General features: G+C 70.1%; 44 protein-coding genes and 3 pseudogenes. 29 read left to right on the forward strand and 18 right to left on the reverse strand.

Features of this window, described 5'->3' with window-relative positions; all coding sequences use genetic code 11:
* The first annotated feature begins 563 nt into the window (after positions 1-563).
* Positions 564-3,296 carry a DEAD/DEAH box helicase gene (locus D5S19_RS19595; RefSeq protein WP_120024837.1) on the forward strand — a complete coding sequence of 911 codons (2,733 nt, stop codon included), beginning with the start codon at positions 564-566 and terminating at the stop codon, positions 3,294-3,296.
* Between the two features lie 419 nt (positions 3,297-3,715).
* Positions 3,716-4,921: an SWIM zinc finger family protein gene (locus D5S19_RS19600; protein ID WP_120024802.1), complete on the forward strand. Its 1,206-nt coding sequence runs from the start codon at positions 3,716-3,718 to the stop codon at positions 4,919-4,921.
* A 330-nt stretch (positions 4,922-5,251) separates the two neighbouring features.
* Here D5S19_RS19600 and D5S19_RS19605 read toward each other — a convergent pair whose 3' ends face one another.
* Entirely contained in the window at positions 5,252-5,947 is a 696-nt protein-coding gene (locus D5S19_RS19605) for a helix-turn-helix transcriptional regulator (protein ID WP_120024803.1), read from the reverse strand.
* A gap of 129 nt (positions 5,948-6,076) precedes the next feature.
* Here D5S19_RS19605 and folE point away from each other — a divergent pair, with 129 nt between their 5' ends.
* The gene (gene folE / locus D5S19_RS19610) at positions 6,077-6,670 is read left to right on the forward strand and encodes a GTP cyclohydrolase I FolE (protein WP_120024804.1); all 594 of its coding nucleotides are present in this window, start codon (positions 6,077-6,079) and stop codon (positions 6,668-6,670) included.
* On the opposite strand, the gene D5S19_RS19615 is transcribed toward folE, so the two are convergent.
* Complete coding sequence (locus D5S19_RS19615) at positions 6,634-7,902, reverse strand: alpha/beta hydrolase (RefSeq protein WP_120024805.1); 1,269 nt, start codon at positions 7,900-7,902, stop codon at positions 6,634-6,636. The genes folE and D5S19_RS19615 overlap by 37 nt on opposite strands.
* 59 nt (positions 7,903-7,961) lie before the next feature.
* Between D5S19_RS19615 and D5S19_RS19620 the strand changes: the two genes are divergently transcribed.
* Positions 7,962-9,350: a WS/DGAT/MGAT family O-acyltransferase gene (locus tag D5S19_RS19620; protein ID WP_120024806.1), complete on the forward strand. Its 1,389-nt coding sequence runs from the start codon at positions 7,962-7,964 to the stop codon at positions 9,348-9,350.
* Positions 9,351-9,353: 3 nt separating this feature from the next.
* Here the strand turns inward: D5S19_RS19620 and D5S19_RS19625 are convergent, their stop codons facing one another.
* Entirely contained in the window at positions 9,354-11,033 is a 1,680-nt protein-coding gene (locus D5S19_RS19625; protein WP_120024838.1) for a TIGR04141 family sporadically distributed protein, read from the reverse strand.
* A 494-nt stretch (positions 11,034-11,527) separates the two neighbouring features.
* On the opposite strand from D5S19_RS19625, the gene D5S19_RS19630 reads away from it, so the two are divergent.
* The 4 genes from D5S19_RS19630 (at position 11,528) to D5S19_RS19645 (ending at position 16,733) form a co-directional block, all read left to right on the forward strand.
* Complete coding sequence (locus D5S19_RS19630; protein WP_120024839.1) at positions 11,528-12,067, forward strand: Uma2 family endonuclease; 540 nt, start codon at positions 11,528-11,530, stop codon at positions 12,065-12,067.
* 84 nt (positions 12,068-12,151) lie between these two features.
* Positions 12,152-15,001: a CHAT domain-containing protein gene (locus D5S19_RS31770; protein ID WP_147397458.1), complete on the forward strand. Its 2,850-nt coding sequence runs from the start codon at positions 12,152-12,154 to the stop codon at positions 14,999-15,001.
* Positions 15,002-15,017: 16 nt separating this feature from the next.
* The gene (locus D5S19_RS19640) at positions 15,018-15,527 is read left to right on the forward strand and encodes a trypco2 family protein (RefSeq protein ID WP_120024808.1); all 510 of its coding nucleotides are present in this window, start codon (positions 15,018-15,020) and stop codon (positions 15,525-15,527) included.
* A gap of 648 nt (positions 15,528-16,175) precedes the next feature.
* Positions 16,176-16,733, forward strand: coding sequence for a DUF5134 domain-containing protein (locus tag D5S19_RS19645; protein WP_407641766.1), 558 nt, complete (start codon positions 16,176-16,178; stop codon positions 16,731-16,733).
* A 478-nt stretch (positions 16,734-17,211) separates the two neighbouring features.
* Here D5S19_RS19645 and D5S19_RS19650 read toward each other — a convergent pair whose 3' ends face one another.
* On the reverse strand, positions 17,212-17,670 hold the full coding sequence (locus tag D5S19_RS19650) for a riboflavin kinase (protein WP_120024810.1): 459 nt from the start codon (positions 17,668-17,670) through the stop codon (positions 17,212-17,214).
* Positions 17,671-17,697: 27 nt separating this feature from the next.
* Positions 17,698-18,554 (reverse strand): annotated as a pseudogene (locus D5S19_RS19655) (MaoC/PaaZ C-terminal domain-containing protein).
* A gap of 243 nt (positions 18,555-18,797) precedes the next feature.
* Here D5S19_RS19655 and D5S19_RS34205 point away from each other — a divergent pair.
* Positions 18,798-19,160: pseudogene (locus D5S19_RS34205) on the forward strand (flavin reductase); the annotation flags it as partial.
* A gap of 730 nt (positions 19,161-19,890) precedes the next feature.
* Here D5S19_RS34205 and D5S19_RS19665 read toward each other — a convergent pair.
* Positions 19,891-20,949: a fatty acid desaturase family protein gene (locus tag D5S19_RS19665; RefSeq protein WP_120024812.1), complete on the reverse strand. Its 1,059-nt coding sequence runs from the start codon at positions 20,947-20,949 to the stop codon at positions 19,891-19,893.
* A 1,207-nt stretch (positions 20,950-22,156) separates the two neighbouring features.
* Between D5S19_RS19665 and D5S19_RS19670 the strand changes: the two genes are divergently transcribed.
* Together D5S19_RS19670 and D5S19_RS19675 are read left to right on the forward strand one after the other, a co-directional pair.
* Positions 22,157-23,353, forward strand: coding sequence for a low temperature requirement protein A (locus tag D5S19_RS19670; protein WP_120024813.1), 1,197 nt, complete (start codon positions 22,157-22,159; stop codon positions 23,351-23,353).
* A 99-nt stretch (positions 23,354-23,452) separates the two neighbouring features.
* A complete protein-coding gene (locus tag D5S19_RS19675) occupies positions 23,453-24,064 on the forward strand; it encodes a VC0807 family protein (RefSeq protein WP_147397459.1) in 612 nt (203 codons plus the stop codon).
* Positions 24,065-24,318: 254 nt separating this feature from the next.
* Here the strand turns inward: D5S19_RS19675 and D5S19_RS19680 are convergent, their stop codons facing one another.
* The gene (locus D5S19_RS19680; RefSeq protein WP_120024815.1) at positions 24,319-25,131 is read right to left on the reverse strand and encodes an alpha/beta fold hydrolase; all 813 of its coding nucleotides are present in this window, start codon (positions 25,129-25,131) and stop codon (positions 24,319-24,321) included.
* An 82-nt stretch (positions 25,132-25,213) separates the two neighbouring features.
* On the opposite strand from D5S19_RS19680, the gene D5S19_RS19685 reads away from it, so the two are divergent.
* The 3 genes from D5S19_RS19685 (at position 25,214) to D5S19_RS19700 (ending at position 28,064) form a co-directional block, all read left to right on the forward strand.
* Positions 25,214-25,690: a pyridoxamine 5'-phosphate oxidase family protein gene (locus D5S19_RS19685; RefSeq protein ID WP_120024816.1), complete on the forward strand. Its 477-nt coding sequence runs from the start codon at positions 25,214-25,216 to the stop codon at positions 25,688-25,690.
* Between the two features lie 513 nt (positions 25,691-26,203).
* Positions 26,204-26,995 (forward strand): transglutaminase-like domain-containing protein, encoded by a 792-nt coding sequence (locus D5S19_RS19695; RefSeq protein WP_120024818.1) that lies wholly within the window; start codon positions 26,204-26,206, stop codon positions 26,993-26,995.
* 40 nt (positions 26,996-27,035) lie between these two features.
* Positions 27,036-28,064, forward strand: coding sequence for a YhjD/YihY/BrkB family envelope integrity protein (locus tag D5S19_RS19700; RefSeq protein WP_120024819.1), 1,029 nt, complete (start codon positions 27,036-27,038; stop codon positions 28,062-28,064).
* 112 nt (positions 28,065-28,176) lie between these two features.
* Here D5S19_RS19700 and D5S19_RS19705 read toward each other — a convergent pair whose 3' ends face one another.
* Positions 28,177-28,980: a S1 family peptidase gene (locus tag D5S19_RS19705; protein WP_407641765.1), complete on the reverse strand. Its 804-nt coding sequence runs from the start codon at positions 28,978-28,980 to the stop codon at positions 28,177-28,179.
* 260 nt (positions 28,981-29,240) lie between these two features.
* Positions 29,241-30,473, reverse strand: coding sequence for an APC family permease (locus D5S19_RS19710; protein WP_120024821.1), 1,233 nt, complete (start codon positions 30,471-30,473; stop codon positions 29,241-29,243).
* 222 nt (positions 30,474-30,695) lie between these two features.
* Here D5S19_RS19710 and D5S19_RS19715 point away from each other — a divergent pair, with 222 nt between their 5' ends.
* From D5S19_RS19715 to D5S19_RS33600, 4 genes are all read left to right on the forward strand, one after another.
* The gene (locus D5S19_RS19715; RefSeq protein ID WP_120024822.1) at positions 30,696-31,193 is read left to right on the forward strand and encodes a hypothetical protein; all 498 of its coding nucleotides are present in this window, start codon (positions 30,696-30,698) and stop codon (positions 31,191-31,193) included.
* Positions 31,194-31,234: 41 nt separating this feature from the next.
* Positions 31,235-31,687 carry a hypothetical protein gene (locus D5S19_RS19720; RefSeq protein ID WP_233574038.1) on the forward strand — a complete coding sequence of 151 codons (453 nt, stop codon included), beginning with the start codon at positions 31,235-31,237 and terminating at the stop codon, positions 31,685-31,687.
* Positions 31,688-31,974: 287 nt separating this feature from the next.
* The gene (locus D5S19_RS19725) at positions 31,975-33,408 is read left to right on the forward strand and encodes an MFS transporter (protein ID WP_120024823.1); all 1,434 of its coding nucleotides are present in this window, start codon (positions 31,975-31,977) and stop codon (positions 33,406-33,408) included.
* Positions 33,405-33,839 (forward strand): MarR family winged helix-turn-helix transcriptional regulator, encoded by a 435-nt coding sequence (locus tag D5S19_RS33600; protein ID WP_120024824.1) that lies wholly within the window; start codon positions 33,405-33,407, stop codon positions 33,837-33,839. The genes D5S19_RS19725 and D5S19_RS33600 overlap by 4 nt, the downstream gene beginning before the upstream one ends.
* Before the next feature lie 22 nt (positions 33,840-33,861).
* On the opposite strand, the gene D5S19_RS19735 is transcribed toward D5S19_RS33600, so the two are convergent.
* The 4 genes from D5S19_RS19735 to D5S19_RS19750 all read right to left on the reverse strand — a co-directional run bounded on the left by D5S19_RS19735 (position 33,862) and on the right by D5S19_RS19750 (position 39,351).
* Positions 33,862-35,523: a fumarate hydratase gene (locus D5S19_RS19735; protein ID WP_120024825.1), complete on the reverse strand. Its 1,662-nt coding sequence runs from the start codon at positions 35,521-35,523 to the stop codon at positions 33,862-33,864.
* 597 nt (positions 35,524-36,120) lie between these two features.
* The gene (locus D5S19_RS19740) at positions 36,121-37,152 is read right to left on the reverse strand and encodes a sigma-70 family RNA polymerase sigma factor (protein ID WP_120024826.1); all 1,032 of its coding nucleotides are present in this window, start codon (positions 37,150-37,152) and stop codon (positions 36,121-36,123) included.
* Positions 37,153-37,423: 271 nt separating this feature from the next.
* The gene (dtd, locus tag D5S19_RS19745) at positions 37,424-37,849 is read right to left on the reverse strand and encodes a D-aminoacyl-tRNA deacylase (RefSeq protein ID WP_120024827.1); all 426 of its coding nucleotides are present in this window, start codon (positions 37,847-37,849) and stop codon (positions 37,424-37,426) included.
* Positions 37,846-39,351, reverse strand: a complete 1,506-nt coding sequence (locus tag D5S19_RS19750; protein WP_233574039.1) for a DUF7782 domain-containing protein — start codon at positions 39,349-39,351, stop codon at positions 37,846-37,848. Before D5S19_RS19750 ends, dtd begins: the two co-directional genes overlap by 4 nt.
* Before the next feature lie 26 nt (positions 39,352-39,377).
* Between D5S19_RS19750 and D5S19_RS19755 the strand changes: the two genes are divergently transcribed.
* The gene (locus tag D5S19_RS19755) at positions 39,378-40,643 is read left to right on the forward strand and encodes an amidohydrolase (RefSeq protein WP_120024828.1); all 1,266 of its coding nucleotides are present in this window, start codon (positions 39,378-39,380) and stop codon (positions 40,641-40,643) included.
* A gap of 24 nt (positions 40,644-40,667) precedes the next feature.
* Complete coding sequence (locus D5S19_RS19760) at positions 40,668-41,012, forward strand: DUF3099 domain-containing protein (RefSeq protein WP_120024829.1); 345 nt, start codon at positions 40,668-40,670, stop codon at positions 41,010-41,012.
* An 18-nt stretch (positions 41,013-41,030) separates the two neighbouring features.
* Here the strand turns inward: D5S19_RS19760 and D5S19_RS19765 are convergent, their stop codons facing one another.
* Positions 41,031-43,088: a prolyl oligopeptidase family serine peptidase gene (locus tag D5S19_RS19765; RefSeq protein WP_120024830.1), complete on the reverse strand. Its 2,058-nt coding sequence runs from the start codon at positions 43,086-43,088 to the stop codon at positions 41,031-41,033.
* 84 nt (positions 43,089-43,172) lie between these two features.
* Here D5S19_RS19765 and D5S19_RS19770 point away from each other — a divergent pair, with 84 nt between their 5' ends.
* Positions 43,173-43,859, forward strand: a complete 687-nt coding sequence (locus tag D5S19_RS19770) for a TetR/AcrR family transcriptional regulator (protein WP_120024831.1) — start codon at positions 43,173-43,175, stop codon at positions 43,857-43,859.
* 43 nt (positions 43,860-43,902) lie between these two features.
* Here D5S19_RS19770 and D5S19_RS19775 read toward each other — a convergent pair whose 3' ends face one another.
* Both D5S19_RS19775 and D5S19_RS19780 read right to left on the reverse strand, forming a co-directional pair.
* On the reverse strand, positions 43,903-44,784 hold the full coding sequence (locus D5S19_RS19775; RefSeq protein WP_199730586.1) for a carbohydrate kinase family protein: 882 nt from the start codon (positions 44,782-44,784) through the stop codon (positions 43,903-43,905).
* Complete coding sequence (locus D5S19_RS19780; RefSeq protein WP_120024842.1) at positions 44,781-45,692, reverse strand: pseudouridine-5'-phosphate glycosidase; 912 nt, start codon at positions 45,690-45,692, stop codon at positions 44,781-44,783. The genes D5S19_RS19775 and D5S19_RS19780 overlap by 4 nt, the downstream gene beginning before the upstream one ends.
* A gap of 94 nt (positions 45,693-45,786) precedes the next feature.
* Between D5S19_RS19780 and D5S19_RS19785 the strand changes: the two genes are divergently transcribed.
* Complete coding sequence (locus D5S19_RS19785) at positions 45,787-46,029, forward strand: DUF3039 domain-containing protein (protein ID WP_098509280.1); 243 nt, start codon at positions 45,787-45,789, stop codon at positions 46,027-46,029.
* A 118-nt stretch (positions 46,030-46,147) separates the two neighbouring features.
* On the forward strand, positions 46,148-46,984 hold the full coding sequence (locus D5S19_RS19790; protein WP_120024832.1) for a hypothetical protein: 837 nt from the start codon (positions 46,148-46,150) through the stop codon (positions 46,982-46,984).
* A gap of 9 nt (positions 46,985-46,993) precedes the next feature.
* On the opposite strand, the gene D5S19_RS19795 is transcribed toward D5S19_RS19790, so the two are convergent.
* Positions 46,994-48,079, reverse strand: a complete 1,086-nt coding sequence (locus D5S19_RS19795; RefSeq protein WP_120024833.1) for a YihY/virulence factor BrkB family protein — start codon at positions 48,077-48,079, stop codon at positions 46,994-46,996.
* Positions 48,080-49,094: 1,015 nt separating this feature from the next.
* Between D5S19_RS19795 and D5S19_RS19800 the strand changes: the two genes are divergently transcribed.
* The 5 genes from D5S19_RS19800 to D5S19_RS19820 all read left to right on the forward strand — a co-directional run bounded on the left by D5S19_RS19800 (position 49,095) and on the right by D5S19_RS19820 (position 55,844).
* Positions 49,095-50,843 carry a DEAD/DEAH box helicase gene (locus D5S19_RS19800; RefSeq protein ID WP_120024844.1) on the forward strand — a complete coding sequence of 583 codons (1,749 nt, stop codon included), beginning with the start codon at positions 49,095-49,097 and terminating at the stop codon, positions 50,841-50,843.
* Between the two features lie 346 nt (positions 50,844-51,189).
* Positions 51,190-52,326, forward strand: coding sequence for a sugar ABC transporter substrate-binding protein (locus D5S19_RS19805; protein WP_120024834.1), 1,137 nt, complete (start codon positions 51,190-51,192; stop codon positions 52,324-52,326).
* A 95-nt stretch (positions 52,327-52,421) separates the two neighbouring features.
* Entirely contained in the window at positions 52,422-53,195 is a 774-nt protein-coding gene (locus tag D5S19_RS19810) for an ATP-binding cassette domain-containing protein (RefSeq protein ID WP_120024835.1), read from the forward strand.
* Between the two features lie 23 nt (positions 53,196-53,218).
* Positions 53,219-54,652 carry a sugar ABC transporter permease gene (locus tag D5S19_RS19815; protein ID WP_120024836.1) on the forward strand — a complete coding sequence of 478 codons (1,434 nt, stop codon included), beginning with the start codon at positions 53,219-53,221 and terminating at the stop codon, positions 54,650-54,652.
* 22 nt (positions 54,653-54,674) lie between these two features.
* Positions 54,675-55,844 (forward strand): ROK family transcriptional regulator, encoded by a 1,170-nt coding sequence (locus D5S19_RS19820; RefSeq protein WP_199730587.1) that lies wholly within the window; start codon positions 54,675-54,677, stop codon positions 55,842-55,844.
* A 171-nt stretch (positions 55,845-56,015) separates the two neighbouring features.
* Here D5S19_RS19820 and D5S19_RS19825 read toward each other — a convergent pair whose 3' ends face one another.
* Positions 56,016-56,195 (reverse strand): DUF7455 domain-containing protein, encoded by a 180-nt coding sequence (locus tag D5S19_RS19825; protein ID WP_037358805.1) that lies wholly within the window; start codon positions 56,193-56,195, stop codon positions 56,016-56,018.
* Between the two features lie 499 nt (positions 56,196-56,694).
* Between D5S19_RS19825 and D5S19_RS19830 the strand changes: the two are divergent.
* Positions 56,695-56,970 (forward strand): annotated as a pseudogene (locus D5S19_RS19830) (glutamine synthetase); the annotation flags it as partial.
* Between the last annotated feature and the right edge of the window lie 149 nt (positions 56,971-57,119).

Genomic DNA, 57,119 nt, shown 5'->3' on the forward strand with positions numbered 1-57,119 from the left:
GGGTCCCTTCACGGACCCGAAACCGGTCCGGCGCACGCTACGAGGTGGTCGCACACACCTCCGCATCGCCCACTGCCGGGTCCCCGACCAACTTTGCCGACACCCTGGACTCAGGGTCCGTGAAGGGACCCTTCACTACGCGAAGTGCGTGGTAAAGGGGACCTTCATTGCATCCGCCCGTCATGAACGGGACCTTCACGTCAGACCCGCGGGGCGAGAGTGACTCTCGCTCCGCCCCGCGCGCGCAGCGAGGGTGACTTTCGCTTCGGTCCGGCTGACGCGAGGGTGACTTTCGCTCCGGTCCTGCGGGGCGAGGGTGACTTTCGCTTCGGTCCGGCTGACGCGAGAACGACTTTCGCTCCGGTCCTGCGGGGCGAGAGCGACCTTCGCACCAGGCTCGCGCAGCGAAAGGACCGCTCAGTCCGCTACGCGCCGTGCCGCTTACGCGCCGTGAAGGTGGCCTTCACGGACAAAGAGTCCGTGAAGGCCACCTTCACGGCGTTCCCCGCCGTCGCACAGGCCCGTGCACCGGATTGTCGGCCCCCTGGCCTACGGTGATCGGCGTGGAGTTCGGCGTGACCACCCAGGCCACCTACCTGCCCTCCGATCCACCCCGGGACGGGGCGCTGGCGCTCTGGGGTGACGAGATCGGCGGGGACACCCCGATCCAGCTCGTGCTGCCCGGGGGCGGCCGGTTCGTGCGGACCGAGGTGTCCGCGCGGCTCGTGCCGCTGGCGCGGGCGGTGCCGCGGCTGCTCGTGGTGCCGGACGAGGCGAGCCCGGCGCTGACCGCGTGGTCGGCGGTGGTCAACGCCGGGGTGAACCTGGTGGCGCGCGGGCGGGTGCGGCCCGCGGCGACCGCGAGCGGGCTCGGTACCTGGCAGATCGGCCCGCTCGACGGGGCGGACGAGGAGCTGGTCCGCGCGCTGGCAGCGGCGCTGCCGCCGGAGGCGCACGCGCTGCCGCTGTCCGGGGTCAAGCGGATCCGGTTGCACTCTCCCGAATCGCTGGTGCGTGCGCTGTGGGACGCGGCCGCCGACGTGCTCGTCCGCAGCCCGGCCGCGGCCGTCGGAGTGGGTGCGGCGGGGTTCGCCGAACCGCAGCCCACCCTGCTGGACCCGGCGGGCGCGGCCTGGCTCGCCGAGCTGGAGGCCTGCCGTCCGGACGGAGTGCAACTGCTGCTGAGGGTCGAGGCCCGCGAGGACGCCTTCGCCGGGGTGCTGGCCGTGCGGTCCGTCGCGGAGCCGAGCCTCGTCGTGGAGGCGGCTGCGCTGTGGGACGCGCCGGAAGCCGTGCTGCGAAGGCTTGGTGACCAGGTCGAGACCCAGCTGCTGCTCGGCCTGCGCCGGGGCGCGCGGGCTTGGCCGGCGTTGGGCCGGGTGCTGTCCGAACCCGCTCCGGCCGAGCTGCCGCTGTCGGACGACGAGGTGGTCGACCTGCTCGGCGAAGGCGCGCGTGGGCTCGGCGCGTCCGGTATCGAAGTGCTCTGGCCGAAGGATCTGTTCGCCGGGGAGGTTCGCGCGAAGGCGAGCGTCACGCAGGCGCCGGCGAGCGAGGCGGGTCCGGCGTTCCCGCTGAAAGGGCTGCTGGAGTTCCGTTGGCGGCTCAGTCTCGACGGTACCGAGCTGACCGACGCGGAGGTGGCCGCGCTCGCCGAGGCCAAGCGTCCGCTGGTCCGGTTGCGCGGGCAGTGGATCCGGGTGGATCCCGCGGCGCTGGCCCGGATGCGGGCCCGCCGGTCTCGGCTCACCGGTGCCGAGGCGCTCGCCGCGGCGCTCACCGGCGAGCTGGAGGTGGACGGCGAGCAGGTCGAGTTCGCGGCGCAGCCCGCGCTCGCGGGGCTGGCCGAGCGGCTGCGTGAGCGGGATCCGGCGCCGGCTGCGCCGCCGGACGGGCTGGTCGCCACCCTGCGCCCGTACCAGCTGGCCGGGCTCGGCTGGCTGGCCACCATGACCGGGCTCGGGCTGGGCGCCTGCCTGGCCGACGACATGGGGCTGGGTAAGACGATCCAGCTCATCGCCCTGCACCTGCACCGGCTTCCGCTCGGTGCCGGCCCCACCCTGGTGCTGTGCCCGACCTCGCTGCTGGGCAACTGGGAACGCGAGTTCGCCCGGTTCGCGCCCGGGGTCCCGGTCCGCCGGTTCCACGGCGGCGGGCGGCATCTGGACGACCTCGCCGTCGGCGAAGTGGTGCTGGCCACCTACGGCGTGTTGCGCCGCGACCGGACCACACTGTCCGAAGTGGACTGGGGACTGGTCGCCGCGGACGAGGCGCAGCACGTGAAGAACCCGTTGTCGGCCACCGCAAGAGAATTGCGCAAGGTGCCCGCCGCGGCCAGGGTCGCGCTCACCGGGACCCCGGTGGAGAATCGGCTGACCGAGCTGTGGTCCCTGCTGGACTGGACCACGCCCGGGCTGCTCGGCACCCTGGACCGGTTCCGCCGCACCGTCGCCCGGCCGATCGAGCGCGATCGCGACGCGCGGACCACCGAGCGGCTCGCCGCCACCGTGCGGCCGTTCCTGTTGCGCCGCCGTAAAACCGACCCGGATATCGCGCCGGAGCTGCCGCGCAAGACCGAAACCGACCGGTTCGTGCCGCTCACCGCGGAGCAGACCACCCTGTACGAGGCGGTGGTACGGGAGAATCTGGCGCAGATCAGCGAGGCACGCGGGGTGCAGCGGCGGGGTCAGGTGCTCAAGCTGCTCACCGAGCTGAAACAGATCTGCAATCACCCGGCGCAGTTCCTCAAGGAGGATCGCGGAGTCCTCAGTGGACGGTCGGGCAAGCTCGCCGCGTTCGAGGAGCTGCTGGAGGTGATCCTCGACGAGGGCGAGAGCGTGCTGGTGTTCAGCCAGTACGTGCGGCTGTGCCGGTTGCTGGAGCGGCGGCTGACCGAGCGCGGGCTGCCGGTCGCGCTGCTGTCCGGGGAAATCGGCCCGCAGCGGCGCGACGAGCTGGTGGCCGGCTTCCAGTCCGGTGCCACGCCGGTGTTCCTGTTGTCGCTCAAGGCGGGCGGGGTGGGGCTCAACCTCACGCGGGCCACCCACGTGATCCACTACGATCGCTGGTGGAATCCCGCGGTCGAGGACCAGGCCACCGACCGGGCGTACCGGATCGGCCAGGACCGCCCGGTGCAGGTGCACCGGCTGATCGCGGAGGGCACCCTGGAGGAGCGTGTGGCCGCTGTGCTGGAGACCAAACGCGGGCTGGCCGAGGCGGTGGTCGGTGCCGGTGAGGAGTGGATCACGGAGCTGTCCGACGACCGGCTCGCCGAGCTGGTGCGGCTCGGTGGGTGATGGTCGTGCGGCGGATGGCTGGCGGTGCTTGGCCGGAGCGGGTGCGGCGTGGGTGCCGGGATGTTGCGGGGAGTCGATTGTCGTGGTGAATGAGGTTGCTGTGTTGTCCGGCGGCCGGTGTGCTGTTCGGCGGGTGATGGTTGTCGGGCAGGTGTCCGGCCGTATGAGGTGGCGCCGGGTGCGGGCGTTTCGCGTCGATTGCGGCGCGGGTGCCAGAATGCTGCGCGGAAGTCGGTTGTCGCGGTGAGTGAGGTTGCTGTGTTGACCGGTGGCGTGTGGCTCGGTGGGCGTCGGGTGCCGTTGGTGCAGTGGGGAAATCTGCGGCGCCGGGATGCAGCGGGGGAGTCCCTTGTCGCGGTGGGCGAGATCCCCGCGTCGCCGGGTGACCGGCTCGTCGGCCATGCACGGTCCGGTGGCTGATGGCGCCCCGGCGGACATTCGGCCGCACCTGGTGGGGCCGTGCCTGGGTGGCGGCGCTGGAGCAACGGGCGCGGGTGGACCCGAACCGGTTGCCACGCGGGCGAACTTACGCGCGCAAGGACACCGTGCAGAACCTCGTCGTCACGCCGGGCGAGATCACCGCGCGAGTGCGGGGGAGCCGTCCGCGGCCTTACCGCGTCACCATCCGGATGCGGGAGTTCACGCCTGAGCAATGGGCGCGACTGCTGGACGTCGTCGGCTCACAGGTGGGTCACACCGCCGCGCTGCTCGACGGTGAGCTGCCCGAAGAGCTGGCCGCACAGGCCCGTGAGGCCGGGGCCGATCTGTTGCCCGGCCCGGGGGACCTGCGGCCACGCTGTTCCTGCCCGGATCCGGCGAACCCGTGTAAACACGTGGCGGCGGTCTACTACGTGGTCGCGGACGAGGTGGACACGGACCCGTTCGTGCTGTGCACACTCCGCGGCCGCGCCCGCGACGAGGTACTGACCCGGCTACGGGAGCTGCGCGCGCCGAGCGTCGAGAAGCCGGTCCGCCCGCCCGACCCGGGGCTGACGCCGAAACAGGCCTACAGCCGCCGGATCGCGTCGGTACCGCCGTTGCCCGCCGCCCCTGGCGAACCCGGCCTGCCCGCACCGCTGGACCTCGACCCGCCCGCCGGCACCGGCTGGACCTCCGCCGCACTCACCACCCTGGCCGCCGACGCCGCGTCGCTGGCCTGGGAAATGCTGCGTGGCCAAGGGATCCCGGCCGAGTTGACCTTCGAGGAGGACCTGGCGCGCCGTGCTGCCCGCCGGCCGGGATCCGGCGATCGGTCCGATGCCGAGCAGAACCCGGCCCGCGGTTGCGCAGACCTTGCCGAGCTGGCCGCCGCGGCCGGTGTCGCGCCCGCCGAGCTGGCCGTCTGGGCGCACGCTTGGCGGGAAGCGGGCCGCGGCGGACTGGCCGCGCTGCGCGAAACGTGGACGCCCGGCCCCGGATCACTGGCACAGGCCCGCGCGGACCTCGCGGAACCCGGTCTGCCCGGGGACCTGCGCACCTGGCGCAACCGCGTCACGCTCGGGCGGGTGCAGCTCCGGTACGGCCGCGACCACCGCTGGTACCGCTTCGTGCGCACGTCCGGACGGTGGTGGCTGGACGGGCCGTCCGCGGAGCGTCCGGTGGACCTGGCCTATCCGGCGGACTGACTTCGCGGCTACCGGGCGTGTCTCGAAGCTGCGACCCGGCAACGGCAGACTCCGGCGGGCGTCGGGTTTCTCTGGCGAGGTGGGTAGATCTGGTCCGGCTGCCCGAATCCGGTGCCTCGAACCGCAACGTCCGGCAAAAGGCAGGCATTCCGCTGTCGACAGGCCTCGCCCGCCGTCCGAATCCAGCTCAATCCCGCAAAGCAGCCACCGGACGTCTCCACCGCCGTCGGCAGGACTGGCCCGGCCGCTCGGATCCCGCGCCGCCAACCACAACACCCATCCCGCAAGACCAGCCACCGGACAACGCCCCAGACGGCACCATTCGCAAGATCATCCTCCGACACCCCCACGCAACTCCACGCAACATCCACCCACCCTGGCACCGGCAGGAACGGCCGCCACCCCGGCCACCTCCAGCCCGTCCAGCACCCCCGTCAGGAAACTCCGGGTCAGTCCGCACACCAGCTCCGGTGCCCGCCCGGCCAGCGGCTGGAACGGGCAGTTCCGCAGCCGCAGGCACACCGGCGTTTCCCGGGCCGGTTCGAAGCCGTGGCGGGTCAGGATCTCGCCGGCGAGGGTCAAGCCGCGTTCCGGGCCGAGCCGGCCGGGGCGGGTGTGGGTGCGTTTCTCGACGCCGGCCTCGGTGCCGTGCCGGCGGGCGGTGCGCAGGGCGGCGTCGCGGGCCGGTTCGGCAGCGCCGGCGGACGCGACGGCGTCGATCAGGATCGCGCCGAGGACGTCCGGGCGGCGCGGCGGGATGGAGATCGCGAAATCCGTCGCGGCGGGTTCGTAGACCTTCGGGGCGCGGCCCACCTTGCCCGCGGCTCCGTAGCTCGTGCGCAGCAGGCCGGCGGCGACCAGCTTGTCCAGGTGGAACGCCGCGAGCTTCCGCGAGATGCCCACGGCCACGGCTGCCTCTTCCCTGGTCACCGGGCGGCCAGAGTCCCGGATGAACGCGTACATCCCGTGGCGGAGGTCCTCGTCCAGGGCCGCCACCGCGCGGATCGTCGCACGCTCACTCGTCACGCCGCTACGATAACCCCCAGCGATGTTTCCGTATCCCCGCCACGGGTGTGTTCACCTGGTCACATTGACTCTCCCCGGCAATAAGACCAAGATTTCCAGGCGAAACCCGTCGAGCCCCGAGGACCGCCCATGTCATCCGCGCTTCGCGTCGTCCACGAACCCGATCCCGGCCTCGACCTTGCTGCCGCCGAGAAGGCAGCGGGGGACTTCCTCCGCGCCCTCGGCATCCAGCTCGACTCGGAGAGCCTGCAGGGCACCCCCCGCCGAATGGCCCACGCGTACGCCGAGCTGTTCACCCCGCGCTCGTTCGACCTCACCACGTTCCCGAACGACGAAGGGTACGACGAGCTGGTGCTGGCCCGCAGCATCCCGGTGCGCTCGGTCTGCGAGCATCACCTGCTGCCGTTCACCGGCGTCGCGCACGTGGGCTACCTGCCGGGCGAGCGGATCCTCGGGCTGTCCAAGCTCGCGCGCGTCGTCGAGCATTTCGCCTGCCGCCCCCAGGTGCAGGAGCGGCTGACCAAGCAGGTCGCGGGCTGGTTGTCCGACCAGCTCTCACCCAAGGGCGTCGGCGTGGTGATCGAGGCCGAGCACACCTGCATGACGCTGCGCGGCGTGCAGGCGACCGGGTCCTCGACCGTCACCTCGGCGCTGCTCGGCACGCTCCGCCAGGACGCCCGCTCCCGTCAGGAGTTCTTCGCGCTCGCCGGCGTCAACTCCTGACCGTCCGCCCACGCGCGGTAGGTGTGCTCGAGGAACCGCTCGACCCCACGCACCACGTGCGCACTGCGAATCGAGGGGAACACGTCGAACGCGTGCTGCGCACCGGCCAGCTCGGCGTAGGCCACGACCTCGCGTGACTTCTCCCGCAGCCGTTGCACGAATTCGCGTGCCTCGGCCACCGGTACCAGCGAATCGTGCTTGCCGTGGATCACGAAGAACGGCGGCGCCTCCTCGGACACCCGGTTCAGCGGGGATGCGGCGAGGTAGTCGTCGAGGTGGTCGCGCGGAGGCCGATCCGGCGCGAATACCCGCCGCGCGAGCAGGCTTTCCAGCCGGTACCGGCTGTCCGCGGTGCCGGTGGTGGCGGCGATGTCGTACACGCCGTAGTGCGGCAAGCAGGCCTGAACGCTCGTGTCCGCTTCGGCGAAGCCGGGCTGCAGTGCCGGATCGTTCTGGCTCAGCGCCAGCAGCGCGGCGAGGTGCCCGCCCGCCGAACCGCCGGTGACCGCGACGAACCGCGGATCGCCGCCGTAGTCCGCGATGTGCTCCCGGATCCAGGCGAGTGCCTGCTTGGCCGCGACGATGTGCGCGGGCCAGCGGTGCGCCGGGGCGAGCGGGTAGTTGATCGCCACGCAGACCCAGCCGCGGCGCGCCAGATGCCGCATCAGCGGCTGGCCCTGCTCCTCCTTGTTGCCGATGACCCACGCGCCGCCGTGGATCTGCAGCAGCACCGGCGCGGCGCGGACCGGCTCGCGCGGGCGGAAAACATCGAGCAGGAAACGTTTCCCGCCCGGGGCGTAGGCGATGTCGCGGTCCCGCCGCACCTGCGGGTCGTGGCTGCGGAACGGCAGCGCGATCTGTGCCCACGGCGTGGCCAGGTCGCCGGGCCGAGGTGCCAGCCGTTCGGCGTAGTCCGGGCCGAGCGCGTCGGTCAGGGCCGATTCGACCTCGCCCCGCGCACGCTGCGCGGTGGCGATCACCGAGCCGAGCCCGGCCGCCGACACCGCTGCCAGGGCCAGCCCGGCACGATCGCCGCGGCCGCGCAATCCGCGGCGGGCGAGATGGTGCACGGTGTCCGCCGCGGTGAGCGCGAGCAGGTGCGGGGCGAGTTCGCCGGTGAGCCACCCGGCGAAGAACACCGGGATCGAGGTGCGACGGGCCTTTGGTGGTGCCACCGCGAGCGCGGCAAGCCCGAGCGTCGCCGCCCGCCGGGTGAGGAAGTCCGGTTTCACCCCTCCGATGCTACCTTCGCGGGACCCCCTGCCCGCCGTTTCTGGAATACCCTGGGCCGATGCAGAGACTGAGCGGGCTCGACGCGAGTTTCCTTTATCTGGAGACGCCGTCGCAGCTGCTGCACGTCTGCGGACTGCTCACGCTGGACGGGACAACCATGCCCGGCGGGTATTCGTTCCAGGAATTCGAACGCCGGCTCGCGGAGCGCGTCGCGGTGATCCCGGCGTTCCGCCGCAAACTGCACAATCCGCTCTGGAATCTCAGCCATCCGGTGTGGGTCGAGGACGAGGACTTCGACCTGGACAACCATCTGCACCGGGTCGGTCTGCCCGCGCCGGGCGGCGATCGCGAGCTGGCCGAGCTGTGCGCGCATCTTGCCGGTCAGCAACTCGATCGCGCGCATCCGCTGTGGCAGTGCTACGTGATCGAAGGCCCCGAGGACCGCGTGGCCGTGCTGATCAAGATGCACCACGCCAGCGTGGACGGGGTCGGCGGAGCCAGTCTGATCACCTACCTCGCCGGATTCGCGCCGGACGCGCCGGTGCCGGAGATCCCGGACGCAGGGCACAACACCGGCTTGCCGACGCGGGCGAGGATGCTGTGGGAGAGCGCGGATGTACTGCTGCGCCGCCCGGCGGAGATCGCCCGGCTGCTGCCGGAGCTGCTTGAGCTGGTGCCGCGCTGGCTCGGCAAGGCGTTGCACGGCAAGGGAATGCCGGTGCCGTTCACCGCGCCGCGCACCTCGCTCAACGGGACCATCACCGGCCACCGGTCGGTCGCCTTCGCGCAGGTCGAGCTGGCCGAGGTCAAGCGCGTGAAGAACGCGTTCGGGGTCACCGTGAACGACGTGGTGCTGGCGCTGGTTTCCGGTGCGCTGCGACAGTTTCTGCTCGGCCGTGGCGAGCTGCCGGAGGACCCGCTGGTGAGCACCGTGCCGGTGTCGGTGCACGAGCGGACCGAACGCGATCGCGGCAGTAACCGGGTGTCCGCCTTCTTCGCGTCGCTGCCCACGCACCTGGCCGATCCGGCTGCGCGGGTGTTCTTCCTGGCCGAGGCGAACCGGCTGGCGAAGGACCATCACCACGACATGAGTGCGGACATGCTCGCCGATTGGGCGCAGTTCTCCCCGGCGTCGGTGTTCGGCCTCGGCGTGCGGGCGTACTCGGCGCTGCGCCTGGCCGAACGGCATCCGGTGGTGCACAACCTGATCGTTTCGAACGTGCCAGGCCCGCCGATGCCGTTGTACCTGCTCGGCGCGCGGGTCACCGGGCTCTATCCGCTGGGGCCGGTCTTCCACGGCGCCGGGCTGAACGTCACAGTATTGTCCTGCGACGGAAAGGTCGGCGTAGGGTTGCTGGGGGCCAAGGAGCTGGTCGAGGATCTCTGGCCGCTCGCCGACGCGTTGCCGGACGCGTTGCGGGAGCTGCTCGTGGCCGCGCCCGCCTGAAGTTCAGCGGCGAGTGCCGCCCCGTCGTTGCGTCGGGATCCGCCGCGCGGACACCTTTTTCTTTGCTGTGTAAGGAATGTTCGCGAACGCGAGGGTTGCCCGCAACGCTCGCACGGCGCGGTCCAGCCGCAGCAACGCCACCTGCGACAGGGTGAACAGCTCGTCCACGTGCCAGGAACGGCCCGCGGCGGCCAGCACGACGGTGTCCGGCGCGCCGGAGAGTACCCGTCCGGGGTCCGAAGTGGACACTTTGTCGACCAGCTGTGCCATGGCCTGCGGTTCGTCGTGCAGTGCCTCGGCCGATACCAGCGCCTGGGTGTACAGGTGGCTCGCCGCCGTTGCCCGGCCCAGCCATTTCACGTGGATCAGCTCGTCTTCGGGGCCCAAGAGATCGCACAGTTCGAACCGCGGGTGCAGCGGCGTACTCGCGACGTCGCGGTCCAGGCAGACGTACCCGGGCTGTTCCGCGACGAGCCGGCAGTACCGGTGTTCGTCATCCGGCGCACCGCTGGGTTTCCAGGTCACCGCCGGCCACGGATGACGCCGCGCCAGCAGATCGCTTACCTGCTCGCGCATCTGGGCAACGTAGGTCTCGCCGATGCGATACCAGCGGCCCTGATGGAAGACGTAACGCGTGTGCTCGACGGTGGTTTCGTAGGCGAGCCACTTCGCGGCGGGCAGCGGCGCGCCGGTCGGCTCCGCGCCCGCCTCGTCGGCGCAGGGCGTGATCCGGCCCGCGCGCAACGCCCTGAGCCGGCGGTCCTCCGGAATACTTGCCAGCCGCGCGGTGAGATGCTCCGGTTCGAGCCGCCCCGGCACGTGCAACGGGCCGCCCGCGCCGAGCGCGGTCACCAGGAACGAACCGGCGTTCTCCACGTCCTGCCCGGCCCCGGGCGGCCAGGCGAGGCCGAGTTCCTCGCCGTCGCCGCCGAGAGTGGCGGCCAGCCGCCGTTCCAGCTCCGGCACGATCGGGTGGTGCCGGTCCAGCGGCCGGGTCTGGGAGACGAACCGTAGCGCGGAATCCTCGTCCGGCTCGTCGACCACCGCGGCGACCGCGTCGAGATCGGCCAGGAATGCTTCCGGATCCTTGGCCAGCGGCGCCCACAACGACGTGCCGACACGGATGCGGTGCCGTTTGCCGGTCACCCGGCCGTAGGTGAGGTCGGTCAGATCGGCCGAACCGGCGATGCGCTGCACCAGTTCGCCGTAGGGCTCCAGCCGGAACGCGGACAGCTCGCCACCGCCCGGGATGGAGATCTGCGTGGCGCGCGCGGACACGTCCAGCGCCGCGCTCGCCACCAGCCCGAGCGCGAACGGGTCCAGCCGGCGGATGCCGAAGCGCAGCCCGAAACCCGGCTCGACGTGGTCGTCGTTGAGCACCAGATGCCCGGCACCCCAGGTGACCGCGTACCACCACGGTGGGCGGGGCACCAGCAGAACCGCGAACGGCAGCATCGAGGACAGTCCGAGCGTGCTGCCGGTGAGCGCTTCCGCGTGCGGCAGCCAATGCGGGGCCTCGGTGCGGAACGCGCCGGCCACCAGGCGGGCGGGGGTCCCGGAAATCCGGACCGGGATGTCCGTGCTGATCTGCTCCGGAGTCAACGGAACCAGCAGCTCGTGGTCCGGGGCACCGCCGTCGAGGCGGAACAGCGACACCGGCCTGCTCGGTGCGGACGGGGACATGACCACCACCGGAGGAAAGGAGGCGAAACGGCGTCCGTTCAGGATGACGCGCCGATCCGTCCGTCCGGTGAATCACGCAGCGCGAAGGGAATACCGAATGATGAAATTCCGCTGAATCGGCCTTTCTCATGATCGGGTGATCCGGAATGGTAGGGTACTCGGGATGTGCTTCCAGGAAACGGTGTCCGCACAGCTCAGGCTACCGGACGATGAGCATGCGATGGCCGATTACTGGACGGGAAATGGCCTTTCCGGGAAATCGCGGACATGACTCGATCGGCCCTGTATCGGCCCCGGCGCTGGGCTGTCCGTGGTGCTTTCCGGGAAATCCCGTCACCGTCGGTGAACCGGCGGCCGGGCAGCGGCCGCGCGGAATGGGCCGCCCGGGTCCGGAACGCGGCGGAGGCCGGTTCGCGCTGCCGGATGTGTCCGTCTACCCTGGCGGAGTCGTTTCTTCTCGGCCCGCCTGCGGGGGCAGCATGGTGACAGTCCCGATGTTCGCACATGGCGACCGTCTCACCCGTCGGGACCTGGAGACGATCTCGGATGAACGCCACCGGTACGAACTGGTGGACGGGACGCTACTGGTGAGCCCGTCCCCGCGTCCGCTGCATCAGCGGGTGGTCGCGCGCCTCCTCGCCGCGCTCACCCCGGTCTGTCCTGCGGACTGCGAGGTGCTGCCCGCTCCGGTGGACGTGGTGCTGGACGAGTTCACCGTGCTGATCCCGGACGTGGTCGTGGGCCGCCGGGAGACCTTCACCGAACGGGCGCTGGTCGGCGTCCCGGTGCTGGCCGTCGAGGTGGTCTCGCCCTCCAGCCGGCACATCGACCACCACCTCAAGCCCGCCCGTCTCGCCGCGGCCGGCTGCCCGTACTACTGGGTGGTCGAACCCACCGAGCCCACGCTGAGCTGCTTCCGCCTCGTCGACGGTGGTTACGTGCTGGACGCCGAGGCCACCGGCGAGCAGATGGCCCGGCTCGACCGGCCCTACCGGCTGGACCTGTGCCCGGCGGAGCTGGTCTCCAGCCACTGACCACGCCCCTGCTGGCCTGGCGGACGCCGGTGGGCGACACTGTGACCGGCCACCGATCGGGAGCTTTGTGGGGAAGGGTTTTCGATGCTCGATACCCGGTACGCCGAGTGCTATCTGCAGCTGCGTGCCCGCTGGCGGGGTGACCCGGAATTCAGTGAGCTGGAAGCGTTGGTGGCCCGAGACCCCGGCGTACGCGCTGCCTTGGCCGCACTGGACGCGGCTCCGGCTTCGGCCGTCGCCCGTGCCGCCGTCCTCGCGGCCCTGACGAGTCTCGACGCGACCGATCCGGAGCGAGCGATCCTTGCGGCCGCCCGGATCGACCTGCTGTGGCGCACTGCCGGGACCGGAGCGGCGGACTGGCGATCCCAGCTGCGCACGCTGGACGAGGACCTTGCCGCAGGCCGGATCCCGGCGGCTGAGTACCGCTCCCGCGTGCTCGGCTGGACGACCGATGCCCGGTCGCCGAGCGGTGACCAGGCGGGCGGGGGTGCTGGGGATTCGGCGTACTGGGACGACGATGACGAGCAGGCTGGCTCGGACGATGCGTCGTGGGGTGGTGCTGGGGGTCCGTCGCAGGTCGGCGCGCCTTCGGATGGGGGAAATCAGGATGGCGTCGAGGCTCCAGGGCGGCCGTCGGGAATTCAAGGTGGTGCTGCGGATCCGGCGTGGCCGTCGGGTTTCCCCGGCGAGGGTGATGTGCCGGCGGACCGGGGGAGTGAGGGTGACGGCGAGGGTTCAGCGCCGTGGTGGCCAGGCGGTGAGGGCGGGCAGACCGGTGTGGGTAGTGAGCCGTCGGGCAGTTATGGCGGGCAAGCCGGCGCAGGCAGTACACCGCCGAACGAGGGGAATCAGGACGGCGCCGCAGGTCCGGCAGGGTGGCCGTCGGGTAGCTATGGCCAGACTGGCGTGGCCGGTGCCCCGTCAGGCCGCGAGGACCAGAGCGCTGGTGAGGATTCAGCGCCACGGTGGGCGGGTGGTGATGGCGGGCCGACTGGCGTGGGCAGAGCGCCGTCGGGTGGGGAGAGTTCGGGTGGTGCCGGGGGTTCGTGGGGTGGTTACGGCGAGCAGACCGGCGTGGGCAGAGCACCCTCAGGTGAGGGGAATCCGGGTGGTGTCGGGGGTTCCTCGGGTGGTTATGGCGGGCTGACCGGCGCAGGCAGTACACCGCCAAGCGCGGAAAACCAGAGCGGCGCCGCGGGCCCGGTGGAACGGTCGTCCGGTGGTTACGGTCAGGCCGGCGCAGGCAATACCCCGTCCGGGTGGGGAAACCAGGGCTCGGCGGGGACTGACGGCGATCCACCTGCCCGCCGCCGTCCCCGGGTCCGCCAAGCCCGGCGACCCGCCCCGGCTCCTGCCAACGGCGGCGCACCGAAGCGAAAGCCGGCCAGAGCCCGTCCCGGCACGGCTCCGAATCGCGCGGACGTGGACACCAGGCTGGGCGCGAGCGAGACTTCCCACCGGCTCAGCCCTGCCGGTGATCCGGCGCCGGAGGGCGACGTCGAGCCCGCTCCGGCATACCATCCTCGCCACCTGGTCGCCGGGCTGCCCAGCCGGGCCGCGCTGGGTACCGAGATCAGCCTCCTCGTGCGCGTCGCGACCGATCCCGGGCCGTGGTCCGCCTCGGTACTCCTCGACCGGCTGGCCGGGGCCACCGCGATTTCCCTTCTGGTGCAACCCTCCACGGGCCTCGTCCCGCTCGGTGCGCCGGAGCGGCTTCTCACGGTGCCGCCGCACGGAGAGTCCGAACCGGTCCGGTTCGTGTTCCGCACCGAGCAGCCCGGTCTGCACGGCGTGCGCTTGATGGCCTTCGCCGGGGGCACCTTCCTCGCCGAGCTGGAGACCCAGGTTTCGGTGGAGCCGGGCGGCCCGGCCGGACAGCCCGGATGGGCCAGGTCAGGGCCACTGGACGTGCGGGCTCGCCGCGGCGAGGTGACGTTGCAGGTCCGGTCGCTCGGCGGGCAGACGGTCTTCCAGCTGCTGTCCGACGCCTACCTGTTCGAGCCGGTCCTCGCGCAGGGCGCGGCCGGTGACGCGAGCGCGGCCATCGAACGAGCGATCACGACGCTGAAACAACTCGCGCAGGGCCGTGGCCCCTATACCGGAAGCATGGCCCGGCGCTGGATGGCCGAAACCGGCGTCGGGCTGTGGCAGGCATTGGTGCCGCACGTGCTGCAGGAGCAGTTCTGGCAGATCCGCGAGCACATTTCGGCGTTCTCCATCGCCACCGACTTCGACGTGGTGCCGTGGGAACTGCTGTACCCGCTGCGCCCCGGCTCGGATGACGGGTTCTTGGTGGAGCAGTTCCCCGTGCTTCGCCGGGTTTTCGGCCAGGCCCGCAACGTCCAGCTCGCGGTGACTCCGTGCACCTACGTGACCTCGGAACCGGCCCCGACCGACGCGCAGGAGGAAGTCGATGCCCTCCGGCGGGTCCTCGGCCCCGGTGCGTCCCTCGGCGACTTGGGCGCCCTGCTCGATCTGATCGCCGCCGGCCCCCGCGGTGGCCTGCATTTCGCCTGTCACAACACGTTCACTCCGGAAGATGGCGCGTCCGTCGCGATGCGTGGCGGCCCGTTCGTGCCGGGGTTGCTCAACAGCGCGGCCGTCCGGCAGAGCCTCGCCGGGCACCGCCCGCTGGTGTTCCTCAACGCCTGCCGCACCGCGGGCAATGCGCTGGAGTTCAGCCGGATGATCGGCTGGGCACAGCAGTTCATGGCAGCCGGCGCGGGGGCGTTCGTCGGTACGTTGTGGCCGGTCCGCAGCCGGAGCGCCCGAGTGTTCGCGGAGACGTTCTACGGTTCCCTGCAGGATGGCGCGACACTCGGCAACGCGCTCGGCTGGGCGCGCCGGGCGGCCGTTCACGATGATCCCGATCCCAGCTGGCTCGCCTACACCGCCTACGGTGATCCGGAAGCGACGGCGTTCCCGCCCGCTTGAGCACGAGAGGACGAGCATGCACGTCACGGCGACCGGGGTACCGGTCAGCAGTCTGGTGGACGCGGTCAAGGCCGCGGTGCGCGACGCCGGCATCTCGAGCGCGGACCCCGGCCGGACCGTCCGGGTCACCGCGGTCCAGCTGAGCCTGAACGCGATCGCGACGACCGGTTCGGGTGCGCGGCTGGAGTTCAAGATCCCGTTCGCCGGAATGACCGTCAAGTTCGGCACCACGATGACCACAAAGGACACCCACGCGATCGATATCACTTTGGTGCCACCGGACCTCGCGCCCGCGCACGAGATCCGCGACGGCACCGTCGATCAGGTGCTGGTGGATGCGATCACCACGATCATGACCGTGCTCGCGGACGCAGGCGGCGGGGAAGACCCGTTCGTGCTGAAGGAAAGCACGGTGGAACTCTCGTTCACCGTGACCGAGGACGGGTCGATCTCGCTTGGTCTCGATACCGAGATCAAGGACGAGCTGTCGCACAAGCTCAAGATCACCGTCGCGCCGGTCGGCTGAAGGGCGTGCTTGGCCAGGCCTTCGCAGTTTCAGTTCCATGATGTTCCGGCTCGCCTGGCCCCCGACATGGATACCGTCTTGCATGACGGCACATGCGGGGGCAGCAGGAGGAACCCGGCTTCTGTGCTGCACGAGGCCGGGGCTTCATCGCAGTTGACTTGCTGCCTACCGATGTACCCAACGCTCGGCGGGCCTGCCTGCGTGGCGTGAGCGGCACTGTTGAGGATGCTGTGATCCTCAGCGGAGCGGCTGGATCGGTGTGGCCAGTTCGGCGAGGCCTGCGTCCGCGGGCACAAGAGTGGCGGTGCGGGTGCTTTGGCTCTCGGTGGAACGATTGCTGAACCCGCGCGGCGGTCAGTTCGGCGTGGCCTATGTCCATGTCCACGGGCGCCTGCTGGGGCCGTCAGGAAATTGCTCGACATCTCCACGGATCAGATCGAGGCCGCGAAACAGTGGCCGGTTACCGGCATCCCGGCCGGTGGGATGGTTTCTGTCCGAGTAGTCCGTTCGGTTGGTCCGCTTCACCGCAATGCTGGCTGTCGCAGGCGGATGGCGCATGCCACGGTGAAATGCCAGTGTCCGTGTTCCGGGAATGAGGTGGCCGAGGATGCCCGTCGCTGCTGCGCTGTCGCGCGGTCCGCGGTGAACCTGCCATTGGCCTGGTCGTTCACGGTGCTGTGTGCACTGCTTGCGCTGCCGTGCGTGCTTCGCCTGGTACGGCTCGATTACGTGCGCCTCGGCCCCGGCGTACGCGCCGGCGATCTCGCGGAACTATTGCTCGTGATCGCCATGGTGGCCATGCTCTCGCCGGTCGGCGGGCCGATTCCGGCGGCTGGCTGGCAGGCCGTGCTCGGGCTCACCGTTGGCTGGCTCGGGGTCTCCTGGTGGCGCGAGCGCCGCTCCTGCCAGCCGTCCGGCTGTGGGCACCACGCGCTGTCCGCGCTCGCCATGCTGTACATGGTGAGCGCGATGCCCCAGCACGGCGCGGCGCACGGCCCCTGGCTCACTATGTCCACAATGGACACCGGGCTGGCATGGCCGGCGGCCGCGGTGCTGGCCGCCTATTTCGCAGCGGACGCACTCCGCGCCGGAGCACAGGCGATGCGGCTGCGCGGCACCGAGCCGCTGCCCGGCCACGCCTCCCGCACGTGGTGTCGGGCCGCGATGGGTGCCGGGATGGGCTACCTGCTGCTGGCCGCGGCCTGACACGAGGACACTTGTCCAACAGCCACGGAAACCTGGACGCTGCAGGCCAATCAACCCGGACACTGCGGGTCAAGAAACCCGGACACTGCAGGTCAAGGGTACGGACACTGCAGGCCAAGGGTACGGACACTGCAGGTCAAGGGGGACGGACCTTGCAGCGAGCAGACGGACCTGCAGGTCGGGGCGAGACGGGACGCGCTGCATGCCGGGCAGGACGGATGCGCAGTAGGCCTGACAGGACGGGACGCGCTGCAGGTGTTGGCAGGATGGGCGCTGCAGGTCGGGCCGCCCCGCCTTGGCGATGAGCCCTCTGCCACTGGGAGACCCAGCACACCCTTTAGCCTCGGGCGCCTTCCGCCTTCCGCCTTCCGCCTCCGATTTCTGCTCTCGGCCTTCTGATTTCCCATTTCCGTCGTCCGCCTTGCGGCGCATCCAGCTTCGGACGCCCTACCCTTGGCCCATCCGGCTCGGGCACTCTTCAGCCGACCCGGCGGACCTCGCCGTCCGGTGGCGGCGTGCCGAGCGCGGGCAGTGCTGCGGCCGGATGCCCCGAGATCCAGTCGCGCGTCTCCTGGACATCGTGCGCGAGCGCCTCAATCAGCTCCTCGGCTGAGCCGTAGGCTTTCTGCTCCCGCAGGTGACTGCCCAGCCAGACGGTGAGTGTCTCGCCGTACAGGTCGCCCTGGAAGTCCAGCAGGAACGCCTCTACCAGCCGGTACCCGTCGGCGCCGTAGTAGGTGGGGCGACGGCCGACGGATACCGCGGCGGCCACGCGTGTGCCGTCCGGACGTTCGGCCCACCCGGCCCACACCCCGTCGCCGAGTTCGCCGCGCTGGTCGCGCAGTGCGAGGTTGGCCGTGGGAAAGCCCAGCTCACGGCCACGCTGGTCGCCCGGCTCGACAGGGCCACGGACCACGAAGTAGCGCTCGTCCGACATGTGGACACCGTAGTACGCGGACTCGGGTCACCGAGGGATCAGAACTGTGTCCGAGAGCACAGCCACGCCGTCGCGCTCCGGGGCGGTGGTGGTGACCAGCAGCCTTTCGTCCTCGCGCCACACGCGTACGCGCAGCCGCTCACCGGGGAACACGACGCCCGCGAATCTCGTCCCGAACGGTGAGACGCGCGCCGGGTCGCCGTCGAGGAAGGCGTCCACGACCGCCTTGGCGACCATGCCGTAGGTGCACAGTCCATGCAGGATCGGCCGGTCGAAACCGCCGCGCCGAGCGAACTCCGGATCGGCGTGCAGCGGGTTGCGATCGCCGCACAACCGGTAAAGCAGTGCCTGCCGCGGCAGCGTCGGCACCTCGAGTACCGCGTCCGGGTCGCGCTCAGGCGGGTCGATCCGGTCCGAGGGCCCGCGTTCCCCGCCGAATCCGCCTTCGCCACGGGCGAAGAGGCTGGCGGTGGCCGTCCACAGTGGATCGTCCTGCTCGTCGGTGACCTCGGTCCGCTGGACCAGTACCGCGGTCTTGCCCTTGTCGAACACGTCCACCAGCCGGGTCCGGGCGATCCCCGCACCCTCGGGCGGGATCGGCCGGTGCACCTGCCCTTCCTGCTTGCCGTACAGCACTTTGGCCAGGTCGATGTCCACCCCGGGAAGGGTGATCGAGGGCTGAAGGTGCGCAGGTCGGCCGCCACGGTAGCGAACGTCGGCAGCACCTGCAGGTCCTGTTCATAGACGTAGCGCAGCTCGCGTTCGTCCAGCGGATCGGCCCCGGCACCCAGTGCCAGGTGGTAGAGCAGCACGTCCAACCGAGTCCAGGAGAAACGCAGTTCGCCAAGATCGGCGCCGATCGCGACCGCGGGATCAATAGGCACAGACGCTCCTCATTTCGTAGCTGACGGACGCCCTCCTCGGTCAACCGTACCCACTGTGCAGCCCAGTACGATCCGCTTGACGTGCCACCATCGCCGGTCTGGTCTTGTTCCACCTCCAATCGTTCGCAGCGCTCCAGCCCGGCCAACCCGACGTTTGTGCTCCTGCTCAGTCCACCCCCCTTGCGCTAGCTCAACCTCCCTGCGCTTGCTCACCCCTTCCGCTCGGTTGACCCACCCCTTGCGTGCTCGTCCGTGTTATCCGCCTTCTCTGTCTGCACTATCCATGCCTCGCTTACCTGGCCACTGCCCACCACCGCCGGGAGCTTTGTCGTCAACGTGCCTGGCCACCACCAGCAGGACTTGACGGTGACCTTCGGAAGCCGGTGCGGCGATCGCTTCGCTGCCGCCATCGGCCTCGCCGGTCGCTCAGGGCACCCAGCTGATCGGGTGCGCGCTTACCTGGGCGCTCCACGCCCCTCGGGGTCGTGCACCTTGGAGGCCGGCCACTGCGTGGTAATCGGCCGTGTCACCACGCTCGGCGAGCCCTCGGACCTCCAGCCGCTGCTGTCACGCCGAATGCCGTTCCACTGGCGTCACTGCCTTTGACCGGGCAGGTCCTAGCCGCGCTCGATGCCCTGATGCCCCTGTCCCGCCCGGCGGCGGTTGCGCATTACTTCCCGTGGAGGTGTATGAAGATCCGGCCGACGTTGTCCAGCGTCCTACTCCTCTCTACCCACACACTGTGACGTTCTTCCACTCCAGAAACCGCACGATGTGCTTCTCATGTCCCGCGAATCGTTGCCGGGAACGCTCTCCCTCAACGATTCCCCTTTTGCGACCCCTTCATTGATCGCTGCCCGGATCGCGTCGACCGTAGCCCTGGCTCAGCATCTCGTTAACCACTCGGAATGCCCGTGAGTTCGTCCGGGCCGGTGTTCAGGTTCCCTGCCGCCCGGACGCCGAGTTGTGGAGGTCTATCCCTGCTGCGCATGCCATTGCGCGCCCAGTGCGGCCATCTCTCGCCGTCGATGTCCAGTATTCCCTGTCTGCCGGGTCAATTGCCACCATGATCATCACCTTCCGCTCGATCGGGGGACTTCCTGGCGTTGCCGGCATGTCTCGTCTAGCGTGGTAGGCACGAGATTGAAAGCGGCCGGGTGCCGCGCGGTGCACTCGCGCTGACCTTCCCGAAATCCCAGTGCTGCCAAGGGATCTGATGATCGCCTGTCCCCGTGTCCATCTGAGATCGTGCTCGGAAGCGCCGTTCGTGGCGGCGTCGCCTCTCCCGTTTCCTTTGCCAGTAGTAAATCTGATCGTCCATCCAGTAGCCGAGCCATCAAGAACGGAGCAAAGATGAGGAATGTCCATTCGACCGGAGCGGCGCCCCGGCCTCGTGGAGGTGTGCCAAGGTCTGCCGGTAGGACTCCAGGAGTCCTGTTTGCAAGTAAGGGAGCTCGAGTTCGGCGCAGTACTGCTCGACGATCGGCTGTGCCCGGCGCAGGTGGATCGACGGCATGTTCGGGAAAAGGTGGTGTTCGATCTGGTGGTTGAGGCCGCCGAGCAAGACGTCGATGACCGGCCCACCGCGCACATTGCGTGAGGTCAGGACCTGCTTGCGCAGGAAGTCCAACTCGGGCCGGCCGGTGAGTGTCGGCATGCCTTTGTGGTTCGGCGCAAAGATTGATCCCATGTAGACACCCCAGAGTCCTTGGTGGGCAACGAAGAAGAGGAGAGCCATGCCCGGAGAGAGAACGAGGAGCAGTGCGGACAGGTAGACCGCGAAGTGGGTGGCGAGCAGCGCCGCCTCCATGCGGCGGTGACGCAGGCCGGGCCGTGCCACAGCGCGGATCCCGGACCAGTGGAGATTGAGGCCTTCCAGCGTGAGCAGCGGGAAGAACAGCACAGCCTGGTGCCGCCCGACGAACCGGGGCAGGCCGCGGCTCTCCCTGGCTTGCCGCTGGGACCAGACCAGGATGTCCGGTTCGACGTCCGGGTCGAGCTCCTCGTGGTTGGGGTTGGCGTGGTGGCGCGTGTGCTTGTCCATCCACCAGCCGTAGCTCATGCCGATGCCGAGATTTCCTGCCAGCCGTCCGGTGATCTCGGTCGGTTTGCGGGTCCGGAACACCTGACGATGCGCGAGATCGTGGGAGAGGAGCGCGATCTGACCGAACAGGAACGCCTGGAACGCGGCGATCACCAGCTGCCACCACGAATCGCCGAGCAGCGCGAACGCGACCCAACCGCCGGCGAAGAGGATGGTCACGACAGTGCTGCGCATGATGTAGTAGCCGGGGCGGCGATCCAGGAGACCGGCGTCGGAGATCCGGCGGGTGAGACGGGAGAAGTCGCTACCGGACCGAGGCGGTGCGGCGAGGACGAGCTTGTCAGTGGTCACCGGTCTGAGTCTTTCGGCGCCAGGGGCTGGGTACAACAGGGCAGCCCCGACAAGAGACAGGGGTGCTGACCCCACCTCGGTGTCTGTCGGACAAAGAGACCGTACGTGGGGTGAGGCAGGTGATGAAATGGAGAGGAGGTGCGGTGAGGAACTTTCGTGTGCTGACGGGCAGGCTAGGCGGTGATTGTCGGATCTGGACGCGTCCGGGGCTGTCCGATGTGAGGTAGCGCGGTCAGCTGGAGAGCTGGTCGGCGGGGCGATCCTGTTCCAGGCCGGTGAAGGGCTATGACGGGTGGGTCGGATGCTCAGCGGAAGGGTGATCATCGCTTCCGGCAGACCGGTCGGTGTGGTTATCGGCAGCCACGCATCATGGAGCGTGCGCGGCATGTTCGTCAGTCTGTCGGGCTGGTGATGTCGGCGTCGGAGGCGGTGACTGCCAGCGCCGTCGGGTCCTGCGGACACGGTGGGGCACCGGTGTTCTCGCGCGATCCGATCTCGGCTGCCCGCGCGGTTGCTGCTGCGCTGCAGAATCGAATGGTTCGTGGTCTCAGTATGTTCGAGCCGCTCTTCCGCATCGTCGTCAGTCATGGTGGGAATCGGGACGTGATTCGGGCAATGCCGTAGTGGAGGTGCTGTGCGTAGCGTCGATTCGGAGGGTTCGTGGGGCGCTAGCGGGTGAGTGGGGAGGTCTGCGTGCCTGTCGGTTGGTGATGCGGCGTGGATTGGTTCGGTGTCGGTGGGGTAGTCGCGTGTGGATTCGGCGATCTGCGAGACCCGAAGGAGGGAGCTGGTGAGGCCGGGTTAGGTGGTGGTGGCTTCCGACGTGCCGCTGGCGGCCTGGGGCTGTCGATGAGAGGAGGTGAACGGCCGGGCTTCAGCAACGGGGTCTGCCTGTGTGCCCATCCGGTGATCTGTGGCCGGTTGGCGAGCAAAGCGGCGAGGAGCAGGTGCGGTGGTGGCGTGCCGCGTACCGTTCCGGGATCTGCAGGCCTGTCGGTGAGAACCCCGAGCAACCGGGCGTGCTCGATGGCGGAACAAGCGGTTCTTCGGTCGGGGGCGGGATTCGGTGGATGCGTGGCGGGTGCGGCAGTGCGGGCCGCGATGCTGATGCCGTCGCCGGATAGCCGGATCGGCTGGTGTCCGGGGCGCGTGGAGTTTGTCGGGTGGTGCCGTGGACGTTCGGAGCCGGGGCGGAATACTGGCCGCCGTGAACGAGAAGACTGAGGAACGCCATGCGTCCTGGCTTGAGTTGTTCTTCGATCTGGTCGCGGTCGCCGGGGTGGGACAACTCACGCATTTGGTACACGGCAGCTCGTCCTGGAGCGGCGCGGGGTTGTACGTCCTGTGCTTCCTGGCGTTCTGGACGGCGTGGATGTGCTTCACCGTCTACGGCAACACCACTGGCGACGCGGCGCACGTACTGCCGGTGCTGCTCGGGATGGTGGGGCTGGTCTTCATGGCCGCGTCGGTAGCCGGGATCCGGGAGGGGCACGCGGTGGTCTTCGCCGTTGCGTATCTCGCGGTTAGGGCGCTGGCGAGCCGGTTGTGGGAGGGCCGACGCGGGCATGAGGTGCGGGTAGTCGTCGACTGGCCGGTGGTGCACGCCGGGGCGAGCGTGACACCGTGGATCGTTTCGATCTGGGTGGACGGTCCGTCGCGGTACGTGCTCTGGGCGATCGGACTCGGGCTTGACCTGCTGCTCACCTTCACCAGGGTCGGGGAGTGGTTCACCGGGTCCCTTTCGGCGCGGCTGGCCCACCGCGATTCGGCGCGGCGGGTCCGGCGCGGGCACGAGCCGGCGTTGGTGAAGCCCGCTCAAGCGCGACTGGACATGGCGCACTTCGGCGAACGGCTCGGGCTGTTCACGATCATCGTGCTCGGTGAAGGTGTGCTCACCGTGACCCAGACCATCGCCGAGATCCCGGAATGGCACGCTGCGCTGTACTGGACGGTGATCGCCGCCCTTGTGCTGCTCGCGACGCTATGGTCCAGCGCCCTGCGACGTGGCTTCGCCGGGATTCCGCACCTGAGCCAGGACAAGGCCGGGCCGCGGGTGGTGCTTCCGCTGCATTGTCTGGTCGTGGGCCTGCTGGCGGTGCTGGCAGGCGGCCTTGGCGACGTCGTCGAAGCCGCCGAGCACGGGCACGTCGAGCCGGCCACGAGGTGGCTGCTGAGTGGATGCGTCGCTGCCTTCGTGGTGATCGGCGCCGCGTCCGGGCTGGCTTCGGGGCGCGAGCCGAGGTGGGCCGTCGGGGAGCTGGTGACCGGCCTGGTGATCCCGGCGTGGCTCGGATTCTTCGGCGGGGAGGTGACGCCGGTGCAGTTCCTGTGTCTGCTCGTCGTGGCGGTCGGGGCCAGCCTCGTCGGCGACCTGCTGGCCAGGCGGAAGCGGCGACGGCACTAGACCCTGGGGTGGACAGAAAGTCCCACCCTGGCTCCGATGCTCGGCGATGATCCGCCGGTCACGCTGGAGAAGTCCAGCCGCTGACCGGAAGGCCTGCCGATGTCCGCCCGACCCGTGACCGCACCATTGCGCCGTATGGCGCCGAGCCTCGTCGTGAACGCCGTGGTGCCGCTTGCGCTCTACCTGGTGCTGCGGACGCCGGTCGGGGAGGTGCCCGCGCTCGCGATCGGGGCTTCGGTTCCGCTGCTCGTCACCGTCGGCGAGCTCGCGGTACGGCGGCGGATCGATCCAATCGGTGTCGTCTCCATAGCCGGGTTCACTGTGCTCCTCGTAGTGCTGGTGTTGTCCGGTGGCAGCGAACTGGTGCTCAAACTGCGCGACACCTTGCTCACCGGGCCGGTCGGGATCGTGTTCCTCGGCTCGGCGCTGATCGGGAAGCCGCTCCTGCCGGTGCTGATGCGGTTCGCCGGAAAACGCGGTGCGGAGTCCGAGGGCAGGCTCACCGGCGCTGCCCGCCAACGGGCGCTGACGGTACTGACCGCGCTCATCGGCGGCATGCTCGTGCTGCACGCACTGGTGATCCTGATGCTCGCTCTCCTGCTGCCGACGGCGACCTTCCTCACGGTCAGCCAGCCCGCCGGCTGGGCGGTGGCCGGGCTCGGAGTGCTCGTCTGCCTCGCCTACCGCAACCGCGCGCGGGCTACCGCCTGACGGGCCGGCCAGTGTGTGCTGGGCTGGTGGCGGTGGCGCGGATGTGGCTGGTTTTCGCGATGTGGCTTGATGTGTCGGACTTGACGCAGGCGTTATGGACTCGGCGGGTTTGTGATCGCGAAGAGGCCGCGGTCCGATACGTCACTGGTTCAGTGAGCGGGTCTTGCGGCCGGGCTCGCCGTTTCGGGCTTGGTGAGCGGGATCCTCGCGGTGCTGTGGTCGGGTTCCGTTGTCGCGTATCGGCGGCGGAGGCGTCAGAGGTCGGCGAGCAGATCTCGTAGTGCCGCCGCGAATTTGGCCGGGTTCCGTTGCGGTGCCAGGTGCGCGCCGGGCACTTCGGTGAACGGTAATCCCAGTTCCAGGGCGAGGATCCGGGCCGGCTGATAGTGGTAACGGCCGCGGCTGGCCTCGCCGGCGACGGGGAGGATTTCGGTCCGTACGCGGCGGAGCGCGCGCAGGTCGGGCAGGTAGTCGAAGAACTCGGTCAGTTCGCGGTCGAAGAGCCGCAGCCAGTCGGCCTCGTTCGGCAGGCGCAGATTCGGTAGATCGGGCAGTGCTGCACCGGCGATGCCCTCCGCGAACCGGGTCACGGCCCCCATCAGATCACCCGATCGGGCTAGCCGAACCTGGGCTGCGGAGGCTTCCAGGATCCCGGTCGCGTCGGGCATCAGCTGGACCGCGGGCGGCTCGTGCGCGACCAGCGTGGATACCCGGCCCGGGTACCGGGCGACGAGGTCGAGCGCGATCAGTGCACCGGCGCTCGTCCCGAACACCGGTACCGGGCCGGCGCCGACGTGATCCAGCACCGCCAGTGCGTCGTCGGCCTGCTGCGGCACGGTGACCGGGCCGGTGGTGGCGTCCGTGCTCGCGAAGTGGCCGCGCCGGTCATAGGTGACCACGGTGTAGTCGGCGCACAGCTGCTTCACGAGCGCGCGGAACGAAGTGGCGCCGCCGGTCCCGCCCGGGACGAGGAGCAGCACCGGCCCGGAACCGGTGGTGCGGACGGCCAGTTCGCCCTCGGCGACCGGGCAGCGGCTTTCCGTGCTGTCCCCGTTTTCCGCGATCATGCCGAGAAGTCAAGCACAACTCGGGCCGCCGGATCCGCTTCGGAGCCCGGATTTTGTCGGTGCCGGATGAGACAGTGTCCGCATGACCAGCTGGCTTGAGTTCAGCACCGCGGTCCCGTCCCTCGCCGAGCGGGTGAAGGCGCGGTTCAGTGCGGCGGAGTCCCACGTCCTGGCGACACTCCGGAGGGACGGTGCGCCCCGCGTCAGCGGCAGCGAGATCGCCTTCCGCGGCGACGAGGCCTACGTGGGCTCGATGCTGGACGCCCGCAAGGCCCGCGACCTCCTCCGCGACGGCCGGTTCGCCCTGCACGCCGCGCCCGCCATCGAGGAGGGCGGCGACGCGAAGATCGCCGGGCGCGCGGTGGCGATCACCGATCTCGCGGAGATCACCCGCATACAAGGGCCGGAGCCGACTCACCTGTTCCGGCTGGAGATCGAAGAGGCAGTGCTGACCTGGGTCGAAGGGAACACTCTGCTGATCGAGTCGTGGCACCCGGGCCGATGGGTGCGCTTCGCGCGACCGGACAACGGGCCGGTGGTGCCAACGGTGCTGGGGTGACGGGGGATGCGTGGGGGCGACCGGCGTGCGGGTGGCCTGTGAGGTGGTTGGCGTGCGGTGGCTCGGCCGCGGGGATGGTCGGCGTCCGTGGTGATCGGGGCGTGGGCGTGGTGGTGCGGGGATGGTCGGTGTGCGTGGTGATCGGGGCGTGGGAGTGGTGGGCGTGGTGGTGCGGGGATGGTCGGTGTGCGAGGTGGCTGGGATGTGGGGATGGTGGACGTGGTGGCGTAAGGGTGGCCGACGTGTGGGTGGGTGGGACGCGGGGGTAGCCGACGTGCGAGGTGGTCGGGACGCGGGGACGGTCGACGTGCGTGGTGGCTGGGATGTGGGGATGGCGGGCGTGTCGGGTGATAGGGGTGTGCAAGTGCTCGGCTGCGGGGATGGTCGGCGTCTGCGGATTACTCAGGACGCCCGCCGGGACGGCTGCGGTTCAGCTGGTTTACCGGGATCGGGCGCCGCCTGGTCGGGCAAGCCTGATCGGCGGAGCGCGTGACGCCCCGGCATGATGGGGCGATGGCGCGGCGTGTGACGGTCGATGCCGAGTTCGGGGTTCGGGTGACGAAACCCGGTCTCGCGGCGGTCTCGGTCGCCGCGGTGCACGCGGATTCCGGGGAAATCGCGGTGTCCGGCGCGGGTGCTCCGCGCATTGCCGAGTTTGAGCATGGCACCCGCGCGGAAGTTTATGACCTTGAGGTGGGCGAGCATCGCGTCACTTACCACGGGGAGCGCACGGTGCAGCGTGCTGTGGCCGAGACGGTGACGCTCGCTGACGTCGCGCGCTATACGAGGCCGAGTCGGTACTGTCCTTCGGATCGGATGGGCGGACTGCTGCCGCCGGGCATAGACAGCTTCGTCGATGCCCGTGCGCGGGTACGGGCAATCGTCGACCACGTACACGAGCGCATCGCGTATGTGGTCGGCTCCGGAGGACCGACCTGCGACGCGGTCGACACGCTGTTGGCCGGCGAAGGCGTCTGCCGCGACTTCGCGCACGTATGCATCGCGCTATGCCGCTTAGTCGACATCCCTGCGCGTTACACGTCGGTGTATGCGCCAGGTTTGCAGCCGATGGACTTTCACGCAGTCTTCGAAGCCGGTATCGACGGCCGCTGGTACGTTTTCGACGCAACGCGGCTTGCGCCTCGGCAGACGATGCTGCGCATCGCCACCGGACGTGACGCCGCCGATACACCGTTTCTCGCGACGCTCGGGTGTGAACTTGATTTTCTCGGTGCGAGTGTGTTCGCCACCACAGACGGGCCGCTGCCCCGGGATGACGGACACGCGTCGGTTTCGCTCGCGTGACGCGTGTCCCGCGACAAAGCATGTGATAGCTGGGTAGACAATGTCCGTGAAGCGTTCCCGCAAGGTGCCCGGGCCGAGCAAGTGGGCCCAGGCGCGTGCCCGCCACCGGTGGCTCGACCACCTGGCCCGGGCCACGAACCGGTACATCGAGTACGGCGGCTACCACTACGTCGCGTCGATCACCTACTTCAGTCTGCTTTCGCTGGTCCCGATCCTGATGTTGACCTTCTCGATCGCGGGGTTCGTGCTGGCGAACCAGCCGCAGTTGCTCACCTCGCTGCTACACGCGCTGACCGGCGTGCTGCCGGGCGGCCTCGGCGACCAGGCGACCACGCTGCTGAACGGGTTCGTCGAGCAGCGCACCGGGGTCGGTATCGCGGGTCTGGTGGTCGGGCTGTACTCCGGGTGGAACTGGATGAACGCGCTACGGGACGCGCTTACCGCGATGTACGGGCAGAACCGATCCGACGCACCGCTGCTGCGGACGATCGTGATGGACATTCTCGCGTTGTTCGGGCTGGCGGCCTCCCTTCTGGTGTCCTTCGGTATCACGGTGTCCGGTACCGCGGTCGGCCATTCCCTGCTGAAGGCCGTCGGGGTCGAGGACACGGGCTGGGGCCACACAGCGCTGTCGGTGGCGTCCGTGCCGCTCGCGCTGCTGGCTGACTGGCTGGTGTTCCTGTGGGTGCTCACGCGCCTGCCGCGGGAACGAGTGGGCTCGCGCAGTGCGATGCGGGGTGCGGTGGCCGCGGCGCTCGGCTTCGAACTGCTGAAGCAGGCCGGTGGCTTCTACTTGCGGCTGATCAGCAACTCGCCGTCGGTGGTGGCGTTCGGTTCGGTCATCGGTGTCCTCTTCTTCATCTCGTTGATCGCCCGGATGCTCGTCTACATCACCGCGTGGACTGCGACCGCTCGCGACGCCCCGCGCAAGCCGTTGCCCCCGCCCGCGGCGACTCAGCTGCGGCCGATTGTCCTGCAGAAGCAGAACAGTGCCGTACCGGCAGTGTTCGGTGTGGTGTTCGGTGTGCTGGGGACGATGCTGGCGCTGCGCGGGCGTCGCAAGAAGTAGGCAGACTCCCCTCGGGTCATGGTGGTGGCGTTCGCCGGCCGGTGACGGCCCGGGTCGGCGGATCCTCGGGGAGTCCACTTCGGACAGTGAGCGGTCAACGCCGGCGGGCGGGTCAGATCTTCTTCGCGGCTGCGGCGATGTCGGCGGCGAAGGTGCTCACTTCGGTGTACACGCCAGGGGCGTGGGGGCGGGCGCAGCCGGTTCCCCAGCTGGTAATGCCGACCTGGATCCACTGGTCGGCGTCGTCGCGGCGGAAGAGGGGGCCGCCGGAATCGCCCTGGCAGCTGTCGACGCCACCTTCGTCCACGTACCCGGCGCAGATCTCCGCATCCGGTTGCAGGCCGTCGTATTCGCCGCCCTGGGAACGGCAGGTTTGGTCGTCGACGAAGGGGACTTCGGCTTTCTGCAGGTAGCGTTGCTGATTGCCGTCCTCGACGGTGTAGCCCCAGCCGGCGACAGTGAACTTGCCCTTGTTGTAGTCGGCGGCGGTGGCGAGCGGCAGGGTGGGGATCCCGCGGACCGGGCGGGCCAGCTTGATCAGTGCCCAGTCGCCGCCGGTGGTGTCGTAGGTGGGGGAGCGGTAGACGTAGGTGGAACGCACCTTCGTGGCGCTTGAGTCGTGCAGGTCGACGACGCCGAGGGTGGCGGTGATCGAGGTGTCCTTGCCGGTGCGGTCTACGCAGTGCGCTGCGGTGAGCACGATCCGCTCGGTGTAGAGAGCGCCGCCGCAGCCGTCGGAAATCCTTACCATCCAGGGGAATTCGCCTTGGCTAGCGCGGCTGCCGCCGACCACCGCGGTGCCGTTGGCCGAAGGCGGGGATGCGGCAGCGGCGGGGGTGGCGAGACTGGCGGCTGTGAGACATGCCGCGGCGGCCACCGCGGATCTGGTGAGCAGGCTGATCCATCTTCTGGTCAAAGGAATGGTCCTTCCGGTATCCATTGTGGAGAGTCGAGGCGTGCCGGGGAGAAGCCGGCGACGGTTCGACTACACCAGAGCACCCGAAAGCGGACAACCAACTTTCTTCGGATCCTCGGAATTCTTCACCACAGTGGGCATACTTCCGGGTTGCGGTTTCGGGCCCGATTCGCGGGTGTGCCTCGGCGAATGGGGTATGGGGTGCGGCTGGAGCGAACGGACCTCTCGCACCGAAGCCTTGTGTCAGGCCGGATCCGGTGTTATTGACGCGGGCGCATGCGCCGGATTCCGTATACCGCAGCACCGATTCCCAGTACGGCGACACCAGCCAGGACCGACGTGAGGGGAAGACTGAACGCCAGTACGAGGCATCCGATCAGTCCGACGACGGAGATGGCGATGAAACGGCGTGTGGCGCCTTCGGTGTGCCGCAACGTCATTGCCGCGGCGTTCGCGATTGCGTAGTACGCCAGGACGGCGAAGGACGAAAACCCGATAGCGTTACGGAGGTCTGTGAAGCTGGCAAGGATGGCGACGATGACGCCGACAGTCAGTTCGGCGCGGTGTGGCACCTGGAAGCGGGGATGTACGGCGGACAACGCGCGCGGTAAATGCCCGTCGCGAGACATGGCGAGCATGGTGCGCGAAACCCCGAGTACGAGCGCGAGCAGAGAACCGAGCGCGGCGACAGTCGCTCCGATGCGAACAACTGGTGCCAACCAAGGCCATGGCGCTGCTTCGGCGAGGGGGTCTGTGCTCTGTGCCAGCCGGGCTGGGCCGAGCGTTGTCAGTAGTACCAAAGCAATTGCCGCGTACACGACAAGGGTGCACGCGAGCGCGATCGGGATGGCCCGGGGGATCGTACGGGCTGGGTCGCGCACTTCCTCGCCGAGTGTGGCGAGCCGTGCGTACCCGGCGAACGCGAAGAACAACAGCCCAGCAGCTTCCAATACTCCGTTACCGAAGAACGGTGAGAACGCCACCGTGGTGTGGTCGGTTGAGACGCCTGCGATGGAGACGACTGTCAGCACGACAAGCGTGATGCAGACGATGACCCGGGTTGCGAGTGCGGACCGATGTACGCCGAGATAGTTCACGCTCGTCACGAGGGCAACGACGCAGACGGCGAGAACAGTTCGCCATGGCTTCCCAAGGTCTGGTGCGGCGTACGCGACGACGGTGAGCGTCATGGCCGCACAGCTTGCTGTCTTCCCGGTGATGAAGCCCCAACCCGCGAGGTAACCCCAGAAATCGCCGAGCCGGGCACGCCCGTAGACGTACGTGCCTCCGGACTCCGGATAACGCGCCGCTAGTCGTGCTGACGAAGCGGCGTTGCAATACGCGACTACGGCGGCGATGGCGAGAGCAGGCAGTAGCCCAGCGCCGGCGGCGCGGGCCGCGGGTGCGAAGGCGGCGAAGACTCCGGCGCCGATCATCGACCCTAGCCCGACGAAGACAGCGTCGGTCAGGCCGAGTCTGCGTGCGAGCGGCATCGGGAGTCCTCCTGCGGTCGGGCTCGTTACCGGGATAGCGAACCATGCAACGGGTGACGGGCATAGGCTCGGGCTCTCACCGACCGTGGCCGGGTCTTCCTCGCGTCGGCGGGCACGGTGCTGTTGCTGGTGGTCACGCTGGTTGGGGCTGGGGCGGGCTCGCTGCCCGGATTTCTGGGCTGCCGATGCAACCCGAACGCCCTGGATTCCGTCCGCACGGGTATGCGGAGAACCGGAAAGATCCTCGGAACGGGTGCGCTGCTGCTCGTGGTGGCCGGCTGCGGCGCGCACAACGCCGGGAGCGCGCCATCTTCGACGCCGCCTGCTTCGACGACCACGCCGCCTGCTCCGAGCACCACACCGCCGTCGCCTTCGACGAATGTGCCGCCACGGAGCCACCCGACGCAGGGCGTCCCGCCGGGGGACACCGATCCGGCGGCGAACCAGGTCGACGTGTCGGCGCTGCCCGCGGATTACCCGCACGACGTGACTCTCGCCGACGGTGGTGCGACCGTGGTGATCCAGGCCGAGCAAGCCGGCTGTGAGCGCCTGAGCGCCGCTCCCGGGGAGCAGACGGCGAGTCAGGTCGTGGTGACCGTGACCCTGACCCAGGCGCCGCGCGGGCAGATGTGTCCCATGCACATCAAGGAGAACCCGCTGTTCGTGCACTTGAACGCGCCGCTCGGCGGGCGGCAGCTCGTGCTGCGGCCCGGTTCCTGAGCGGATGCAACCCACCGCGGCGTTCATTCCGTCCCCTGTGCATGAGGTACTCGACGAAGCTGATCGGAACGGCAATCATCCTCGCGACGGTCACCGCGTGCGGCGGGCAATCGATGGCCACGGCGCCGGCGGGCTCCCCATCCCCGAGTTCGTCCCCGTCCGTCAAGCCGCAGTACCAGGCACCGGCGGGCAGCATCCCGGTGCCTGCGGCGAAGCTCGACCCGGCCGCGCTGCCGAGGGAATTCCCGCGTGAGGTCTACACCAGCGACGGCGGCAAGGTCCTGGTCGTGCGCGCCGAGGAAGGCGGCTGTCAGCACGCGCTCGGCGAAGCGGTCGAGCAGACCCCGCAGCACGTGGTGATCGACCTGAGCGAAACCAAGGCGCAGACCGGCCAGATGTGCACGATGGACCTGCGGCACCCGGTGATCACGGTGCCGCTGACGGCCCCGCTCGGCGATCGGACAGTCGTCCTGAAGCAGTCCTCACCCCGGTGACGACGCTCCCGTGTCAAGGCTGTGAAGGGTCCCTTCACGGACTCAGAGTCCGTGAAGGGACCCTTCACAGCATTTCGGCGGGGGTTCGCCGGATTCCCGAAGCGCAACGCGGAGGCGATCGAGAAGACCCTCGCCCGGCTCGGGGCGCTGTTCCCCGACTGATTTCGCCCGGTATACGCCGGATGTCCGGTCCGGCCGGTGATCTTCGCCCCGTCCGGACCAGTCCGGCCGAGGTAGTTGTAGCATTATAAATGTTGTAGAGCTATAACCATCTCGATCGGAGGCACATGCCGGAGCTGAGCCACCGGCGGCGGCAGCTGGTCCTCGCGGTCTGCTGTCTGAGCCTGTTCATCGTGGGCCTGGACAACACCATCGTGAATCTGGCGCTGCCCGCGATCCAGCGCGAACTCGGCGCGTCCGTGTCGAGCCTGCAATGGACCATCGACGCGTACACGCTGGTGCTGGCCGGCCTGCTGATGCTGTCCGGGTCCACCGCGGACCGGATCGGCCGGCGCCGCACCTTCCAGACCGGGCTGGTGCTGTTCGGTCTCGGTTCGCTGCTGTGCGGGCTGGCGCCGAATCCCGGACTGCTCATCGCGTTCCGCGCGGTGCAGGCGATCGGCGGGTCGATGCTCAACCCGGTCGCGATGTCCATCATCACCAACACCTTCACCGAACCCCGCGAACGCGCCCGCGCGATCGGCGTCTGGGGCGGGGTGGTCGGCCTGAGCATGGCGGTCGGCCCGGTCGTCGGCGGGGCGCTGGTCGCCTCGGCGGGGTGGCGGTCGATCTTCTGGATCAACGTCCCGGTCGTGCTCGCGGCGGTGGTGCTGACCGCGGTGTTCGTGCCGGAATCACGCGCGCCGCGGGCACGCCGGCTCGACCCGGTGGGGCAGTTGCTGGTGATGGTGTTCCTGGCCGGGCTGACCTACGGGATCATCGAGGGCCGCGACGCCGGGTACGGCGCCCCGCACATCATGGTGTCCTTCGGGCTGGCGCTGCTCGCGCTGGTGGTGCTCGTGCCGTATGAACGACGGCGCACGGAACCGTTGCTGGAGTTGAGGTTCTTCCGCAGTGTCCCGTTCTCCGGGGCCACTGTGATCGCGGTCTGCGCGTTTGCGGCGCTTGCGGGGTTCCTCTTCGTCAACACGCTCTACCTGCAGGAGAGCCGGGGCTACAGCGCGTTGCACGCCGGGCTGCTGACCTTGCCGATGGCGGTGGTGACGGCGGTCGCGGCGCCGCTGTCCGGGCGGATCGTGGGCACCCGCGGGGCGCGGTTCCCGCTCGTGCTGGCGGGTGCGGCGATCGCGGCGTCGGCGGGTCTGCTCGCGACGATCACGGTGGACACCCCGTTGTGGTGGCTGATGCTCGCCTATGTGCTCTTCGGGCTCGGGTTCGGCATGGTCAACGCGCCGATTACGAACGCGGCGGTGTCCGGGATGCCGCGGGCACAGGCCGGGGTGGCCGCCGCGATCGCGTCGACGAGCCGTCAGGTGGGAGCCTCGCTCGGGGTCGCGGTGATCGGCGCGGTGGTGACCGGCGGGGCGCACGGCGGGTTCGGGGCGGGGCTGGCCGAGGCGAGTCACGCCGGATGGTGGATTATCGCCGGATGCGGGCTGCTGGTGCTGATGCTGGGTCTGGTCACGACGAGCGCGCGGGCGCGGGCGGGAGCGTGCCGGGTCGCGGCGGAGCTGGATCCGGAACCGGTGGCCACGGGATGAACGACGAGGCGTTCCGGGTGTGGGCCCGGCTGCGGGCGATGGTGCTGGAGCTGCACGATCGGCGCAGCGTCGCCTCCGCGGAGCTGGGCATGAGCTTCATCAAGGTGAAGGCGTTGCTCAAGGTGGCCGCGGGGCCGCTGACCATGCGGGAGCTGACCGATCGGCTGAGCACCGACCGGCCCTACACCACGCTGGTGGTGGACGAGCTGGTGCGGCGCGGGCTGGCGGTCCGGGAGCCGCATCCCGAGGACCGCCGCAGCCGGGTGGTGACCGCGACCGCGGCCGGTGCCGAGGCGGCCGCGCGGGCGCAGGAGATCCTGGGGGAGCCGCCGCCGCAGCTGCGGGCGCTGCCGGTGGCCGATCTGGCCGCGCTGGACCGGATCACCGCGCTGCTGGTGCCAGGTCCGTCCACTGCGGACGGACCACACTGAGGGGTCCGTCCGCGGCGTTGCCTCAGCGGAAGCTGATCTGCAGGACCGGTTCGCTGGTCTCGGCGAAGAAGTCGGTGCCCTTGTCGTCGATCACGATGAACGCGGGGAAGTCCTCGACCTCGATCCGCCAGACCGCCTCCATGCCGAGTTCGGCGTATTCGAGCACGTCGACCTTTTTGATGCAGTCCTTGGCCAGCCGGGCGGCCGGGCCGCCGATCGAGCCGAGGTAGAAGCCGCCGTGCTCGCGGCAGGCCGCGGTGACCTGCTTCGAGCGGTTGCCCTTGGCGAGCATCACCAGCGAGCCGCCCGCGGCCTGGAACTGGGCGACGTAGGAGTCCATCCGCCCGGCCGTGGTGGGGCCGAACGAACCGGACGGGTAGCCCTCGGGGGTCTTGGCCGGGCCCGCGTAGTACACGGGGTGATCGCGCAGGTACTGCGGCATCTCCTCGCCGGCGTCGAGCCGTTCGGCGATCTTCGCGTGCGCGATGTCGCGGGCCACCACCAGCGGGCCGGTCAGCGACAGCCGGGTCTTCACGGGCAGCTGTGCGAGCTGGGCGCGGATCTCGGTCATCGGCCGGTTCAGGTCGACGGCGACGACTTCCTCGGACAGCTCGTCCTCGGTGATCTCCGGGAGGAACCGGGCCGGGTCGCGTTCGAGCTGTTCGAGGAACACGCCCTCGGTGGTGATCTTGGCCTTGGCCTGGCGGTCGGCCGAGCAGCTGACCGCGACACCGACCGGGCAGCTGGCGCCGTGCCGGGGGAGCCGGATCACGCGGACGTCGTGGCAGAAGTACTTGCCGCCGAACTGCGCGCCGATGCCGAACTGGCGGGTCATCTCCAGCACTTGCTGTTCGAGGTCGCGGTCACGGAAGGCGTGGCCGAGTTCCGAGCCTTCGGTGGGCAGATTGTCCAGGTAGCGGGCGGAGGCCAGCTTCGCGACCTTGAGGTTGAACTCCGCGGACATCCCGCCGACGACGATCGCCAGGTGGTACGGCGGGCAGGCGGCGGTGCCGAGGCTGCGCAGCTTCTCGTCCAGGAACCGGGCGAGCCGCTTGGGGTTCAGGACGGCCTTGGTCTCCTGGTACAGGAACGTCTTGTTGGCGCTGCCGCCGCCCTTGGCCATGAACAGGAACTCGTAGCCGGGCTTCCCGGCGGTGCTGTCCTTGTGGTACAGCTCGATCTGGGCGGGGAGGTTGGTGCCGGTGTTGCGTTCTTCCCAGAAGTTCAGCGGTGCCATCTGCGAGTAGCGCAGGTTGAGCTGCTGGTAGGCGTCGAAGATGCCCTGGGACAGGGCGCGTTCGTCGTCGCCGCCGGAGAGCACGCCCTCGGTGCGTTTGCCGATGACGATGGCGGTGCCGGTGTCCTGGCACATGGGGAGCACGCCGCCGGCCGAGATGGCCGCGTTGCGCAGCAGGTCCATGGCGACGAAGCGGTCGTTGCCGCTGGCCTCGGGGTCGTCGACGATCGAGCGCAGCTGGGTCAGGTGCGAGGTGCGCAGCAGGTGCTGGATGTCGGTGATGGCCGTGCGCGCGAGCGTGGTGAGTGCCGCGGGGTCGACCTTGAGGAACGTCCGGCCCGCGGCCTCGACGGTTTCCACCCCGTCGGTGGTGACCAGCCGGTACTCGGTGGTGGTGTCCTTGCCCAGCGGCAGGACTTCGGTGTGCTGAAACGTGGTGGACGGCACAGCCAGGCTCCTTTGCCCTGATCGGGATCCGCCCACGGTACTCAGGCCGCCGCGGCGCCGTGCGCCCCCGCAGGGTCACTGTGGGATACCACACGCCCGGCGGGATACCGGCCGCGCCGGCGGGTTGTGGTTCGGGAGGCCGGGCCCACCCCGACGGACCCGACCTCCCGGGGAAAGCGGCGTGGCTGCGCTTACACCCACCCGCGTGGCCTCACCGCGACCGTCCGGCCCGGCCCCCCGCCGGACGTCACCCCCGCTTCCTACCCACCCAGTCTCGCACCCAAACCCGCTCGACCCAACCCCTCGTAACAACTCGACCACCCGGTGCGCACGCACCCGCCCCCGGCAATCCGAGACACGAACCTGACCCCCTGACCCCCAACGCGGTCACCTGACGGTTACCCACACCCAAGGCAACCGGCCCAGACCAAAGGTGACCACGCCGGTCCAGGGGGCTTGCCCCCCAAAGGTGACCACGCCGGGGGTCCAGGGGGCTTGCCCCCTGGCGGGGGTTTGGGGGTTCGACCCCCAAAGGACACCGAGTTGACCGCTACGGTGAGCGTGTTCCGCGAACACACCTCACCGCAACCCAGTCGGTCAACTCGCGTACGCGCGCAGCCGGTCGGCTCGCTCGCCCTGGCGGAGCTTCGACATGACCTCGCGTTCGATCTGGCGTACGCGTTCGCGGGAGAGGCCGAAGTGCTTGCCGATCTGGTCGAGGGTGCGGGGCTGGCCGTCGTCGAGGCCGTAGCGGAGCCGGATGACGTGCTGTTCGCGGTCGTCGAGGGTGGCGAGTACGCGGCGCATGTCGTCCTGCAGCAGCCCGGAAATGACCGCGCTTTCCGCGTCGGTGGCCTCGGAGTCCTCGATGAAGTCGCCGAGCGGCGCGTCCTCCTCGGTGCCGACCGGCATGTCGAGGCTGACCGGGTCACGGGACTGGTCGAGCAGGTCGGAGATCTTGTGCTCGGGGATGCCCGATTCCGCGGCCAGTTCCTCGTGCGTGGCGTCCCGGCCGAGCTGCTGGTGCAGGTCGCGCCGGATCCGGGCGAGCTTGTTGACCTGCTCGACGAGGTGCACCGGGAGCCGGATGGTGCGGCCCTGGTCGGCCATGCCGCGGGTGATGGCCTGCCGGATCCACCAGGTGGCGTAGGTGGAGAACTTGAACCCCTTGGAGTAGTCGAACTTCTCCACCGCGCGGATCAGGCCCAGGTTCCCCTCCTGGATCAGGTCCAGCAGCGGCATGCCGCGGCCGGTGTAGCGCTTGGCCAGCGACACGACCAGCCGGAGGTTGGCCTCCAGCAGGTGGTTCTTGGCGCGGTGGCCGTCGCGCACGAGCGCGGACAGTTCCCGGCGGCGCTGGCCGGTGAGGTTCCCGGCGGTGTCCAGCATGTGCTGGGCGAACACGCCGGCCTCGATCCGCTTCGCGAGGTCGACCTCGTCGGCCGCGGTGAGCAGCGCGGTCTTGCCGATGCCGTTGAGGTACACGCGCACCAGGTCGGCGGCCGGGCTCTGCGCGTCGAGGTCGGCGTCGGTGAGCGCCCCCACGCTCACCGGCTCCTGGGTCTGCGGTGCTGGGATCCCGCGCTCACGAATCCCGCGCGTTTCGCGTTCGAGAGTCTGGACTGACATTCTGCCTCCCCGGTCACGGGCTGAACGTGTCTCGCCGGTGCTTCTGCCCGAGGAGCGGGGCCTGTGGAATCCCGGTCCGCGGGCCCAGCCGGCTTGGCTGGACACTGGTGTCAACGCGCCGGGTCGGAGAAACGTTCCCGGTGCGCCGATCGGGAGACGGCCCGGGCGGGCAGGCGGTTGCTCCACCAAAACTGAGGTTTTGCTGAGAAACCTCGTCCGGGCGGGGAATGTGGGTCATGAACACCCGGACGGAGCATAGGTCACGCGTGGTCTAGACCTCAAGGATGACGGTGTAGGGACCGTCGTTCACGCTCTCCACCGCCATCATCGCGCCGAAGCGCCCGGTCGCGACGGACGCGCCGCGCTCGCGCAGTCCGGCGACCACGGCGTCGACGAGCGGTGCCGCGGTTTCCGGGCGTGCGGCCGCGGTCCACGAGGGGCGGCGGCCCTTGCGGGTGTCGCCGTAGAGCGTGAATTGGGACACCACGAGCAAGGGTGCGCCGGTGGTGGCGCAGGACTCTTCGTCGCGCAAAAGCCGCATTTCGTGCAGTTTTCGGGCCATTGCGGCCGCTTTCGCCGAGTCGTCGTCGGCGTGGACGCCGAGCAGCACCAGCAGCCCGGGTTCGCCGATCTCGCCGACGACGTCGTCTCCGACGGTCACTTTCGCGCGGGTGACCCGCGCCACCACCGCCCTCACTGTGCGGACGCCGGGACAAGCATGCCGTGGCGGACGAGTTCGCGGACCACCGGCAGCGCCGCGGCGGCCAGCTCTTCCACTGCCAACCCTTGTGCGGCGGCAAGAAGCTCAACCAGGTCGGTGAGCGGGAGCAGACCGCGGCAGCCGGCGAGCAGGCGCGTGGTGAGTTCGTCGACTTCGTGCTGCCAGCCGGGGCCGTCCGTGCGGTGCAGCCGTTGCACGGTCGTCTGCCAGCCTTCGTCGCCGGGAGAGTCGACGCGTTCGAGCAGCACGGTGTCCGGGACACGGAACGCAGTGTCGAGGAGTTCGTTGTTATGCGTACGCAGCCATTCGACGCGGTCGAGCCAGTTCGCGGCTTCCGGGCCGAGCGGATCGTCGTATGCCTGGCGAAGGTCTTCGCATACGACAGTCGGCGTCCGGTCGTTCGCGCGGCGGAGCGTGACGAATCCGAAGCCGATGCCTTGAACATTGTTCTCCCGGAACCAATCGAGCCACGCGGATGCTTTCGCGCGGCCTTCCGGGGAACGCGGGTCGATGCCTTCGTCGCGTAGCCAGGTGCCGACGTAGAGACCCGGATCCGCGACGTCGCGTTGTACGAACCACGCGTCGGTCTCCGCAGGCAACCAGCGCGTCACGCGGTCGGCCCAGTCTTCGCCGCGCCGGTGCAGCCATGAGGCGAGCAGCTGACCGACGCCGCCGTCGTCGAGGAAGCCCGGCAGCTGCCGTACGACCAATGCGCTGGCGTCGTCACCGGCGAGGCCGGAATCCCGGTAGGTGTAGTCGACGCGGGGCGGGCCGACCACGAATGGCGGATTGCACACCACTTGGTCGAACCGGCGGCGCGCGACCGGTGCGAACCACTCACCGCGCAACAGTTCCACGTCCAGCTCGTTGAGCCGGAACGTGCCCGCGGCGAGCGCGAGGGCACGCGCGGACACGTCGGTGGCCGTCACCTGCCGGGCATGCCGGGTGGCGTGCAGCGCTTGCACGCCGTTGCCGGTTCCGAGGTCCAGCAACCGGTTCACCGGACGACGGCTCGTCGCGCGGATGAGGCTGAGCGAAGCGTGCCCGACGCCGAGGACGTGGTCTCCGGGCACGGCGTGGCCGAGCATGTCGGCGTCGAGATCGGAGACGACCCACCAGGAGCCTTCTTCGTCACCGTGGGGGCGAATGTCCAGTGCCGCAGCGAATCCGTCTCCTGCGGGGCGGAGAATACCTGCCGTTACGGCCTCGCTCACGCTCAGTGGCGCGAAAGCGTTCAAGACGGTCTTCTCCGGCTCGGCGAGGCCGAGCAGAAATACTCGGATGAGGCAGCCCAGTTCTCCCGCGTCGAGGCTGGCGCGGCGGGCGGGTTCGGGCTCGCCGCGGCCGAGGGCGGTGTGGGCCGCGCCGCCGAGTGCGGCCACGACCCCGTCGGCGTCGTAGCCGGCGCGGCGGAAGGCCTCGCGCAGGCGGGCGCAGATGTCCTCGGACAGATCAGGCAAGTCTGTGTTGGTGTGCACGGACTAATCCTGCCACAATAGAGGCTGTGACGAACGATCTCCCGCGCCGTGTCCTGGCCCCTCTTGAAGCAGCGCTCCCCGATCTGGAGGCGTTGTACAAAGACCTGCATCAGCATCCCGAGCTGGCGTTCGCCGAAAAGCGTACGGCGGCCGAAGCCGCGCGGCGGCTGACCGGGGACGGATTCGAGGTGCACACGGGGATCGGCGGCACCGGCGTGGTCGGCGTGCTGCGCAACGGCGAAGGCCCCACCGTGCTCCTGCGCGCCGACATGGACGCCTTGCCGATCGAAGAACAGACCGGGTTGCCCTATGCGAGCACCGCGCGCGGCGTCGACGACGGGAACGACGTGCCGGTGATGCGCGCCTGCGGGCACGACATGCACGTCACGTGGCTTTCCGGTGCCGCGCGTCTGCTGGCGGCGGATCGCGGGGCTTGGTCGGGCACGCTGCTCGTCGTGTTCCAGCCCGCCGAAGAGGGCAAGAGCGGCGCCAAGGCGATGGTCGACGATGGCCTCTTCGACCGCGTCGGCCGCCCCGATGTGGCGTTCGGCCAGCACGTCTCGGCAGCCCCGGCCGGCTGGGTGTTCACCCGTCCGGGCGTGATCATGGCCGCCTCCGAAACCCTGCGGATCACGCTGCACGGCCGTGGTGGTCACGGCTCCCGCCCGGAGTCCACGGTCGACCCGGTGGTGCTGGCGGCTTCGGTGGTGCAGAAGCTGCAGACAGTGGTTTCGCGGGAGATCGCGGCGACCGAATCGGCCGTGCTCACCGTGGGCTCGTTGCACGCCGGCACCGCACCCAACGTGATCGCGGACAACGCCGTGCTGGAGATCAGCACGCGCGCGTTCGACGACGAGGTGATGAAGCGGGTACATGCCGCCATCGAACGGATCGTCAACGCGGAAGCCGTCGCCGCGGGCGCGCCGAAGCCGCCCACGATCGAGCTGCTCGGTGCCTACTCGGTCACCGACAACGACGAAGCCGCGACGGCCGCGCTGACCGAGGTGTTCCGCGAGCACTTCGGCGCCGAAGCCACCCTGCCCGCGCCCCAGGTCACCGGCAGCGAGGACTTCGGCGAGTTCGGCCGCGCGGCCGGGGTTCCCTCGGTGTTCTGGCTGGTCGGCGGGTACGACCGGGACGAGGTGCTCGCCGCGCTGAACGAGGGCCGGTTCGAGCGCGACGTGCCCTCGAACCACTCCCCGCGGTTCGCCCCGATCCTGCACCCGACCCTGCGCGCGGGCGTGGAAAGCCTGGTCGTGGCGGCTTTGTCCCGGTTCGACCCGCCCCGGTGACGGCGGGCGGGCCCGAGTGGGAGAATGAGGACCGGAGGTGCTGCCGTGAACGAGCACGCCGAAGGACCGCAGGACCGGCCCGCGGTCCTGATCACCGGGGCCGAACCGTCCTACGATGATCAGCTCGCCGTCCGGAAGCGGAAGTACGTGACCATGATGGTCTGCCGTATTCCGTGCCTGGTCCTGGCCGGCCTGACCTACCACACCTGGTGGCTGGCGCTGACCTTCCTGATCATCTCCGTTCCGCTGCCCTGGGTCGCGGTGCTCATCGCGAACGACCGTCCGCCGCGCAAGGCGGAGAAGGTGAACCGCTTCGCGCGCGAGCCCGGGCAGATCGAGCGCCGCGACCACCGGGTCATCGACGGCTGAAGCCGCCGCTCGCCACGGTCACTTCGGGTCCAGGCCGAGTTCCTCCGCGAGGAACGTGAGCATGTCGATGTCCACCTGCTGTGCCATCTTCTTCCCGGACGCCCCGTGCCCGGCATCCTCCCGGACCCGCATCAGCACCGGGTGCGGCGAGGCTGACGCGGCCTGCATCCGGGCCGCCAGCTTCCGGCTGTGCCAGGCCGGGCACCGCGGGTCGTTCGCCCCGGACTCCAGCAGGATCGCCGGGTAGGCCACCCCGTCGGTCACGTTGTGGAACGGGGACCACGCGGCCAGCCACTGCGCGTGCGTGTCATCGTCCGGGTCGCCGTATTCGATGAGCGCGATCATCAGCGTGAGCGGGTCCCGCCGGATGGCGAGCACATCCGTGACCGGAACCTCGGGAATGGCCGCGCGGAACAGGTCGGGGCGCTGCACCGCGGTGGCCGCCGCCATGCTGCCGCCGTTCGAAGCGCCGTGCACCGCGAGCTGGGCGGGGGTCGTCACACCGTCGGCGATGAGCTGCTCGGCCACGGCGTAGACGTCGTCGAAGGTGTGCTGCTTCTTCTCCATCCGGCCGTCTCGCCACCACTGTGAGCCGAGTTCGCCGCCGCCCCGCAGATGCATGAGCACCAGCGTGCCGCCCGCCGCGATCCAGGCCGCGAACCGATCGCCCGTCCAGCCGGCCAGCACCGGCGCGCTGAACCCGCCGTAGCCGAAAACGAGCGTCGGGCGCGGGCCTTCGGGAGCGTTGGCCGGGCGGACGATGTGGTAGGGCACCTGCGCGCCGCCGGTGCTCGGGGCCAGGCCGTCGGTCACCGTGGCGTCCAGCCGGATGGCCGGGTGGCCCAGCTCCTGCGTGCGGCCGGTGGTCACGTTCGCGCGGCACAGCACCGGCGAAGCCGTCAACGAGGAGAAGAGGAACACGATCTCGTTCTCCTTGCCGCGGTTCATCGGGGAGAACACCGCCGCGAGCGCCATCGAGCCCGGCAACGTGCTGACGAGTCCCTTGCCCGGCAGCGCGATCTCCCGCACGACCGAGCCCTCGTCGTCGATCACCCGCAGCCGGGAGCAGGTGTCGGCGTAGTCCGAGAGCACCAGGTGCGCACCGGTGTCGAGCACCGTTTCCAGGACCGAGCCGGTCTCCGGGATCAGCTCGCGCCAGGTCTTCTTGTCCGCCGCGGTCGCCAGTGGCACCGAGACGAGCCGCCGCCGCGGTGCGCCGTCATCGGTGATGCCGATGAGCCGGTCGCCCCGGATCTCACCCTGCAGCATGCAGTCCGTGGCGGGGTCGGTCAGCAGCGGCTGCCAGCCCTGGTCCCCGGTGGTGTCCAGGTAGTACGCCGGGCGCGGGTTGAGGAGGTTGCTGTAGATCACGATGTGCCTGCCGTCGGCCGAGGTGACCGGCCACGAATACGAATGCGGCAGGGTGAGGTCCTCGGCGTGCTCCGGCGCCGGTCCGCCGAGGCGCTGGAAATAGATCCGGATCGCCATCGTGTCGTCGCCGGGCTCCGCGGCCGCGAAGTAGAAGCCGCTGCAGTCGGGCAGCCAGGCCGCGAAGCCGGGCCGCACCTGCGGCACGCCGTCAAGCAGCATCTCGCCGGAATCGACGTCGATGACCTGGTAGTTCTCCAGCTCCCGGCCGCCGCCCGCCCAGCCGTACAGGAACTTTCGCCCGTCCGGGGACGGGGCGGTGATGGAGAACTCCGCCGGCTCGTCGGGGCTCAGCTCCCGCATGTCCGCGATCACCCGTCCGGGCCCGTCCGGGGTGTCGGCGACCTCCAAGGCGGGGACGTCCGAACCGCCCGGCCAGGCCTGGCGGAACCAGCGTCCGCCCGCGTGCGTCGGGGCCACGACCGTCTCTTTCGCGGTGCCGAGCCCTTCGACGATGTCGGCGATCGCCTTCCGCGCCGGCAGCTTGGCCAGATGCGCCCGGGTGAAGTCGTTCTGGGCCTGCTGGAACGCCAGCGCCTCGGCGCTGTCCTCCTCCAGCCAGGTGTAGTCGTCGATCACCTGCACGGAGCCGTATTTCCGCTGTTCGGGGCGGCGGGGTGCGGTGGGGTAGTCCCGGGTGGCGGGCATGCGCGGAGCCTTTCCTGAGTGAACTAGGAAATAGTCTGCCCCGAATGTTAGCCTCCTCAGGAAAGCCGAGCGAACGGGGATTTCATGACCGGCAGACCGGCCCGCCGGGGCCGTCCGCCCCGGGTACGTCCGGAGACGATCCTGAACGCGGTCGGGGCGAAGACGGACGGCGAGTGGACGATGGCCGGCATCGCGGCGGAACTCGGCGTGTCCGAGCCGACCGTGTACTACTACTTCCCCAGCCGCAAGGATCTGGTCGAGGAGCTGGCCGCGCGGGTGTTCGACGAGGTCCTGCTGCCGGTGAACGACAGCGGGGACTGGGAGCAGTGGCTGACCGATTTCGCGATGCGGGCACTGCGGATCTACCGGCAGTACCCCTTCATGCGGGACCTGGAGCTGTCCGCGGTGGCGACCGAGCGCGCCGGGGGCGTGCAGGCGATGGAGAACGCGCTGCAGGTGCTGACCGCGCACGGGTTCACCGTGCAGGACGCGGTCCTGGCACTGGTGCTGGTACTCACCGTGGTTCAGCAGTGCGGCCGGGCCGAAAACGGCGATGCCGAGGCGGAACGGGAAGCACGGGCCAAGACGCGGCAGCTCGCGACGATCGCGGAGAAAGCGGGGGCCGGGCTCGCGGCGAGTGCCTACGCGAACTCGGAGACCTGGGACCTCGAAGCGACAATGCGGCGGCTGCTGCGTGTCACGCTGGCGGGCATCAAGGCGGAGCTGGTGTCCCGGCCCGGCGCCGAACCGGGCGCGGCCGGCGGCCGGTGAAGGGAACCCCTGACCTGCCGGGGTTCCCTGTCCGGCGAGTGCTTCAGGGGGTGTCCGGGGGCTGCGGGCCGATGCGGCCGACCGCGAGGGCGCCGAGACGGGTACCCGCCCGCAGTGCATCCACTGTGGACTTGCCGGCCAGCCAGGCGGTGAGCACCCCGGCGTCGAACGCGTCGCCCGCGCCGGTCGAATCCACGCATTCCGCCTCGATCGCCGGGACCGTGGTGACGCCGTCGCGATCGACCCAGCAGGCGCCGTCCAGCCCGGCGGTGACCACGACCGCGCCGACCGTGCCGAGCATGCCGGTCGCCGACCGCGGATCGGCGGAACCGGTGAGTGCCACGAGTTCCTCGGTGTTGGGCATCAGCAGATCCGTGCCGTGAATGTCGGCGAGGAACGCTGCCGGATCGCGGATGTGCGCGGCCGCCTGCGGGTCCACCGAGGTGCTCAGCCCGGCTTCCTTCGCCGCCGCGAGCGCGGCCAGCCCGGCCGGGCGCGAGGACGGATCGAGCAGCACGTACCCGGACAGATGCAGATGACTCGCCCCGGCCAGCGCCTCCGGCGTGACGTCTTCGGGGGCGAACCGCTTGTTCGCCCCGCGGTCGGCCAGCATGCTGCGCTGACCGCTGCCGTCGACCAGCACGACCACGCAGCAGGTGGCCGCCTCCGGGTCGGTCGCGAACGCGCACCGGATACCGGCCGCTTCCAGCTCGGCCCGGATCAGCCGGCCGCCCGAGTCGTCCCCGATGCGGGCCACGAGCGTGGTGTGCGCGCCGAGGGAACGCAGCCACAGCGCGGTGTTCGCGCCGGCGCCGCCCCCGGTGAACCGGATCCGGGCACGGGCGTCGCCGCCGTGCGGGAGCGGCTGGTCGTGCCGGGCGACCACGTCGAGGCCGGCGTCGCCGACCACCACGATGCCGGTCACGACAGCGCCACCGCCACGTCGGCGGCGAGCCTCGCGTTGGACAGCACCAGCGCCTCGTTCGCGTCGATGCTCGCCCCGCCGCTGGCCGTGTGGAAGTGCTCCAGCAGCACCGGGGTCACGTCCGCGCCCCGCACCCCGTCACGGTCCACTTTGGCCAGTCCCTCGCGCAGCAGCCGATCGTGCAGCGCACGGTCCATTTCGGACTCCGGCGGGATCGGATTGGCCAGCAGCAACCCGGAATCCGCGAACTCGCGGTGCGCGGAGATCATCGCCGCGGCCTCCAGCGGGTCGTTCGCCCGCCAGCCGACCGGATGTCCCGAGGAACGCAGGTAGAACGCCGGGAAGTCGTCCGTGCGATAGCCGAGCACCGGCACCGACCGTGTTTCCAGCACCTGGAGCGTGGCCGCGATGTCCAGCACGGACTTGACCCCGGAGCACACCACCACGGTCGGCACCTGCGCGAGCACGCCCAGATCGGCGGACACGTCCCAGCTGTGCGTGGCACCGAGGTGCACCCCGCCCAGCCCGCCGGTGGCGAACACGCCGATGCCGGCCGCGGCGGCCAGCGCGGAGGTGGCGGCCACCGTGGTCGCGCCGGAACGGCCGAGACCGGCGGCCGGGCCGAGGTCGCGCAGCGACAGCTTCTCCAGCCCCGCGCCGGGCGCGCACACGCGAGCCAGCTCCTCCGGGGACAGGCCGATCACTGCCCGCCCGTCGAGCACCGCGATGGTGGCGGGGATCGCGCCGCTCTCGCGCACCACCCGCTCCAGCCGTCGCCCGACGTCGAGGTTGCGCCCGTGCGGCAGGCCGTGCGAGAGGATGGTGCTCTCGAGCGCGACGACGGGATGACCGTCACGCAACGCCGAGGCGACCTCGTCGTGCAGGAACAGCGGAGTCTGTGTGATCACCACCGGATCATCGGCGATCGCCGCGGCGCGGGCGCGGGCGGGTCGGCTCCCGCCGCCCGTTCCGGGAGCCGGGCCGCTGAGGCATGATGGAGGGGTGAGCACCGATACGCTGACCAAGCCGGAGACCGACAGCACCGAGTCGACCGACGACGACACTCCGAAGATGTTCCACTACGTGCGCAAGAACAAGATCGCGGAGAGCGCGGTCATGGGCACGCACGTGGTGGCGCTGTGCGGCGAGGTCTTCCCGGTGACCCGCTCGCCGAAGCCGGGTTCGCCGGTCTGCCCGGCCTGCGAGAAGATCTACAAGGGCCTGCGCCCCGGCAAGGACGACTGAGCCGCGAGGGCAGCCCTGCGGACCGAAAGCGAAAATCTCTCACCCGAGGGCTGCGCATCCGGTGAAAGACCGGTAGCACTGCTGTGCATCGAAGCCCCCTCCTCCCTGCGGAGTGCCGATGCGCAGAACCGGGATCGTCCTCTCCCTTGTCATGCTGTTCGCCGCCGTGCTGCCCGGCGCGGCCGGGGCCGTCACGGGATGGACCACGGCAGGCTCGGACCGGGCCCGCCCGCTCGACGAGAGCCAGGGCCTGGCCACCGTCGAACGGCCCTCGGGCACGTCCATCCGCTACACCGGGATCGGCACCGTCGACGCCGGGCTCGCCGTGCAGGGCTGGAACCACATCGGCGACCCCGGCTCGGCGAAGGGCTGGTACGTCGAGCCCTACCAGCGCGACGACCGGGGCGCCAAGCTCTTCCGCGTCGAGTCGCCGGAGGGCACCCGTGCCGACTACCGGCACGCCCTGGAATCGTGGGAGGCGAACAACAACTCGTTCGCCGCGGTGTCCCCGGACGCGCGCTGGCTGGTGTCCGGCGAGTGGGGCACGATGGACCGGCTGCTCGTCTACCCGATGCCCGGCGTCGCGGAAACCGATCCCGGGAAGAACCTGCCCTACGCCTTCTCGGTCAAGCTCGATCATCCGGTGCGCGACGTGCAGGGCTGTGACTTCACCTCGGACAGGCAGCTGATGTGCTCGTCCGACGATCCGGACGGCAGCCTCTTCGGCACCACCAAACCGCTGCTGCAGGTCGATCTCGGCGGCGCGCTGCCGGGTTCCGACGTGACCGGGCACGTGACCTCGCTGGGCCGGCTGCCGCTGGAAAGCGGCTGCAGCGGGAACTTCGAAACCGAAGGCATCGACTTCGACGAGCGCGACGGCACCCTGCGGGTCGTGGTCGTCTCGCCCGGCGTCTGCGCGGCCGTGGACAGCAAGACCTGGCGCTTGCACCGGTGAGTGAGGCGCTCACGACGGGCGCGGCGGCTTCTCGCCCTCGTGCCCGTCACCCTCCGGTTCGGGGCGGCGCAACGGGATCGTGGTGCGCTCCCACCGGCTGCGGCCGTCCTCGGCGTGCATCCGCTCGCTGGCCCGGACCATCTCCAGCCGGCGCCACTTGCGGCGCTGCCGGCGGGTCGGCTTGGCCGGCCACAGCTCCTGGATCGCGCTGTTGAAGTAGGCACCGCCGACCACCGCGAGGCCGATGAAGAACATCAGCAGCAGGAAAGCGATCGGGGCGGCCAGCGCGCCGTAGGTGTAGCCGGTCTTGGTGATCCAGTTGAGATAGATGCGCAGCCCGATACTGGCGATCAGGAACACCAGCATGGCCAGGATCGCGCCGGGCAGCCCGCGGTGCCAGGGCAGCCGCCGCGGCAGCGCGAGCTTGTACAGCGTGGTCAGCGCCAGCACGATCATCACCCCGAGGACCGGGAAGTAGAGCGTGCCCACCCAGGAGGCGACCGTGGGCCGCCAGGTCACCGGGAAGAACTCCGGCAGCAGATCCGGCCCGATCGCCAGCAGCGGCAGCCCGACCACCAGCACGATCAGCCCGGCGAGATACAGCAGCAACGCGAAGATCCGCTGCCACACCTCGTTGCGCACGCCGTACTGATCGTGCGCCACGGTGATCGCGTCGACGAACGACGACATCGCCGAGGATCCCGCCCACAGCGATATCACGAACCCCACCGAGACGATCTCGCCCTTGCCGACGGTGAGGATGCTGTTCACCGTCGGCTCGATGATCTCCTGCACCGCGTTCTGGCTGAAAATGGTGCGACAGAAGGCGATGATCCGATCGTGCACGGCGTTGACCACGCCATGGCCGAACCACTCGCCGACGAACCCGAGACTGCCCAGCAGCCCGAGCAGCAGTGGCGGCAGCGAGAGCGTCTGCCAGAAGGCGGCCTCGGCGCCTTCGGAGAAGATGTTGCCTTCCCAGGCCTTCGCGAGGGTGCGGGTGAGGAGCCGCCAAGGCCCCTTGCGCGGCGGCTTCGCCGGCGGCGCGGGTGGCGGTTCCGGTGGCGGGGCACCGGGTGCGGGGTTCTCGGGCACGGTGGTTCCGGACGGGGTCCTCGGATTCGGGTCGGGTGCGGGCGGAATTCCGGGCGAAAGGCCCGCCGCGGAGAAACCGCCCGAACCCGAGTCTTCCACGACCCGCCCCGCGCCGGACGGGCCGTGCATCGCAGCGGCGGGCGGCGACGGGTGGTGAGCCGCCGGGGGAGCGGTGGCCGGGCCGCCGGTGGGTGGGTTCGGTGCTGGCGGGCCGGTCGGCGGCGGGGTTGGTGCGGGCCGGCTGGACGGGGCCGCAGGGGCCCGGGTGGGCGGCGGTGGTTCGAGATGGCCGGAGGAGGGGTGGCCGGGCGGGGGTGGGGTTGCTGTCCCGGGGTGTTCGCTGGTCGGGTCGGCGGGGATCGGGCCGCTCTCGGGCGGGGTTGCTGCGGGCCGGTCGCCGGGTGGCGTAGCCGTGCTGTGCGCAGATCGGGTCGGCTCGCTGCTCGGGCCGGCAGTCCGGCTGTTCGCGGGCCGGGTCACGGCAGGCCGGTCGCCGGGTGCTGCCACTTCGCTGGGCGCGAGTGTGGCCGGGTCGGCGGTCGGGCTGCTCAGGGCCTCGCCTTGTGCGGGCGGGGTTGCTGTCCCGGGATTGCCGTTGGCCGGGTCGTCGGGGACCTGGCCGTTCGCGGGCCGATCGCCGGATCGCACAGGCCGGTCTGGCGCAGGCCGGTCGCCTGGCGCGTCGCCCTCGGGAGCCGGAGTCTCCGCCCGCCCGGTGCCGGGCAGGGGCGGATCCGGCGGTGCCTCGCGCGCCGTCGTCCTGCCGGTGTCCGGTTCCACCTCACCCATCGTGGTTCCAGCATGGTCCATGGACGGGCGTTCGGCTCACCGCCCCGTGCGCGGCGTGCGGGGGCGGCTGACCCCGGCCGTGCCGCTGCCGGGTGCCGGCCGCGCCGGAAGGTAAGCTGACCGGCGTGCCCTCATCGTGGCCGCCGGCGCCGAAGCCGGTGCCGGCGTGGGGGTTTTCGCACGTCACGGCCGCAACGCGTGGCCGGAGGAGGGGGTGAGCCGAGCTTTGTCCGAGACGACGACCCAGGGGGTCCTCGGGGCACCGCCTGCCGGGCAGGACAGCACCGCGCGCCCGTTGCGCGCCTGGCAGCGCCGCGCGCTCACGAAGTACCTGACCCGCAAGCCGAAGGACTTCCTGGCGGTGGCCACGCCCGGGGCCGGCAAGACCGTGTTCGGCCTCCGGATCGCCGCCGAGCTGCTGTCGGACCGGACGATCGAGGCCGTCACCATCGTCACGCCCACCGAGCATCTCAAGCACCAGTGGGCGAGCGCGGCCGCCGCGGCCGGCATCGCGATCGACTCGAACTTCCGCAACACCACCGGGGTCACCTCGCGCGACTACACCGGGGTCGCGGTGACCTACGCGCAGGTGGCCGCGCACCCCACGCTGCACCGGGTGCGCACCGAGAACCGCAAGACGCTGGTGATCCTCGACGAGATCCACCACGGCGGCGACGCGAAGTCCTGGGGCGACGCGGTGCGCGAGGCGTTCACGCCCGCGGTGCGCCGGCTCGCGCTCACCGGCACGCCGTTCCGCAGCGACGATTCCGCGATTCCGTTCGTCACCTACGAACCGGACGCGGGCGGGTTCCAGCGCAGCAAGGCCGACCACTCCTACGGCTACTCCGACGCGCTCGCCGACGGCGTGGTCCGGCCGGTGGTGTTCCTCGCCTACTCCGGCGAGGCGTCCTGGCGCACCAGCGCGGGGGAGGAGTTCACCGCCCGGCTCGGGGAGCCGTTGACCGCGGAGCAGAACGCCCGCGCCTGGCGCACCGCCCTGGATCCGTCGGGCGAGTGGGTGCCCGCGGTGCTGCAGGCCGCCGACACCCGGCTGACCCAGGTCCGCCAGGGCGTGCCGGACGCGGGCGGCCTGGTCATCGCCACCGATCAGGAGTCCGCGCGCGCGTACGCCAAGATCCTGCAGCGCATCTCCGGGGAGATGCCCACCCTCGTGCTGTCCGACGATCCGAAGGCCTCGGGCCGGATCAAGGAGTTCTCCGAGACGAACGAACGCTGGATCGTCGCGGTCCGGATGGTGTCCGAGGGCGTCGACGTGCCGCGGCTGGCCGTCGGGGTCTACGCCACCAGCGCGTCCACCCCGCTGTTCTTCGCGCAGGCGATTGGCCGCTACGTGCGGGCCCGGCGCAAGGGCGAGACGGCGAGCGTGTTCCTGCCCAGCGTGCCCGTGCTGCTGGAGCTGGCCAGTGAGCTGGAGGCCCAGCGTGACCACGTGCTCGGCAAACCGCACCGGGAGAAGGAGGGCTGGGAGGACGAGCTGCTCGCCCAGGCCAACCGGACCGAGGACGAACCGGGCGAGGAGGAGAAGGCGTTCACCTCGCTCGGCGCCTCGGCCGAGCTGGACCAGGTGATCTACGACGGCAACTCGTTCGGCACCGCGGTGTTCTCCGGGTCCGAGGAGGAGCAGGAGTACCTGGGCCTGCCCGGCCTGCTGGAGCCCGACCAGGTGCGCGCGCTGCTGCGCAAACGGCAGGAGGAGCAGCTTTCCGACGAGAAGCGGCGCCGGCCCGCCGAGCCCGAGCGGCCCGCCCCGGCCGCCCGGCCGCAGTCGGTCAGCGAACGGCTCGGCGCGCTGCGCAAGGAGCTGAACGCCCTCGTCGGCGTCTACCACCACCGCACGAAGAAGCCGCACGGCGCGATCCACAACGAGCTGCGCCGGGTGTGCGGCGGCCCGCCCACCGCGATGGCCACCATGGAACAGATCGAGGAACGGATCGTCACCCTGCGCTCCTGGTAGGTCCCCTCCGTGCCCGGCGAAATCCCGGGCCACGCCAGCCGACCGGCCCGGCCGGGGCGGCCCCGCGATCACGCGGGGTATCGCCCGGGTCCGGGCCGGTCGCTCGTCCTGGGGGAGAACGGTCAAGTCCGGTTACCCTGGGTCAGTGGTCCGGACCACGCCGTCAGAGTCGGTCACATTTTCGGCCTACGTTGCCGAACCGTGTCCTTAAGGTGTCGGTTCGTCGATCCCGCCGTCTTCCCTGCAGCCCTCCGGAGTCATATGTTGTCGTCCACAACATATGCGCGACGGTGCGCCGGTTGGTTCCGGAACGCCGCTGCGCGAGCTTGATCCGGAAGGAACGAGGATGCGCAGCAGAACCATTACCCTCCTCGCCGCCACGGTGAGCGCCGGTCTGGCGCTGACCGCGTGCGGTGCGAACAGCTCGAACTCCGGGAGCTCGGGGAGCAGCTCCTCGTCCGCGCCGGCCCCGGCCGGTGGCGGGGCCAGTGGCAAGGTCGGCGTGATCCTGCCGGAGACGGCCACCTCGGCCCGCTGGGAGGCCTTCGACAAGCCGATGCTGCAGGCCGCGCTGTCCGCGCAGGGCTTCAGCTCGGACATCCAGAACGCGCAGGGCGACAACCAGAAGTTCTCCTCGCTCGCCGACGGGTTCATCAGCCAGGGCGTCAAGGTCCTGATCATCGCGCCCTCGGATCCGGCGGTCGGTGCGCAGATCGAGGCCAAGGCGAAGGCCGCGGGCATCCCGGTCATCGACTACGACCGGCCCAGCCTCGGCGGTTCGGCGAACTACTACGTCTCCTTCGACAACGAGAAGGTCGGCGAACTGCAGGCCCAGGGCCTGGCCGACGCCCTGAAGAGCAAGCCGGGCGCCGGCGTCGTGCAGATCGAGGGCGCGCCGACGGACAACAACGCGACCCTGTTCGGCGACGGGCACGACAAGATCCTCAAGCCGCTGTACGACTCCGGCGCGCTCAAGCTGGTCCAGAAGCAGCCGATCAACGACTGGGACCCGCAGGTCGGCGGCCAGACCTTCGAGCAGATCTTCAGCCGGGCCGGCGGCAAGGTCGACGGCGTGGTCGCGGCGAACGACGAGCTGGCCGGCGCGGTGATCACCGTGCTGAAGAAGAACGGCCTCAACGGCAAGGTCCCGGTCACCGGCCAGGACTCGACCGCGGCCGGGCTGCAGGCCATCCTGCGCGGCGACCAGCTGCTGACCATCTTCAAGCCGATCAAGGAAGAGGCCGAGAACACCGCGAAGCTGGCGGCGGCGCTGGCCAAGAACGACACCGCCGCGGCGGACAAGATCGCGACCGGCACGCTGCACGACCCGAAGAACAACCGCGACATCAAGTCGGTGCTGCTGGCCCCGCAGCTGATCACCGTCAACGATGTCAAGAAGGTCATCCAGGCCGGCTACGTGAAGGCCTCGGATGTGTGCACCGGTGACGTCGCCGCCAAGTGCACCCAGTACGGCATCTCCTGAGCCGGACCCGGGAGCACCCTAGACAGCCGGGCCGGGACGCGCGTACCCCCGACCACGCGTCCCGGCCCGGTCCCCACGGGAGAGACAAGCGAACCATGAGCGAGCCCATTCTCGACATCTCCGGCCTGAACAAGAGCTTCGGCCCGGTTCACGTCCTGCACGACGTGGACTTCGCGGTGCGCGCGGGCGAAGTGACCGCGCTCGTCGGCGACAACGGGGCCGGCAAGTCCACTTTGGTCAAATGCATCGCCGGTATCCACCCGTACGACACCGGCACGGTGACCTTCGGCGGCAAGCAAGTGCACATCCACGGCCCCAAGGACGCCTCGGAACTCGGCATCGAGGTCGTCTACCAGGATCTCGCGCTGGCCGACAACCTCGACATCGTGCAGAACATGTTCCTCGGCCGGGAACGCGGCAGCTCCTGGCTGCTGGACGAGGCCGCGATGGAGAAGGCCGCCCGCGAGACGCTGGCCTCCCTCTCGGTGCGCACGGTGAAGTCCGTGCGCACCCCGGTCTCCGCGCTCTCGGGCGGTCAGCGCCAGACCGTGGCGATCGCGAAATCGGTGCTGTGGAACAGCAAGGTCGTGATCCTGGACGAGCCGACCGCGGCGCTCGGCGTGGCGCAGACCCGGCAGGTGCTCGATCTGGTCCGCCGGCTCGCCGAGCAGGGCCTGGGCGTGGTGCTGATCAGCCACAACATGGCCGACGTGTTCGAGGTCGCGGACCGGATCGACGTGCTGTACCTGGGCAGGCTGGTGGCCGAGGTGCTGACCAAGGACGTGACGCACAGCCAGATCGTCGAACTCATCACCGCGGGCCGGTCGGGCGACCTCGGCCTCGCCCGCCCCGAAGCCGTCGCGCTGTGAGCAGCCACGAGAAAGAACCTGCCATGACTGAAACCCCTGCGAAGCCGGCGAACCCGGAGGCGGGCAGCGGCGCCATCACCGACTTCGGCATCGACACGACCTCGATGTCCACCGGTGAGGCCATCAAGGACTACTTCGCCCGAATGAAGGACGGCCAGCTCGGCTCCATCCCGGCCGTGCTGGGCGTGATCGTGCTGGCGATCCTGTTCAGCGCGCTGTCCGGGGACTTCTTCACCCTGCGCAACATCGCGAACCTGCTCGAACAGGGCGCCGGGCAGACCATCATCGCGATGGGCATCGTGTTCGTGCTGCTGCTCGGCGAGATCGACCTTTCCGCCGGTACTGCCTCGGGCGTGTGTGCCGGGCTGATGGCCCTGCACTACGTGCGTAACGGGAATCTGCTCGGCTCCATGGGCACCGGGGTGTTCATCACCTTCATCGTGGTGCTCGTGATCGCGGCGGGACTCGCGCTGCTGCAACGAATCTGGGCCGGTGCGGTCATCTCGGTGATCGGCATCGTGATCATCCTGATCGGCGCCCCGGTGAACGCCTGGGTCGAGATGGCGATCGCGATCTGCACCGGGACGGCGATCGGCTGTATCACCGGGTTCCTGGTCTCGAAGATCGGCATGCCCTCGTTCGTGGTGACGCTGGCGTTGTTCATTGTGTGGCAAGGCGTACTGCTGCAGTTCATCGGCGAAGGCGGCACGCTGCCGATCAGCACCAGCGACACGCTCAACGCGGTGGCCAACGGAAACCTGTCCGTGACAGGCAGCTGGGTGCTGTTCGTCGTGGCGGTCGGCGGGTATGCGGTCATCGCGCTCGGGCAGCACTTCACCCGGCAGCGGCGTGGGCTGGTGGTGCAGCCGACGCCGATCGTGGTGTTCAAGGTCGGTGTGCTCGCGGTGCTCGCCGCGGTCTCGACCTACCTGCTCACGGTGAACCGCTCGTCCAACGACCAGGTGAGCATCCAGGGCGTGCCGTATGTGGTGCCGATCGTGCTGGTGCTGCTGTTCGCGGGCACCTACGTGCTCAACCGGACCAAGTACGGGCGGCACCTGTATGCGGTGGGCGGCAACAAGGAAGCTGCCCGGCGGGCCGGGATCAACGTGCCGAAGCTGCGCACGAGCGTGTTCGTGATCAGCTCGTCGTTCGCCGCGATCGGCGCGATCGTGTACTCGTCGAAGATCGGCGCGGTGAACCCGCAGTCCGGTGGCCTGAACACGCTGCTGTTCGCGGTCGGCGCGGCGGTGATCGGCGGGACCTCGCTGTTCGGCGGCAAGGGCCGGGTCATCGACGCGGTGATCGGTGGTGCCGTGCTGGCCATCGTGAACAACGGGCTCGGCCTGTTGCAGCAGTCGGCCGCGGTGGTCAACATCGTGACCGGCCTGGTGCTGATGCTGGCCGCGACCGTCGACGCGTTGTCCCGGCGGCGAGCCGAGGCGTCGGCACGCTGAGGGCCGATGGGAAGATAGCCTGGTGAGCAGCTCGCCCGTCGCCCGCCCGGACGAGGTGCGCCGGCACAACCGCACGACCCTGCTGCGGCTGTTGCACGTCGGTGGCCCGAGCACGCGGGCCGCGCTGGCCACCGAACTCGGGCTCAACCGCAGCACGATCAAGACCCTCGTGGACGGGCTCGCCGAGGCGGGCGTCGTCGAGGAGCGGGTGCCCCGGCCGGGGCGGGGGGCCGGGCGCCCCTCGCTCCTGGTCCTGCCGCAGCCGCACGCCGCGGTGGTGCTCGCGGTCGACCTGCAGGTCGAGCACGTGGCGATGGCGCTGGTCGGGCTGGGCGGGCAGATCCTGGTCCGGGACAGCTGGCATCTGCGCACGCCCACCCGCACCGCGGACGAGGTGATCACGCACGTGATCGAGTCGACCCGGGTGCTCGCCGCCGATCTCGGCGTGGACCCGGTGGCCGCCGGCATCTCGGTGCCCGGCGTCGTCCGCCGCGCGGACGGGCACGTGCACGAGGCACCCAACCTGCGCTGGACCGACGTCGCTCTGGGCGAACGCCTTGGTGGCGTGCTGCGTATCCCCATCCTGGTCGGCAACGACGCCGAGCTGGGCGCGCTCGCGGAGCACCTGCGCGGCGTCGCTCGCGGCTCGTCCGACGCGGTGTACGTCTCCGCCGACGTCGGCGTGGGCGGCGGCGTGATCGCACAGGGCTCGTCGCTCAGCGGCGGCGCGGGCTACTTCGGGGAGATCGGGCACATGGTGATCCGTCCCGGCGGGCGGCCGTGCTACTGCGGCAACAGCGGATGCTGGGAGACCGAGATCGGGGAAGCCGCGCTGTGCCGCGCTTTGGGCCTGCCCGAGGGCATCGCCCGGGGCGCGATCCTGGTGGAACTGCGGGAACTGGCCCGTGATCCGGAAGCGGCGCTGGAGCGGCTCGCGGAGTTCACCGAGTGGCTGACTCTCGGGCTGGTGAACGTGGTGAACCTGCTGGGCCCGCAGCTGGTCGTGCTGGGGGACCTGCTGACCGTGCTGCCGGAAGCGGTGATCCGGGTCGTCGCCGAGGAGGTCCGGCGGCGCAGCCTGGTGAGCCGGGCGGTCGGCGGGACCCGGATCGTCAGCTCGGTCCTGGGCGCGGACGTGAAGCTCCTCGGCGCCGCGGAAGTCGCCTTCGAGACCGTCCTCGACACGGTCTGAGCCCCGGCTCACCGATGGGCTGTGAAGGGAACCTTCACGGACGCTGGGGCTGTGAAGGGTCCCTTCACAGCCCTGCACCGGCGGCGACGGGCGGTGCGGGCGCCGAAACGGCCGGAGGCGGCAGGTGCGCTGGGCACCTGCCGCCTCCGGGACGGAAGTTCGGGTCGTCGGTTACTTCTGGATCTCTGCCGCGAGCTCCTTGAGCTTCGCCTCGTGTTCGCGGGCGTGGTGGCCGCAGAAGAGCAGTTCGCCTCCGGAGCTGAGTACGGCGCGGACCTGAGCTGCTGCTCCACACCGGTCGCAACGGTCGGCGGCGGTCAATTCGGGGCGGGTGAGCGTCGGCGTTGTCATGGGGGTCTCCCTCCGTCCCGGTACCGGTCGCCCGGTACCTCGATCCAGCTACGCCCACTTCGGAAAGACTGCCTTCGGCGGGATCGCTTCCGGCTCCGCGGTGTTCGTGCTTCCACTCTTGCAGACGTTTCGCTGCCCGCAAGTGTTCCCGCGCCGGTGGGAGGTGTGTCACGCCGAATTACCCCGGTTGCCGTAGCGCCCGGTGCCGGGCACTGCTCCACCCCACCCAATGCCGGACATTTTGCGTGGTCAAACCCTATGCAGGGGAGGATTTCGGGTGGCCGGGGAAACGCGGCGACGTGATTCCGGCGCGGGTCTTGTTCGTTCTCAGCGGAATTTTTCCGGGTCTGCCGGTCCGGTCCTCGTGGCCGGGGTTTCCGGGCAAGCGGATCCGGGCGGAGTGTGTTCTTCGCCACGGTGGCCCGGAATCCGGCCGGGAGGGCCGATCGGATCGCCCGGCGCCGGACCGGAATACTGACAGTGACGAAGGGAGCACACCATGACCAAGGCGGCGTCGGCGGCGGCGAAGGATCTGGCCGCGGCGGGAGTCGGCGGCGTCCATCTGGCCTGGGCGGACAACAACGGCATCCCCCGGTCACGGATCGTGCCGGTCGCCGGGCTGGCCGACGCGGCGGTGCGCGGGGTCGGCGCGACCACGCTGTTCGCCGTGTTCGACAGCCACGACGCGATCACCTACGCGCACGCCGGTCTCTCGACCCCGTCCGGGGACCATCGGCTCGTCCCGGTCGTCGAGCGGCTCCGGCGGCTAGCCGGGTGTTTCGCACATGAGTGATGGCGGGCGGACCCGGGAACTCCGGATTTGTTGATCATGGCGGTTGGGTGGGGTCGACCGCAAGGAGGTCGAGTAGCCGGGCTTGGATCGGGGTCGGCTGTGGGATGAGTGCTGGCCGGCCGCTGCATGCG

Origin of the sequence: Amycolatopsis panacis, from assembly GCF_003600245.1 — a bacterium.
GTDB classification, from domain to species: Bacteria; Actinomycetota; Actinomycetes; order Mycobacteriales; family Pseudonocardiaceae; genus Amycolatopsis; species Amycolatopsis sulphurea.

Bases quoted from the DNA above. Each gene is read 5' to 3' on its own strand.
- D5S19_RS19710 (WP_120024821.1), bottom strand. From the start codon at position 30,473: ATGCCGCTCGCACGCAGACTCGGCCTGACCGACGCTGTCTTCGTCGGG.
- D5S19_RS19815 (WP_120024836.1), top strand. From the start codon at position 53,219: ATGACTGAAACCCCTGCGAAGCCGGCGAACCCGGAGGCGGGCAGCGGC.
- D5S19_RS19700 (WP_120024819.1), top strand. From the start codon at position 27,036: ATGTCCGTGAAGCGTTCCCGCAAGGTGCCCGGGCCGAGCAAGTGGGCC.
- D5S19_RS19760 (WP_120024829.1), top strand. From the start codon at position 40,668: ATGAGGACCGGAGGTGCTGCCGTGAACGAGCACGCCGAAGGACCGCAG.
- D5S19_RS19715 (WP_120024822.1), top strand. From the start codon at position 30,696: ATGCGGAGAACCGGAAAGATCCTCGGAACGGGTGCGCTGCTGCTCGTG.
- D5S19_RS19825 (WP_037358805.1), bottom strand. From the start codon at position 56,195: ATGACAACGCCGACGCTCACCCGCCCCGAATTGACCGCCGCCGACCGT.
- D5S19_RS19685 (WP_120024816.1), top strand. From the start codon at position 25,214: ATGACCAGCTGGCTTGAGTTCAGCACCGCGGTCCCGTCCCTCGCCGAG.
- D5S19_RS19720 (WP_233574038.1), top strand. From the start codon at position 31,235: ATGAGGTACTCGACGAAGCTGATCGGAACGGCAATCATCCTCGCGACG.
- D5S19_RS19765 (WP_120024830.1), bottom strand. From the start codon at position 43,088: ATGCCCGCCACCCGGGACTACCCCACCGCACCCCGCCGCCCCGAACAG.
- D5S19_RS19675 (WP_147397459.1), top strand. From the start codon at position 23,453: ATGTCCGCCCGACCCGTGACCGCACCATTGCGCCGTATGGCGCCGAGC.
- D5S19_RS31770 (WP_147397458.1), top strand. From the start codon at position 12,152: ATGCTCGATACCCGGTACGCCGAGTGCTATCTGCAGCTGCGTGCCCGC.
- D5S19_RS19640 (WP_120024808.1), top strand. From the start codon at position 15,018: ATGCACGTCACGGCGACCGGGGTACCGGTCAGCAGTCTGGTGGACGCG.
- folE (WP_120024804.1), top strand. From the start codon at position 6,077: ATGTCATCCGCGCTTCGCGTCGTCCACGAACCCGATCCCGGCCTCGAC.
- D5S19_RS19810 (WP_120024835.1), top strand. From the start codon at position 52,422: ATGAGCGAGCCCATTCTCGACATCTCCGGCCTGAACAAGAGCTTCGGC.
- D5S19_RS19625 (WP_120024838.1), bottom strand. From the start codon at position 11,033: ATGTCCCCGTCCGCACCGAGCAGGCCGGTGTCGCTGTTCCGCCTCGAC.
- D5S19_RS19620 (WP_120024806.1), top strand. From the start codon at position 7,962: ATGCAGAGACTGAGCGGGCTCGACGCGAGTTTCCTTTATCTGGAGACG.
- D5S19_RS19725 (WP_120024823.1), top strand. From the start codon at position 31,975: ATGCCGGAGCTGAGCCACCGGCGGCGGCAGCTGGTCCTCGCGGTCTGC.
- D5S19_RS19650 (WP_120024810.1), bottom strand. From the start codon at position 17,670: ATGTCGGACGAGCGCTACTTCGTGGTCCGTGGCCCTGTCGAGCCGGGC.
- D5S19_RS19695 (WP_120024818.1), top strand. From the start codon at position 26,204: ATGGCGCGGCGTGTGACGGTCGATGCCGAGTTCGGGGTTCGGGTGACG.
- D5S19_RS19600 (WP_120024802.1), top strand. From the start codon at position 3,716: ATGGCGCCCCGGCGGACATTCGGCCGCACCTGGTGGGGCCGTGCCTGG.
- D5S19_RS19630 (WP_120024839.1), top strand. From the start codon at position 11,528: ATGTTCGCACATGGCGACCGTCTCACCCGTCGGGACCTGGAGACGATC.
- D5S19_RS19770 (WP_120024831.1), top strand. From the start codon at position 43,173: ATGACCGGCAGACCGGCCCGCCGGGGCCGTCCGCCCCGGGTACGTCCG.
- D5S19_RS19680 (WP_120024815.1), bottom strand. From the start codon at position 25,131: ATGATCGCGGAAAACGGGGACAGCACGGAAAGCCGCTGCCCGGTCGCC.
- D5S19_RS19805 (WP_120024834.1), top strand. From the start codon at position 51,190: ATGCGCAGCAGAACCATTACCCTCCTCGCCGCCACGGTGAGCGCCGGT.
- D5S19_RS19790 (WP_120024832.1), top strand. From the start codon at position 46,148: ATGCGCAGAACCGGGATCGTCCTCTCCCTTGTCATGCTGTTCGCCGCC.
- D5S19_RS19740 (WP_120024826.1), bottom strand. From the start codon at position 37,152: ATGTCAGTCCAGACTCTCGAACGCGAAACGCGCGGGATTCGTGAGCGC.
- D5S19_RS33600 (WP_120024824.1), top strand. From the start codon at position 33,405: ATGAACGACGAGGCGTTCCGGGTGTGGGCCCGGCTGCGGGCGATGGTG.